Annotated in this window: 51 protein-coding genes and 1 pseudogene (2 of these 52 only partly in view); 22 read left to right on the top strand and 30 right to left on the bottom strand. The window is 71.7% G+C overall.

What is annotated here, in order from left to right:
* Window positions 1-1912 carry the 5' portion of an ATP-binding cassette domain-containing protein gene (locus LV75_RS03990; protein ID WP_253885238.1) on the bottom strand. The gene continues 374 nt to the left of window position 1, outside the view, so the window shows 1912 of its 2286 coding nt (coding positions 1-1912); it begins with the start codon at window positions 1910-1912; its stop codon lies off the left edge, out of view.
* Between the two features lie 58 nt (window positions 1913-1970).
* On the opposite strand from LV75_RS03990, the gene LV75_RS03985 reads away from it, so the two are divergent.
* Entirely contained in the window at window positions 1971-2756 is a 786-nt protein-coding gene (locus tag LV75_RS03985; protein WP_301318599.1) for a TetR/AcrR family transcriptional regulator C-terminal domain-containing protein, read from the top strand.
* Here the strand turns inward: LV75_RS03985 and LV75_RS35385 are convergent.
* Window positions 2743-3861, bottom strand: a complete 1119-nt coding sequence (locus LV75_RS35385) for a chromate transporter (protein WP_253885237.1) — start codon at window positions 3859-3861, stop codon at window positions 2743-2745. The two genes, LV75_RS03985 and LV75_RS35385, sit on opposite strands and share 14 nt — an antisense overlap.
* Before the next feature lie 59 nt (window positions 3862-3920).
* Here LV75_RS35385 and LV75_RS03975 point away from each other — a divergent pair, with 59 nt between their 5' ends.
* Genes LV75_RS03975 through LV75_RS03965 form a run of 3 tightly spaced genes read left to right on the top strand, consistent with a single transcriptional unit; the run spans window position 3921 to window position 5149 of the window.
* Entirely contained in the window at window positions 3921-4358 is a 438-nt protein-coding gene (locus LV75_RS03975) for a YdeI/OmpD-associated family protein (protein WP_253885236.1), read from the top strand.
* 39 nt (window positions 4359-4397) lie between these two features.
* Window positions 4398-4811: a helix-turn-helix domain-containing protein gene (locus LV75_RS03970; protein WP_253885235.1), complete on the top strand. Its 414-nt coding sequence runs from the start codon at window positions 4398-4400 to the stop codon at window positions 4809-4811.
* Window positions 4808-5149, top strand: a complete 342-nt coding sequence (locus tag LV75_RS03965; RefSeq protein WP_253885234.1) for a DUF4180 domain-containing protein — start codon at window positions 4808-4810, stop codon at window positions 5147-5149. Before LV75_RS03970 ends, LV75_RS03965 begins: the two co-directional genes overlap by 4 nt.
* A gap of 48 nt (window positions 5150-5197) precedes the next feature.
* Here LV75_RS03965 and LV75_RS35800 read toward each other — a convergent pair whose 3' ends face one another.
* The 4 genes and pseudogenes from LV75_RS35800 to LV75_RS03950 all read right to left on the bottom strand — a co-directional run bounded on the left by LV75_RS35800 (window position 5198) and on the right by LV75_RS03950 (window position 8553).
* Complete coding sequence (locus LV75_RS35800; RefSeq protein WP_372504137.1) at window positions 5198-5926, bottom strand: endonuclease I family protein; 729 nt, start codon at window positions 5924-5926, stop codon at window positions 5198-5200.
* 60 nt (window positions 5927-5986) lie between these two features.
* A pseudogene (locus LV75_RS35795) lies at window positions 5987-6418 on the bottom strand (DUF6359 domain-containing protein); the annotation flags it as partial.
* A 276-nt stretch (window positions 6419-6694) separates the two neighbouring features.
* Window positions 6695-7846, bottom strand: a complete 1152-nt coding sequence (locus LV75_RS03955; RefSeq protein ID WP_253885232.1) for a sensor histidine kinase — start codon at window positions 7844-7846, stop codon at window positions 6695-6697.
* A complete protein-coding gene (locus LV75_RS03950; protein WP_253885231.1) occupies window positions 7846-8553 on the bottom strand; it encodes a response regulator transcription factor in 708 nt (235 codons plus the stop codon). The genes LV75_RS03955 and LV75_RS03950 overlap by 1 nt, the downstream gene beginning before the upstream one ends.
* Before the next feature lie 212 nt (window positions 8554-8765).
* Here LV75_RS03950 and LV75_RS03945 point away from each other — a divergent pair, with 212 nt between their 5' ends.
* Window positions 8766-9473, top strand: coding sequence for an ANTAR domain-containing protein (locus LV75_RS03945; RefSeq protein ID WP_253885230.1), 708 nt, complete (start codon window positions 8766-8768; stop codon window positions 9471-9473).
* Between the two features lie 138 nt (window positions 9474-9611).
* The gene (locus tag LV75_RS03940; protein ID WP_253885229.1) at window positions 9612-9986 is read left to right on the top strand and encodes an FKBP-type peptidyl-prolyl cis-trans isomerase; all 375 of its coding nucleotides are present in this window, start codon (window positions 9612-9614) and stop codon (window positions 9984-9986) included.
* A gap of 73 nt (window positions 9987-10059) precedes the next feature.
* On the opposite strand, the gene LV75_RS03935 is transcribed toward LV75_RS03940, so the two are convergent.
* The 5 genes from LV75_RS03935 to LV75_RS03915 all read right to left on the bottom strand — a co-directional run bounded on the left by LV75_RS03935 (window position 10060) and on the right by LV75_RS03915 (window position 15244).
* A complete protein-coding gene (locus LV75_RS03935) occupies window positions 10060-10740 on the bottom strand; it encodes an alpha/beta fold hydrolase (protein WP_253885228.1) in 681 nt (226 codons plus the stop codon).
* A 23-nt stretch (window positions 10741-10763) separates the two neighbouring features.
* Window positions 10764-11300, bottom strand: coding sequence for a hypothetical protein (locus LV75_RS03930; protein ID WP_253885227.1), 537 nt, complete (start codon window positions 11298-11300; stop codon window positions 10764-10766).
* Window positions 11301-11401: 101 nt separating this feature from the next.
* Entirely contained in the window at window positions 11402-12775 is a 1374-nt protein-coding gene (locus LV75_RS03925) for an MFS transporter (protein ID WP_253885470.1), read from the bottom strand.
* Window positions 12776-13133: 358 nt separating this feature from the next.
* The gene (locus LV75_RS03920) at window positions 13134-14189 is read right to left on the bottom strand and encodes a Gfo/Idh/MocA family oxidoreductase (protein ID WP_253885226.1); all 1056 of its coding nucleotides are present in this window, start codon (window positions 14187-14189) and stop codon (window positions 13134-13136) included.
* A gap of 17 nt (window positions 14190-14206) precedes the next feature.
* Window positions 14207-15244 carry a transposase domain-containing protein gene (locus LV75_RS03915; RefSeq protein ID WP_253885225.1) on the bottom strand — a complete coding sequence of 346 codons (1038 nt, stop codon included), beginning with the start codon at window positions 15242-15244 and terminating at the stop codon, window positions 14207-14209.
* A 278-nt stretch (window positions 15245-15522) separates the two neighbouring features.
* On the opposite strand from LV75_RS03915, the gene LV75_RS03910 reads away from it, so the two are divergent.
* Both LV75_RS03910 and LV75_RS03905 read left to right on the top strand, forming a co-directional pair.
* A complete protein-coding gene (locus LV75_RS03910) occupies window positions 15523-15915 on the top strand; it encodes an SSI family serine proteinase inhibitor (protein ID WP_253885224.1) in 393 nt (130 codons plus the stop codon).
* Window positions 15916-16271: 356 nt separating this feature from the next.
* Entirely contained in the window at window positions 16272-17600 is a 1329-nt protein-coding gene (locus tag LV75_RS03905) for a nitric oxide synthase oxygenase (protein ID WP_372504130.1), read from the top strand.
* Window positions 17601-18425: 825 nt separating this feature from the next.
* Here LV75_RS03905 and LV75_RS03900 read toward each other — a convergent pair.
* A complete protein-coding gene (locus LV75_RS03900; protein WP_253885223.1) occupies window positions 18426-20270 on the bottom strand; it encodes a beta-propeller domain-containing protein in 1845 nt (614 codons plus the stop codon).
* A gap of 143 nt (window positions 20271-20413) precedes the next feature.
* On the opposite strand from LV75_RS03900, the gene LV75_RS03895 reads away from it, so the two are divergent.
* Window positions 20414-20998, top strand: a complete 585-nt coding sequence (locus LV75_RS03895) for a DNA-binding protein (protein WP_253885222.1) — start codon at window positions 20414-20416, stop codon at window positions 20996-20998.
* A 23-nt stretch (window positions 20999-21021) separates the two neighbouring features.
* The gene (locus LV75_RS03890; RefSeq protein ID WP_253885221.1) at window positions 21022-21675 is read left to right on the top strand and encodes an RES family NAD+ phosphorylase; all 654 of its coding nucleotides are present in this window, start codon (window positions 21022-21024) and stop codon (window positions 21673-21675) included.
* A 196-nt stretch (window positions 21676-21871) separates the two neighbouring features.
* Here LV75_RS03890 and LV75_RS03885 read toward each other — a convergent pair whose 3' ends face one another.
* Window positions 21872-23896 (bottom strand): S9 family peptidase, encoded by a 2025-nt coding sequence (locus LV75_RS03885; protein WP_253885220.1) that lies wholly within the window; start codon window positions 23894-23896, stop codon window positions 21872-21874.
* Window positions 23897-24050: 154 nt separating this feature from the next.
* Complete coding sequence (locus tag LV75_RS03880; RefSeq protein ID WP_253885219.1) at window positions 24051-25118, bottom strand: TerC family protein; 1068 nt, start codon at window positions 25116-25118, stop codon at window positions 24051-24053.
* Between the two features lie 359 nt (window positions 25119-25477).
* Here LV75_RS03880 and LV75_RS03875 point away from each other — a divergent pair, with 359 nt between their 5' ends.
* The 4 genes from LV75_RS03875 to LV75_RS03860 all read left to right on the top strand — a co-directional run bounded on the left by LV75_RS03875 (window position 25478) and on the right by LV75_RS03860 (window position 31785).
* Window positions 25478-28336 carry an alpha/beta fold hydrolase gene (locus LV75_RS03875; protein ID WP_253885218.1) on the top strand — a complete coding sequence of 953 codons (2859 nt, stop codon included), beginning with the start codon at window positions 25478-25480 and terminating at the stop codon, window positions 28334-28336.
* A 119-nt stretch (window positions 28337-28455) separates the two neighbouring features.
* Window positions 28456-29337 (top strand): ABC transporter permease, encoded by an 882-nt coding sequence (locus LV75_RS03870; protein ID WP_253885468.1) that lies wholly within the window; start codon window positions 28456-28458, stop codon window positions 29335-29337.
* A 156-nt stretch (window positions 29338-29493) separates the two neighbouring features.
* On the top strand, window positions 29494-30639 hold the full coding sequence (locus LV75_RS03865; RefSeq protein WP_253885217.1) for a nucleoside 2-deoxyribosyltransferase domain-containing protein: 1146 nt from the start codon (window positions 29494-29496) through the stop codon (window positions 30637-30639).
* 33 nt (window positions 30640-30672) lie between these two features.
* Entirely contained in the window at window positions 30673-31785 is a 1113-nt protein-coding gene (locus LV75_RS03860; RefSeq protein ID WP_253885216.1) for a J domain-containing protein, read from the top strand.
* Between the two features lie 3 nt (window positions 31786-31788).
* On the opposite strand, the gene LV75_RS03855 is transcribed toward LV75_RS03860, so the two are convergent.
* Entirely contained in the window at window positions 31789-32571 is a 783-nt protein-coding gene (locus LV75_RS03855; protein ID WP_253885215.1) for an alpha/beta fold hydrolase, read from the bottom strand.
* 54 nt (window positions 32572-32625) lie between these two features.
* On the opposite strand from LV75_RS03855, the gene LV75_RS03850 reads away from it, so the two are divergent.
* Together LV75_RS03850 and LV75_RS03845 are read left to right on the top strand one after the other, a co-directional pair.
* Window positions 32626-33021, top strand: coding sequence for a MarR family winged helix-turn-helix transcriptional regulator (locus LV75_RS03850; RefSeq protein WP_253885214.1), 396 nt, complete (start codon window positions 32626-32628; stop codon window positions 33019-33021).
* Window positions 33022-33029: 8 nt separating this feature from the next.
* Window positions 33030-33857 carry an ADP-ribosylglycohydrolase family protein gene (locus LV75_RS03845; RefSeq protein WP_253885213.1) on the top strand — a complete coding sequence of 276 codons (828 nt, stop codon included), beginning with the start codon at window positions 33030-33032 and terminating at the stop codon, window positions 33855-33857.
* Between the two features lie 1207 nt (window positions 33858-35064).
* On the opposite strand, the gene LV75_RS03840 is transcribed toward LV75_RS03845, so the two are convergent.
* Both LV75_RS03840 and LV75_RS03835 read right to left on the bottom strand, forming a co-directional pair.
* Window positions 35065-36264: a TIR domain-containing protein gene (locus LV75_RS03840; RefSeq protein WP_253885212.1), complete on the bottom strand. Its 1200-nt coding sequence runs from the start codon at window positions 36262-36264 to the stop codon at window positions 35065-35067.
* Window positions 36265-36278: 14 nt separating this feature from the next.
* Window positions 36279-37541 carry a toll/interleukin-1 receptor domain-containing protein gene (locus tag LV75_RS03835; protein WP_253885467.1) on the bottom strand — a complete coding sequence of 421 codons (1263 nt, stop codon included), beginning with the start codon at window positions 37539-37541 and terminating at the stop codon, window positions 36279-36281.
* Window positions 37542-37825: 284 nt separating this feature from the next.
* Between LV75_RS03835 and LV75_RS03830 the strand changes: the two genes are divergently transcribed.
* Both LV75_RS03830 and LV75_RS03825 read left to right on the top strand, forming a co-directional pair.
* Window positions 37826-38044 carry a hypothetical protein gene (locus LV75_RS03830; RefSeq protein WP_253885211.1) on the top strand — a complete coding sequence of 73 codons (219 nt, stop codon included), beginning with the start codon at window positions 37826-37828 and terminating at the stop codon, window positions 38042-38044.
* A complete protein-coding gene (locus tag LV75_RS03825; RefSeq protein WP_253885210.1) occupies window positions 38041-38817 on the top strand; it encodes a magnesium and cobalt transport protein CorA in 777 nt (258 codons plus the stop codon). The genes LV75_RS03830 and LV75_RS03825 overlap by 4 nt, the downstream gene beginning before the upstream one ends.
* Window positions 38818-40021: 1204 nt before the next feature.
* On the opposite strand, the gene LV75_RS03820 is transcribed toward LV75_RS03825, so the two are convergent.
* From LV75_RS03820 to LV75_RS03805, 4 genes are all read right to left on the bottom strand, one after another.
* A complete protein-coding gene (locus LV75_RS03820) occupies window positions 40022-41959 on the bottom strand; it encodes a vWA domain-containing protein (protein ID WP_253885209.1) in 1938 nt (645 codons plus the stop codon).
* A complete protein-coding gene (locus tag LV75_RS03815; RefSeq protein WP_372504129.1) occupies window positions 41956-43374 on the bottom strand; it encodes an ATP-binding protein in 1419 nt (472 codons plus the stop codon). Before LV75_RS03815 ends, LV75_RS03820 begins: the two co-directional genes overlap by 4 nt.
* A 94-nt stretch (window positions 43375-43468) precedes the next feature.
* Window positions 43469-44704, bottom strand: a complete 1236-nt coding sequence (locus tag LV75_RS03810; protein WP_253885208.1) for a low temperature requirement protein A — start codon at window positions 44702-44704, stop codon at window positions 43469-43471.
* Window positions 44701-45189, bottom strand: coding sequence for a YcxB family protein (locus LV75_RS03805; protein ID WP_253885207.1), 489 nt, complete (start codon window positions 45187-45189; stop codon window positions 44701-44703). Before LV75_RS03805 ends, LV75_RS03810 begins: the two co-directional genes overlap by 4 nt.
* A gap of 61 nt (window positions 45190-45250) precedes the next feature.
* On the opposite strand from LV75_RS03805, the gene LV75_RS03800 reads away from it, so the two are divergent.
* The 3 genes from LV75_RS03800 (at window position 45251) to LV75_RS03790 (ending at window position 47548) form a co-directional block, all read left to right on the top strand.
* The gene (locus LV75_RS03800) at window positions 45251-46045 is read left to right on the top strand and encodes an Rv1486c family protein (protein WP_253885206.1); all 795 of its coding nucleotides are present in this window, start codon (window positions 45251-45253) and stop codon (window positions 46043-46045) included.
* Window positions 46046-46721: 676 nt separating this feature from the next.
* Complete coding sequence (locus LV75_RS03795) at window positions 46722-47294, top strand: hypothetical protein (protein WP_253885205.1); 573 nt, start codon at window positions 46722-46724, stop codon at window positions 47292-47294.
* 11 nt (window positions 47295-47305) lie between these two features.
* Window positions 47306-47548: a hypothetical protein gene (locus LV75_RS03790; protein ID WP_253885204.1), complete on the top strand. Its 243-nt coding sequence runs from the start codon at window positions 47306-47308 to the stop codon at window positions 47546-47548.
* 1109 nt (window positions 47549-48657) lie between these two features.
* On the opposite strand, the gene LV75_RS03785 is transcribed toward LV75_RS03790, so the two are convergent.
* Genes LV75_RS03785 through fabG form a run of 3 tightly spaced genes read right to left on the bottom strand, consistent with a single transcriptional unit; the run spans window position 48658 to window position 51202 of the window.
* Window positions 48658-49704, bottom strand: a complete 1047-nt coding sequence (locus tag LV75_RS03785; RefSeq protein WP_253885203.1) for a ferrochelatase — start codon at window positions 49702-49704, stop codon at window positions 48658-48660.
* Window positions 49701-50468: an enoyl-ACP reductase FabI gene (fabI, locus tag LV75_RS03780; RefSeq protein WP_253885202.1), complete on the bottom strand. Its 768-nt coding sequence runs from the start codon at window positions 50466-50468 to the stop codon at window positions 49701-49703. The genes LV75_RS03785 and fabI overlap by 4 nt, the downstream gene beginning before the upstream one ends.
* 29 nt (window positions 50469-50497) lie before the next feature.
* Window positions 50498-51202, bottom strand: coding sequence for a beta-ketoacyl-ACP reductase (gene fabG / locus LV75_RS03775; RefSeq protein WP_253885465.1), 705 nt, complete (start codon window positions 51200-51202; stop codon window positions 50498-50500).
* A 326-nt stretch (window positions 51203-51528) separates the two neighbouring features.
* Between fabG and LV75_RS03770 the strand changes: the two genes are divergently transcribed.
* On the top strand, window positions 51529-52173 hold the full coding sequence (locus LV75_RS03770; RefSeq protein ID WP_253885201.1) for a DUF2461 family protein: 645 nt from the start codon (window positions 51529-51531) through the stop codon (window positions 52171-52173).
* A gap of 63 nt (window positions 52174-52236) precedes the next feature.
* Here LV75_RS03770 and LV75_RS03765 read toward each other — a convergent pair whose 3' ends face one another.
* From LV75_RS03765 to LV75_RS03740, 6 genes are all read right to left on the bottom strand, one after another.
* A complete protein-coding gene (locus LV75_RS03765; RefSeq protein WP_253885464.1) occupies window positions 52237-53220 on the bottom strand; it encodes a VWA domain-containing protein in 984 nt (327 codons plus the stop codon).
* Between the two features lie 2 nt (window positions 53221-53222).
* A complete protein-coding gene (locus tag LV75_RS03760; RefSeq protein WP_253885463.1) occupies window positions 53223-54104 on the bottom strand; it encodes a DUF58 domain-containing protein in 882 nt (293 codons plus the stop codon).
* 80 nt (window positions 54105-54184) lie between these two features.
* Window positions 54185-55243, bottom strand: a complete 1059-nt coding sequence (locus tag LV75_RS03755; protein ID WP_253885462.1) for an AAA family ATPase — start codon at window positions 55241-55243, stop codon at window positions 54185-54187.
* A gap of 78 nt (window positions 55244-55321) precedes the next feature.
* The gene (gene mobA, locus LV75_RS03750; RefSeq protein ID WP_253885200.1) at window positions 55322-55867 is read right to left on the bottom strand and encodes a molybdenum cofactor guanylyltransferase; all 546 of its coding nucleotides are present in this window, start codon (window positions 55865-55867) and stop codon (window positions 55322-55324) included.
* A gap of 9 nt (window positions 55868-55876) precedes the next feature.
* A complete protein-coding gene (locus tag LV75_RS03745) occupies window positions 55877-57073 on the bottom strand; it encodes an FAD-dependent oxidoreductase (RefSeq protein ID WP_253885199.1) in 1197 nt (398 codons plus the stop codon).
* Window positions 57052-57188, bottom strand: partial view of a PadR family transcriptional regulator gene (locus LV75_RS03740; RefSeq protein ID WP_253885198.1) — the end only. 481 nt of this gene lie beyond the right edge of the window; only the last 137 of its 618 coding nucleotides appear in the window; the start codon falls outside the window, past its right edge — the gene reads right to left on this strand; it ends in the stop codon at window positions 57052-57054. Before LV75_RS03740 ends, LV75_RS03745 begins: the two co-directional genes overlap by 22 nt.

Below are 57188 nucleotides of genomic sequence, written 5' to 3'. Positions count from 1 at the left end.
CGTCGACCAGCCGGTCGAGGATCCGGCGGCCCGCGGGCACCTTGAGGAAGTCGTGCGCCTCGGCGATCGACATGGCGAGCACGTCGCTGATCGAGCGCCCGTCGAGCTTGTGCGCCAACACCTGCGCGGTGAACCGGCGCCCCTCGCAGTCCTCGCACACCGAGGCGACCCCGGCCATCATCGCCAGGTCCGTGTAGACCAGACCGATGCCCTTGCAGGTCGGGCAGGCGCCCTCGGAGTTCGCGCTGAACAGCGCCGCCTTGACCCCGTTGGCCTTGGCGAAGGCGGTGCGGATCGGGTCGAGCAGGCCGGTGTAGGTGGCGGGGTTGCTGCGCCGGGAACCGCGGATGGCGGACTGGTCGACCACGATCACGTCCGGCCGCTTGGACAGCGACCCGTGGATCAGCGAGCTCTTGCCGGACCCGGCGACCCCGGTGACGACGGTGAGCACGCCCAGCGGCACGTCCACGTCGACGTTGTCGAGGTTGTGGGTGTTCGCGCCGCGGATCTGGACCTGCCCGGTGGCCGCGCGCGGGGTCGGCCGGAGCCGGGCGCGGTGCCCGAGGTGGCGGCCGGTGAGCGTGTCGGAGGCGGCGAGACCGGCGAAGTCGCCGGTGTAGCAGAGGTTCCCGCCGTTGGTGCCCGCGCCGGGTCCCAGGTCGACGACGTGGTCGGCGATCCGGATGACCTCCGGTTTGTGCTCCACGACCAGCACCGTGTTGCCCTTGTCGCGCAGCCGCAGCAGCAGGTCGTTCATCCGGGCGATGTCGTGCGGGTGCAGCCCGACGGTGGGCTCGTCGAACACGTAGGTGACGTCGGAGAGGCTGGACCCCAGGTGCCGCACCATCTTCACGCGCTGCGACTCACCGCCGGACAACGTGCCCGATTCGCGATCCAGGCTCAGGTAGCCCAACCCGATCTCCACGAGCGAGTTGAGCGTGTCGCGCAGCACCAGCAGCAGCGGTCCCACCGAGGGGTCCTCGATCTTGTCGACGAACGCGACGAGGTCGCTGATCTGCATGCCTGCGCACTCGGCGATGGTGCGCCCGGCGAGGGTCACCGACAGCGCGGCGGGGCTGAGCCTGCTGCCGTGGCAGCCGCCGCAGGTGGCGAAGGTCGCGATCCGGTCGACGTAGGCGCGGATGTGCGGCTGCATGGACTCGCGGTCCTTGCTCAGCATCAGCCGCTGGACCTTCACCACGAGCCCCTCGTAGGTGATGTTCATCGAGCCGGTCTTGATCTTCGTGGCCTCCTTGTGCAGGAAGTCGGCCAGTTCGGCTTCGGTGTAGTCCCTGATCTTCTTGTCCGGGTCGAGCAGGCCGGACTGCACGAACGCCTGCCAGTACCAGGAGTCGACGCCGAAGTTGGGCGCGCTGATCGCGCCCTCGTTGAGCGAGAGGTCCCGGTCGACCAGTTCGTCGATGTCGATCGCCGACACCCGGCCGAGCCCCTCGCACTCCGGGCACATGCCCTCGGGGGCGTTGAAGCTGAACGCGGTGGCGCCGCCGATGTGCGGGGACCCGAGCCGGGAGAACAGGATGCGCAGCATGGTGAACGCGTCGGTCGCGGTGCCGACCGTGGAGCGGGCGTTGGCGCCCATCCGCTCCTGGTCGACGATGATCGCCGCGCTGAGGTTGTGCAGCGCGTCCACGTCCGGCCTGCCCTGGCTGGGCATGAACGACTGCACGAACGCGGTGTAGGTCTCGTTGATCATGCGCTGGGACTCCGCGGCGATGGTGCCGAACACCAGCGACGACTTGCCGGAGCCGGAGACCCCGGTGAACACGGTGAGCCTGCGCTTGGGGATGTCCAGGGAGATGTCGGCCAGGTTGTTCTCCCGCGCTCCCCTGACCTCGATGACGTCGTGGTTGTCAGCGGGGTGGTCGGTCGGGTGACCGGCGGCGTGCTGCATGTGTTGATTCCTTACAGGGTAAACTGACCTCGGCCCGGTCACTTTACGCCATAAGGAGATGAGCGTGGTGGTTTTCGCCGCACAGGGCGACCCGCGGCGCACGATGGCCATGCTCTGGCGCGCCGCCGCCGCGGCCGAGGTGCGCCCCGGGCCCCGGCCGACGCTGAGCGTGGACGTGATCGTCGAGGCCGCGGTGGCGGTGGCCGACGCCGAGGGCATGGCCGGGCTGTCGATGCGCGCGGTCGGTGAGCGGCTCGGGCGCACCGCGATGGCGCTCTACACCTACGTCGCCGACAAGAGCGAGCTGCTGGACCTGATGTACGACCACGTCCACGGTGAGCTGGGCGTCGGTCCGGCCGCGGACTGGCGGGCCGGGGTGCGGGCGTGGGCCGAGGAGCTCTGGGCGTTCTACCTGCGCCACCCGTGGGTGCTCCAGGTGTCGATGGCCCGGCCCGTGCTCGGCCCCAACGAACTGGACTCGGCCGAGCGGCTGCTGCGCGCGCTGGAACCCGCCGGGCTGTCCGCGCCGGTGCTGCGCGGGGTGGTGAGCCAGCTGAACCACCTGGTCCAGGGGGCGGCCAGGATGGTCACCGACTCGCGCCGGGCCGCGCGCGAGACCGGCCAGTCCGACGACGACTGGTGGTACGCCAGGTCCGCGGAACTGGTCGAGGTCGCCCCGGACTTCGGTGCCAGGTACCCGCTGCTGACCTGGTTGGAGACCAACAAGGACAGCACGCCCAACGAGACCGTGCCGTACATGGAGCACGAGGCCCGCGCCAGCTTCGAGGTCGGCCTCGAACTGCTGCTGGCCGGGGTCGAGGCCACCCGCCTCACAGAAGGCTGATCAACCCGCCCACGACACCCGCCCCCACGAGCGTGGTCACCACTCCCCCGCGCAGCACGAGCAGCCAGACCACCGCGACGGCGAGCAGCGCGAACTGCCACCACTGGTGCAGCGACCAAGCGAGCGGGACGACCGCGCCCGCGATGGCACCGATGGCGGCGGCACCCGCGCCGGTGAGGAACGCTTGCGCGCGGTCGTTGTCGCGCAAGCGTTCCAACCGCGGCCCGCCTACGATCACGAACACGAACGACGGCGCGAACGCGACCGCCGCTGCGAGGAGCCCACCCGCGATCCCGGCGGCCGCGTAGCCGACCACAGCGACTGTCTGCACTACCGGTCCCGGGGTGATCTGCCCGAGCGCGACAGCGTTAAGGAACTGCGAGTCGGTCATCCAGCCGTAGGTGTGCACGGCGTCCTGTCGCATCAGCGGGATGATTACAAACCCACCGCCGTAAGAGAGCGCGCCGACCTTCGCCGCGACCCACACCAATCCCCCACCGCCGGGGAGCGCGGCAACCAGCGGCCAGGCCAGTCGACGATCAGACGGCGCCCGCACCGACATCTCCATGACCCCGGCGATGACCAGGACCAGCACCACCCACGGCCCTGTGACTGCGGCGGCGATCCCACCGGCGACCAGGTAGGCGACCCACCGGGCGCGAGCCGGTGTCTCGGTCCCCACCCGCTTCCAGCTACCGGGCACGAGCCCCGTGGCGGCGTGCGCGGCGACAGCGGGAACAGCTGCCCCAGCCCCGGCCGCGGCGCCGAGCACCCATGCCGGTGCGTTGTCGGCGAGGAAGATGACCGCGAGCGCGAGGATCAGCACCAAGCCGGGGACGATGAAGCACAACCCGCCGACGATGGCGCCCAGCGCGCCGCGCAGCCGCCACGCGCAGAGGATGGCGAGCTGGGTGGACGCCGGGCCGGGCAACAGGTTGGTGACCGCGATCCCGTCCTCGAACTCGGTGTCGGTCAGCCACCCGCGCCGGGTGACGCACAGGTCCCGCAGCAGGGCGATGTGCGCGGGTGGCCCGCCGAACCCGACGCACCCGATGCGCCCCCACTCGCGCGCGATGGTGCCGAGGCCGACCTGGACTGTGCTCACCCGCCAATACTGCGGCGTGGACACAGCGGTTCTGAGTACCCCCGGTTAATACTCTCGCCATGAGATTTCAGACGACCGTCGAGTTGGGCGGCAAGAACGCGACCGGCCTACCGGTCCCTGAAGACGTGGTCACCGCGCTAAGCACCAAGAAGCGGCTACCCGTGAAGATCACCATCGGCGGTCACACCTACCGCACCACGGTTGGTCCTTACGGCGGGAAGTACATGGTGCCGCTCAGCGCGGAGAACCGCGCCGCGGCAGGGGTGTCGGCGGGGGACGACGTCGAGGTCGACATCGAACTGGACACCGAGCCGCGCGTGGTCGAGGTGCCCGAGGACCTGGCCGCCGCGCTGGCCGACGCGGGCGCCCGCGCCGCGTTCGACAAGCTCTCCTACAGCCACCAGAACGCCCACGTGCTGTCGGTGGCGGACGCCAAGACCGACGCGACCCGCCAGCGCCGCGTCGAGAAGGTCGTGACCGCGCTCACCACTCCGTAAACATCCCTATTCGCGCGCTCCGTGGGGTACTTTAGGGACATGGAGTGGCTTTCGGTTGACCAGGTGGCGGAGGAGTTGGGCCTGCACGTGCGCACGGTGCGCGGCTACGTGCGCGACGGCAAGCTCAAGGCGGTCCGCATCGGCAAGCAGTACCGGATCGCGCGCGCCGACCTGGAGGCGGTGACCGGGGCACCGCCGATCCGCCGGAGCAGGCACGTCGAGGTGGCGACCACGGTGCGCGTGGACGCGATCAGCCGCACGGACATGGACCGGGTGGCGACGATGCTCACCGCCTCGGTCGCGCCGGGGACCGAGGACCGGGTCCGGATCCAGCTGTCCTACGACGAGGAGCGCGCGAGCCTGACCGTGATGCTGCTCGGCGGGCTCATCACGACCGCGGAACTGCTCCGGCTGATCGACGCGGTGACCGACCAGGGAGGACAACCCCGATGACCACGGCCGAGAACGTGTTGTACGTCCCGGCGGACGGGCCGCCGCTGACCGGCGAGCAGGACGCGCTCGACATCATCGGCGAGGCCTGGGGCGTCGAGGCGACGGTGGTGGTCATCCCCGCCGAGCGGCTCGACCCGAACTTCTTCGCGCTCAGCAGCGGTTTCGCGGGCGCGCTCGCGGGCAAGTTCGTGAACTACCGGATCCTGCTGGCGGTCGTGGGCGACATCAGCGAGCACCTCGAGCGCAGCGGACCGCTGCGCGACCTCAAGCGGGAGACCAACCGGGGCAGGCAGTTCTGGCTGCTGGACACCCTGGCGGAGTTCACCGCCAAGCTGTGAGGGGGCCGTCCGGATCGGACGGCCCCCTCGGGCTCAACCGGGCGCGGCTCAGCCCCAGATCGCGGCCACCCACTCCGGGTGGTCGATGAACGGGTTGCGGTTGTGCTGGAAGCTGTCGTAGATCACCTGGTTGCGGCGCTTCTCGAAGGCGTCCGGCGGGTCCTGGGTGTTCCAGGCCAGCAGCGTCGACAGCTTGCCGTGGTAGGGCTGCGTGCCGTTGTTGACGCTGTTGTTCACGTCCAGGTCCACGTACCCGTCGCCGCCCTCGTAGCGGACGTCCATGTACAGGATCATGCGGGCCACGTCGCCCTTGACGGTGTCGCGCGGCTCCCACGAGTCGGCGTCGGTGAAGTTGCCGGGGGCCTCGGCCGCGGGCGAGCCACCCAGGTCGAAGTCCTTGTTGCCGCGGTTGGAGTTGACCGAGACGTCCTCCGGGCGCAGGTGGTGCACATCGGTGCCGGGGCCGGTCGCGGTGCCGAAGTCGCCGTGCGACTTGGCCCAGACGTGCTCGCGGTTCCAGTCGTTGGCGCCGCCGCCGTTGCTGGACTTGCTCTGCGAGCGCCCGCTGTAGAGCAGGACGACGTTGTTGGCGTTGTTGGGGTCCTGGTCGGTGACCTTGAGCGCGTCCCACACCTGGTCGTAGTTGAGCTTGGTGCCGACCCGGATGATCTGGTTCAGCGCGGCCTTGAGCTGCGGACCGGTCTTGCCGAGCGCGGCGCGGTAGTAGTCGTCGGTCGGGCCGGTGCTCGTCGGCGGCGCCGTGGTGGTCGTGGGCACCGTCGTGGTCGGGCCGGTGGTGCTGGTCGGCGGCGCGCCGACCCGGGCGAACGCGGTCGTCGAGGTGAGGCCCGCGTGGCTGAAGTACGCGCTGAGCGAGCCGGTGACGTCGAGCTGCGCGCCCAGCAGCGACGGGTTCGTCTTGAGCCCGTACGCCGACCGGAACGACGTGGTGATCTGCACGTAGACCATGCGCGCGGTGTTCGTCTCGGCCGCGGCGTCAGCCAGCGCGAGGGCGTAGTCGGACGGGAAGCCCGACCGCACCACGGTGCTGGTCGCGGTGGGCTGGCCGACGACGTAGCCGCGCACGGTGGCCGACGCGCCGTTCTGGCCCGCGATCGCTTGCGCCACGGTGATCGGCGCCGCTGCCGAGGCACCCGGCGCGGGCGCGGCCGAGGCTGCTCCCGCGGCGGGAGGTTGGGCCTGCGACACCACCACGGCGGTGGCCAGGCAGGCGGTGAGGGCTAACAAGGACCAGCGACTGGTGCGCATGGGCGGTGTCCTCTCCCCGACGGTGACCAAAGTCGACAGAGCGTGACCCTGGTTTCACTTTCGAGTGAAGACTGCCATGGAATAACCCACTGTGGCGTGAACGTGGTGGAGCTTTTCGGTGGCCGCCGGATGGCTGTGCGCGCCAGCCGGGGAAGAAGAAGCGGCCCCGCCGTCGGGGGGTGACGGGGCCGCGATGGTGTAGTCGCCGCAGCCCCTGGGGGTGTTACCGACCCGTGTGGACCGGTCAGCGGAGAGTGCGCTCCGCAGTGGACGGTGTCACCCGAACAGCGGAAGCCGCAGGGTGAACCGCGCCCCGGTGCCCGGTCCGTCGCTGTGCGCGGTCACCGTGCCGCCGTGCAACCCGACCACCGCGCGCACCACGAACAGGCCGACCCCGAGACCGCTGGCGTGGGTGTCCGCCACCCGGGTGAACGACTCGAACAACTCGTCCGAGTGAGCCCCGTCGAAGCCGATCCCGTCGTCGAGGACCACCAGCTCGGCGGCGCCCGCGTCGGCGGTGAGGGTCACCGTGACCGTCGAGCCAGCCGGGCTGTACTTGACCGCGTTCGACAGCAGGTTGCCCAGCACCTGCCCCAACCGGACCCGGTCGCCCAGCACGCGCACCTCGGCGGGCGGCACGGTCACCAGCACCGGTCGGGCGCCGATCCCGGAGACCCCGTCGGCCACCACCTCGCGCAGGTCGACCGGCAGCCGGTCCACCCGCAGCCCGCCGGAGATGACCCGGCCCGCGTCGAGCAGGTCCTCCGTCATCCGGTTGAGCGCCGTGACCTGCCGCTCGAGCACCCCGAGCGCGGCGTGCTCGCCGACGTCGCCGGTCAGCACCTCGGCGGCGGCCCGCAGCGCGCCGAGCGGGTTGCGCAGCTCGTGCGCGACCGCGGCGAAGAACCGGTCCTTGGCCAGGTGCTCGCGGCGCAGCGCGGCGCCCACCTCGGCCAACCGGTCGTTGGCCACCTTGAGCTCGCGGGAGCGGACGAACAGGTCCACCTCCAACCGCTCCAGGCGCGCGTCCGGGCGCACCGCGACCAGCTCGGTCACGTCCTCCACCCGGTGCAGCACGTACCGGATCACGCCGTCCCGGTCGACCAGCGGGGTGTTCACCGGGCTCCAGTGCCGCTCCTCGAACACCCCGTCCGGCCCGGTGGCGATGTCGTAGCGCTGGATCGGCATGGTGTCGGCGCGGCCGGTCCGCAGCACGGTGTCCAGCGACCGGCGCAGGTTGCGCACGCCGTCGGCGGCGAGCAGGTCGGGATTGTCCGGGAAGGCGGTGAAGATGTGTTTGCCGAGCAGTTCGGCGCGTTCTTTCCCGGTGGCGGAAAGATACGCCGGATTCACCTCGACGATGACCAGCCCGGGGTCGAGCACCAGGTAGGGCGAAGGCGTGCATTCGAACAGCAGCCCGAAGTCCATCACAGGTCCAATCGGTATCCGAATCCGCGCACCGTGGTGATCCTCGGTTCCGTGACGCCCGCGGCGAGGAGTTTGCGGCGCACCCGGTAGACGTGTTCGTCCACTGTGGTCGGTGCCTGCCAGCGCGAGGACGAGCCCCACACGTTGTCCAGCAACTGCTCGCGGGAGAAGGTCTGCCCGGGCGCCGCGGCGAGGAACTCGACCAGCCCGTACTCGCGCGGGGTCAGCGCGATCGGCGTGCCCGCGCGGCGCACCTCCCGGGCGTTGGTGTCGATCACCAGACCACCCACCCTGATCGCGGTCGCCGCGGCTGGCGGGGCACCGCTGCGGCGCAGGACCGCGCGGATGCGGGCGGCGAGTTCCCTTGGTGAGTAGGGCTTCACGACGTAGTCGTCGGCGCCCAACTCCAGGCCGACGACCCGGTCGGCCTCCTCGCCGCGGCCGGTCACCACGATCACCGGCACCGCGTGGTCGCGAGCGCGCAGCACGCGCAGCAGGTCGAGCCCGTTGCCGTCGGGCAGGCCGAGGTCGAGCACCACGAGGTCGACGTGCTCGGTCTCGACCAGGTGCAGCCCGGCGCGCACGTCGGCGGCGGGCAGCACGCGGAAGCCCTCGCGGACCAGGAAGTCCCCGGCCATCGCGGCGAGGTCGGGCTCGTCCTCGACGAGCACCACCGCGGGTCGCTCGGTGTGGGTCTCGGATTGCACTGTGGTTCGCGCTCCGGGGTTCGCGCGCCGGCTGATTCGGGCCCGGCTGGCTGGTCGCACGGCGGCCCGTTGACGAAACGTTGACCGTCCGCAGATGGCCTGGCCAAGGCAGGACGGTATCACTGGGAGAACACAAGGCGCAGTGGTCGGGTGACCGTCGATCAGGCGATAACCCGAGGCCATTTCACGAATACCCGAGCGAGGCGCGAACCATGGCGACGCGAGCACGACTTGCCGAAGTGCTGATCGAGTTGTCCGACACCCTGGCGATCGATTTCGCGTTGCTGCCCTACCTGCGACAACTCGCGGCGGCCTGCGCGGAGTTCGCCGACGCCGACGCCACCGCGGTGCTGCTGGCCGACGGTGACGGGACCCTCCGGTCGACGGACCCCCTCCCGGGCGATGAGCGGCTATCGGACCTGTTCGACCGGCAGTGCGCGCACGGTCCCGGCGCGATCGCGTTCCACACCGGCGCGGACGTGGCGGGCCCCGTCTCGGACTGGCCCGGGTTCGCCGACACCGCCGCGGCGGCGGGTCTGGCGCACGCGCACGGCGTCCCGATGCGGCTGCGCGGCGCCACCGTGGGCGCGGTGTGCCTGTACCGGGTCGCCGACCGGCCGTTCGACGCCGAGGCGATCACCGCGGTGCACGCGCTCGCGGACATGGCGGCGCTGGGGATCAGCACCGAGCGCGCCCTGCGGCAGCGGCAGACCCTCGCCGAGCAGTTGCAGGCCGCGCTGGACACCCGGGTGCTGATCGAACAGGCCAAGGGGGTGCTCGCCGAGCGCGGCGGCGTCGAGCCGACCGAGTCGTTCCGGCAGCTGCGCACCCTGGCCCGCACGCACAACATGAAGATCGCCCAGGTCGCCGAGGAGGTCGTGCGCAGCGCGGCGCGCGGCAGGCTGCGCGCCCGCGGCTGAGTGCGGTTGTTGCGGGCGCGGTCGTTGCGGGTGCGGCGGTCGCGGGCGGGACGAGCGGCCGCGACGGGGTGGGCGCGCAGAGCGCGACCGGCCAAGAGAGGATGGCCGGGACCGAACAGTCGAACCCGAGGAGCACGCATGGCTCTGGAAAAGCCCGAGATCGACTTCCCCGAGGGCGCGCCGCCCAAGGAGTTGGAGATCACCGACATCACCGTCGGCGACGGCACCGAGGCCGTCGCGGGTCAGCAGGTGACGGTGCACTACGTCGGCGTCGCCCACTCCACCGGTGAGGAGTTCGACGCCTCCTGGAACCGCGGCGACACCTTCGCCTTCCCGCTCGGCGGTGGCCGGGTCATCGCGGGCTGGGACCAGGGCGTGGCGGGCATGCGCGTCGGCGGTCGGCGCAAGCTGGTCATCCCGCCGCACCTGGGCTACGGCGACCGCGGCGCGGGCGGCAAGATCAAGCCGGGCGAGACCCTGATCTTCGTGGTCGACCTGCTCGGCGTGCACTGACCGGGAGAACCCACCCCGTCCGGCACCGGCGGCACGTCGCGGTGCCGGACGGGGGATCCACGCGGGGATCCACTCAGCGCAGGTACTCCAGCAAGACCGCCACCGCGGCCGGGTCCTCGACGTGGGCGTTGTGCCCCACCCCCGGCAGCACCACCGGGTTCGGGACCAGGGCGCGCAACTGCTCTACCGGCGACATCGGGTCCCGCTCCCCAGCCGCCAGCGTCACCGGGCACCGGGCCGCGGCGAGCAGAGCGGGCAGGTCCGGGCGACCGACGCCGAACGCCCGCGGGTCCAGCGCGGCCCGCCACCCACCGCCCGCCTCGGCGACGGGTCCGCTCGGCAGCCCCGCGAGCTTGCCCGCCCAGGCCTCGGCCTCCGCGCGGGTCTCGAACACCTTCGGCGGCCGCGCGGCCAGCGCCGCGCCCTTCGCCAGGTCGTCGGGCGACCAGCTGACCTTCACACCCAGCGCCACCACCGCCCCGACCCGGACGCCGAACCAGCCCGAGGCGAGCGCCAGGGCCACCACCCCGCCGAGGGAGTGACCGAGGACCGCCACGGGCCGGTCGGGGTCGAGTCCCTCCGCCACGCGGGCGGCGAGCGCGCCGAAGGAGTAGCGCTTCAGCGGAGCGGCACCCGCGTGACCGGCGAGGTCCGGGGCCAGCACCGGCCCGTCCCACTGTCCGGCCAGGCCGTCCCACAGCGCGCCGCTGCCTGCCAAGCCGTGCAATAAGACCAGGGTCGGGAGTTCAGTCACGGCCCCGATCTTGCCTTACCGACTCAGCAACCGCCGCAGTTGTAATAGGTGACGTCCCAGTGGTTGCTCTCGAGGTAGTAGATGTTGCCGCTGCCGGATCGCCACTGGTTGCCGCCGATGGCGGTGAAGGTGCCCTTGATGTAGTTGGTCAGGCAGCTGCTGAGCGCGAAGTCCAGCTTGTAGCCGTTGTAGTGGCTGTACGTGCCGCTGGCGTGGCCGACCTCGGTGCCGCCGGTGACGTTGAGGGCGCAGCCGGTGGCGCTCTTGAGCGTCTGCGCGCCCTGGATCGTGGTCAGGTTGACCTGGTCGAACGAGGTGCAGTTGGGCTTGCTGCGGTCGCTGCAGTTGCCGCTGGAGGACCAGGTGATCCCCGACGAGCGCAGTCGGGTGCTGGCCTGGCTGTGGGTCAGCTTGGTGACCAGGGCGGACGCGGTGCCCGCGGCCGGGGTGAACACCGGGTCGTGCTCGGGCGCGGTGGTGGCACCCGCGGTACCGGTGACGAGCAAGACCGAGGTCGCGGTGGCGGCCAGGACGGCGGCCGCACGGGCGAGGACGCGCATGGGGGGACCTTTCGCCGGGGACTGGGCTGATGATCAACTCCAGCGCGTAGCGTAGTAGTCGCCGACGGGAAAACCCAGCATGTGTACGGAAATTTTCCCACTTAGCCGCCCTCGGGCAACCTGATGCGCTCCGCGCCCGCGGCGGTGTGCGCACGCCAGTCCCGTACTGCCAGGACGAACGCCACGACCACCAGGCCGACCGCCGCGAAGAGGGCCACCGCGATCGCCGAGGAGTACCGGCCGGTCCCGCCGAGCACCGCGTGGAACACCGCGGCCAGCGACGCCGTGCCCACCGCGGTCCCGATCCGCTGCCCGGTCTGCAGCACCCCGCCCGCGACGCCCGCCAACCGGTTGGGCACCGACGACAGCGTCATCGTGGTGTTGGGCGAGATCACCGCGCCGCCGCCGACCCCGGCCAACACCATCGGCAGCACGATCCACACCCCCGCCGACGGGCCGGGCACCACGAGCAGCACGACCGCGACGGCGGTCAGCCCGACCCCGACCGCGGTGAGCCCGACCACGGTGATCACCCGCCCCCAGCGCGCGACGAGCCTGCCCGCGACGGCCGCGGCCACCGCCGACCCGAGCGCGAACGGGGTCACCGCCAGCCCGGACTGCAGCGGCGTGTACCCGAGTCCACCTTGGAAGAACACCGCGAACACCAGCCAGATCCCGGAGAACCCGCAGAAGTAGGCCAGCGCGATACCGGCACCCGCGACGTAGCCAGGCGTCCCGGTGAACAGCCGGGTGTCCAACAGCGGCGCCCGGCCCCGGCCGACGACCCGCCGTTCCCACCGCACGAACGCCCACCCGAGCGCGGCGGCGAGCGGGAACAGCCACCACTGACCGTCCAGTCCCCCGCTTTCGGCGCGCACCAACGGGAGCAGCACCGCCAACACGGCCGCCCCCAGCAACAGCGCGCCCACCACATCGATGTCGACCCGGCGGCGGACGTCCACCCTGGGGAGGACGCGCAGCGCCAGCACGAGCGCGGCGATCCCGATCGGGAGGTTCACGTAGAACACCCACCGCCACCCCTCGGGGTCACCGAACACGGCGAGGATCACCCCGCCCGCGATCGGCCCGACCGCCGTGGACACCCCGATCGTCGCCCCGAGCACCCCGAATGCCTTGCCGCGCTCGGGGCCGTGGAACAGGTCCTGGATCAGGCCGGAGTTCTGCGGGGTGAGCAAGCCGCCCATCAGCCCCTGCGCCAACCGGGCGACCACCAGCCACCCCAACGACGGCGCGGCACCGGCGAGGGCGCTGGTGAGCACGAACCCGGTCAGCGCGATCAGGAACATCCGCCGCCGCCCGAGCGCGTCCCCCAGCCTGCCACCGGCGACCAGCGAGAGCCCGAAGGTCAGCGCGTACCCGGAGATCACCCACTGGATGCCGCCCGCGCTCGCCCCGAGGTCGGCCCGCATGGACGGCAACGCCACGGTGACGATGCTGACGTCGAGCAGGGCCATGAACCCCGCGGTCTGGGTCACCGCGAGCGCACGCCAGCGCCGGGGATCGGGCTCAGTCACCCCATCGTCCTACCCCTTTCGGGGGCGAAGTGCACGATCAGTCCAACCGAACCGGCACCTGACCCTCGACCGAGTGACAAACACCCCACAACCGTGTCAACGGCCCGAGCGGGGCACCGACCGCGCCCCGATCCCGGCGCATAGGCCCAGGTCGGCCGCGTCAGCAGGCGCCGCGGTCCGCATGGGCGCTTATCCCCATCTCATCCACCCAGGGTGAGCACACGCGGTCAGGCAGGCGGGGCACACACCAGCCGAGTGGGTCGCAGGCGCCACGGTCTGGCCGGCATCGCGGGCACGGTCAGTCCAACTGGACCGGCGCCCCGCGCTCGGCCGAGTGAAAGGCCGCCTCGATCGTGTCGGCGACGTCCGCGGTCTGGTCGGGGGGTACCGGGTTCGGGGCCTCGCCGCGCAGGCAGGCGGCGAGGGCGGTGTAGAAGGCCAGGTAGTCGCCGTCGAGGGTGGGCACGCGGCGGGAGCCGTCGGCGGTCACCAGCTCGCCCCACTGGGACTCGGGGTAGGCGCCGAAGCCGGGGTCGGTCGGCCGCCCGCCCGACCGGCTGGCGGCCTCCTGCGGGTCGAGGCCCCAGCAGTGGTAGCCCACGTCGGGTCCGGCCACGGCGAAGCGCGGGCCGAGCGGCACCGACGCCTTGCTGGTCCGCAGGTAGGACACCACGCCGCCGCGGTGGGTGAGGTGGAAGGTCGCGTCCTCGGCGGCGGGCGCGCCCGGCCGGGTCGCCTGGACCTGGGCGTACACCGCGCTCGGGCGGCCGAACAGGACGACGGCCTGGTCGACCAGGTGGCTGCCGAGGTCGTAGCGGATGTCGGCGAGGTCGGCCGGGTCGGCGCTGCCCTTCCACCCGGTCTTGACCGGCGCGGCGGCGCGCTCGAACCGGGACTCGAACCGGCTGACCCCGGCGAGCTCCCCGCTGTCGAGCAACCGGCGGACGGTGCGGAAGTCGCCGTCCCAGCGCCGGTTCTGGAAGGTGGTGAACACCCGGCCGACCCGCTCGGCGGTGGCAGCCAGGTCCCGGACCTCGCGCCCGGTCGCCGCGGCGGGCTTGTCGACCACGACGTGCAGGCCCGCGGTGAGCGCGGCGGTCGCCTGCTCGACGTGGTGGCGGTTGGGCGAGGCGACGACCGCCAGGTCGAACTCGGCGGCGCGCGGCCACAGCAGCGCGGGCGAGCCGAGCACCTCGATCCCCGGGTAGCGCCCGGTCGCGTCGGCGGCCCGGCCGGGGTCACCGGTGACGACGGCCACCAGGCGCAGCCCGTCGGCGGCGGCGATGAACGGCGCGTGGAACGCGCTGCCCGCCAGTCCGTAACCGATCAAGACCACCCTCGCCTCGGTGGACATCGCGTTCCTCCGCCTCGTTACTGGTGCGTACCGCGCCGGTGCGGCATCCCGAACCCGCCGGTACCGGACAGCGTGCCGCGCAGGGCCGCTTCCTTACGACGCCACGGGTGCACCGCTTGGTACACGCAGAGCATCGCCCACAGCTCCTGGGCGACGCCGTGCGGATCCTGCGAGCGCAGCGCCACCGGCCCGGCCTCCAGCGACTCGAACAGCGACTCGAACCGCCAGCGGGTGCGGTGCAGCGCGGCGAGCTCGGCGGCGGGCGCCTGGTCCGGGTCGAGCAGGGTGGTGACCAATACCGCCTCCGGTGACTGCAGCACCCGCACCGCCAGCGAGTCGGTCACCGGGTCGCCGTCGGCGAGCACCCTGGACAGGAACGACCCGTCCGGCAGCACGTGCAGCCGGGGCAGCGAGATCGGCGCGCGCGCCCGCCAGAGCAGGTCGGCGCCCCGGTCGGCGGCCGCCCGCCACAGGTCGTGCTCGGTGGCCGAGCGGTGCGCCACCACCAGGGTGCCCGGGCTGATCGTGTCCAGCACCCGGCTGCCGAGCTCCTCGCGCGGCGACCCGACCGCGACGTCGAGCAGCGAGCCGGTGTCGTGGCCCGCCAGCACCGAGACCCGCACCTTGGAGTGGTCGAACGCGGCGAGGTTGGCCGCGGTGTCGGGGATGTCGACCACCCCGGCGTCCAACGTGCACACCCGCATGCCGCGCCAGCGGATCGCCTCGGCGCGGTCGGCGGCCGCCCGGCGCAGGAACAGCCTGCGCATCACCTCGGGGCCCAGCCGCTTGCGGGCCTTGGTGATCGACCCGGTGCTCGGCGCCGAGCGGGTGCCGGTGGCGACCCCGGCCCAGCGCATGCCCGCGGTGAGCCTGGCGAGCACCGCGTCGTAGCCCGCGCCGCCGAACAGCCATAAGGCGAGGGTGAAGTAGACCATTGTGCGCGCGGGCAAGGCGCGCGAGCGCTGTTCGCGCGCGCCAGCGGCATCGATGGCGGCGTCGACCTCCTCGGGCGGGAACGCCTTGAGCAGCATGCCGATCGCGACCCGGTCGGACAAACGGTCCCGCGACGCCTTAGCCGCACGTGTAATTCCGCCCACAGAAAGGACCCCTCACCCAAGCCTACTTAAGGAAGTAACGACCAGTCGATCTTGTCGACGAGTGCGGCGACATGAATAGCATCGGCGAGGACCCGAGCGCCAGAGGCCCCGGACCGCGAGACAATTCCGGAAGACCTACCCTCGGAATCGCCCGGTTCGTCGACCTCGGGCCGGGCCACGTTTTCCCTACACCCATTCGGCGGGTTAAGCAGGCCGCCGAGAAGGAGTGATCCGACATGTCCGCAAAGTCCCTCGCCGTCGCGGCCGTGTGCGCCTCGGTGGCCGCACTGGTGCCCGCGACGACCGCCAACGCGACGATAGCCCCGGTCCGCGCCGGGTTCGTACTGACCGTCGACCGCGCGGGTGACCTGCCAAGACTCGCGGTCCTGCAGTGCGCGCCGGACGCGGGCACGGTGGTCGACCCGGTCGCGGCCTGCGCTCAGCTCTCGCAGGTCAACGGCAGATTCGAGCGGCTCAATGTGGTGCCGAACGCGATGTGCACGCTCGAATACGACCCGGTCGTGGTGACCGCGGCGGGCTTGTGGGGTCGTCGGGCCGTGCACTACCGCGCGGTGTTCGGCAACCGCTGCGAGCTGCGCACCGCCACCGGAGCGGTGTTCGGCATCTGAGTACCCGCCACCGGACCGCGCGCACCCGGCCCGGCATTGCGGGGGTGAACCGATGAGTAGTTCACGACGGCTTCCACTAACCGTCATCATTCACCTCATCGGGTGTCACGACATCGAATGAGTAGGGCGAAATAGCCGTATCGGTCCGATCCGGTATTCGCGGAGGTGACCACCGCCACCACGGATCGACCGAATGGCCTTGTCGCCACGGGTTCGGCGGCGCGGCCCGCACGCGGAACGCATTGCGGCCGCGCCGCCGCGCCGACGGTGCCCGATTCTGCCTTATGGCTTTCCCTAGTGACCCGATCGAGTGAGAGTTGCTGGACTCGCCCGAGCGGGCGGGTAGGTTCTGCCGGGTGACCGGTCAGATCTGGGCACCGCCCGCTCCCCTTGGCCACCACCACGCCCCGGCAGCCGGGGCCGCACCCACGGCGATCCCGCCCCCCGCGATCCCGGCGCCCGCGCTCCCCACGCCCCTGGTGGCCCCCGCGGCGGCCGGGGTCGCCGACCTCGACGAGGCCGTGGAGTTCCTGGAGCTGTTCCACGCCGAGAACCCCCAGGCCGGTCCGGCCGCGCCGCGGGTGGCCTGGGTGCGCGCCGAGATCGAGCTCACCGGAACCTACCGGCACACCAGCGCGGAGCTGACCCACGGTGCCCGGGTCGCCTGGCGCAACAGCGCCCGCTGCGTCGGCAGGCTGTACTGGCGCAGCATGCGGGTGCGCGACCTGCGCTCGGTGCGCGCCCCCGCCGAGGTCGCCCGCCAGTGCGCGCGGCACCTGCGGCTGGCCACCAACGGCGGCCGCATCCGCCCGCTGATCACCGTCTTCGCCCAGGACGCCCCCGGTCGCCCGGCGCCGCGGATCTGGAACGAGCAGCTGATCCGCTACGCGGGCCACCCGGCGGACGGGACCGGGCGCGCGCCGGGCGACCCGCGCTACGCCGGGTTCACCGCGGCGGTGACGGCCATGGGCTGGCGACCACCGGCCGAACCGAGCGACTTCGACGTGCTCCCCCTGGTGATCTCCGGCCCCGACGGCCACGCCCGGCTGTTCACGCTGCCCCCGGACGCGGTCACCGAGGTCGAGCTGACCCACCCCGAGCTCCCGTGGTTCGCCGAGCTCGGCCTGCGCTGGCACGCGGTCCCCGCGATCAGCTCGATGCGCCTGCGGATCGGCGGCATCGACTACCCGGCGGCCCCGTTCAACGGCTGGTACCTGGGCACCGAGATCGGCGCCCGCAACCTCGCCGACCACGACCGCTACAACCTGCTCCCCACCCTGGCCGACCGCCTGGGCCTGGACACCACCCGCGAGACCTCGCTATGGCGCGACCGGGCGCTCGTCGAGCTCAACATCGCGGTCCTGCACTCCTACGCCGCGGCGGGCGTCACCATCAGCGACCACCACACCGAAGCCGCCCGGTTCATGATGCACCTGGACCAAGAGGCCAAAGCGGGCCGCAAATGCCCAGCCGACTGGAGCTGGATCGTGCCGCCCATGTCGGGCTCGCAAACCCCGCTGTTCCACCGCTACTACGACACGGATCCCCTCCGGCCAGAGTTCATCGCCGATGATTACGCGACGGAGGCGGCACTGAACGGCACGCCGCCGCCGCAGCCGGGGCATGTGGATGCGGGACCGCCGTTGTGGTCGTACCTGCGGGGGACTGGGTCGGCGATCAGCTGACACCAGCCCGTCTTCGGCCCGGGGTCGGCCTCGTCGCCTGGCGGCGAGCTCGGCGACCCGGGCGGACGGCCTCGTTGCCTAGCGGCAACCTCGGCCACCGGGATCGGACGGCCTCGTCGCCTGGCGGCGACCTCGGCGCCCGATCCGCGACAATGCGAAAAGCTCGATGCGGTGGACCTGTTTTGCTCGGGGCCCCTACGACACCCGACGCAGAACCGCAAAGCAGGGGCCCAAAAGACTGGCCCTGCCGCGCGGAAACGCTACGGGTGCCGTCCCCCCACACAAAACAGGTCCACCCCATCGAGCACCTGGCACCAGCGACTCCGACTGTCCACGCGCTGAGCAGGCGGGCTGAGGCGGACCTGACGGCGGGCGAGCTGGCACCGACGGGTCCGAGTGTCCAGGACTAAGTGACTGGGTTGAGGCAGATCTGACAGGCGCTGGGGTGGCACCGCTGCTTCCGCAGTGTCCAGGGGCTGGCGCTGTGGGTTGGGGCGAGCCTGACGGGGAGCGGTCCGAGAGTCCAGGGGCTGGCTGGGTGGGCTGGCGGGTGAGTTGTCCACAACGTGTTCCGTTGTCCACAGGCCCTGATCGCTGCCCCAGTTCTGTCGGGATCCGTCAATAGGCTGTATATCGGGGGCTCTTGCGGCAGATGATCTTGCGCGGGGTGGGGTAGAGCCAGCGAGTTCCGGGTGTCCAAGGGCTGGCGCCGGGCAGTGCTGTGGTGGTCTGGTGGGTGGTCGGACTTCCGCAGGTCCGAACACCCACCAGACCACTTCCCTGGTCCGCGCCACACCCCTGCCGCGTGGCGCCGACCGGGAGCTCTTATCCGAACGGCACCCAGGCGAGCTGGTTCGCAGTCTCGAGGTTGACCGCTTGTAGGCCCGCCGCTGAGACGGTCCAGAGGGCGTCGCCTGCGACCAGGGTGCGGCGGATGCGGCTGTCCACCCGGGATGGTTCGGGGTGCCGCAGGGTCGCGAGCTCGGTCAGCTGATCACCGACGAGGCGCAGGACCAGGACGGCGCCGGAGCCGCGGGCGGTGTCGACCGGGATGGCGATCAGGTCGCGGTCGGCCCAGTACAGGAACGCGTGCGGGTCGAACTCGGCCTCGGAGCTCGCGCCGGGCAGGTGGTGCTGGGCGATCCGGCGGGCGGGTGCGCTCGTGGTGTCGAACAGCGAGACCTGGGTACCGGTCGCGCGGCCTTGGGTGGTGGCCTCTTGGCCTACGCCGAGTAGGCGACCGTCGTCGAGGGGGTGAAGGTAGGCGGAGTAGCCGGTGATCTTCAGTTCGCCGGTCACCCTCGGGTGGGCTGGGTCGGCCAGGTCGAGGGTGTACAGCGGGTCGGTGCGGCGGAAGGTGACCACGTACGCCGTGTCGCCCAGGTAGCGGACGGACTGGATGGCCTCGCCGACACCGAGGCCGCCGATGTGGCCGGTCCTGGTGAAGCCGCGGTCGCGGCGGGTGAGGACGGTGACCGAGCTCGCCTGTCCGGCCGTGGTCGCCACCCGCAGGTTGCCGCGGTGTTCCGACAGCGCGTACTGGTTGACCAGCGAGCCGTCCACGGTCCCGGACGCCAGGTAGACGGGCGTGCCCGGTGCGCTGATGTCGAACTGGTGGATGTCGGTGTGGACGTCGGCGGTGCGACCGCGCGGGGTGGGCATGTTCCCCGTGCGCGACCACTGGTCGTCGGCGATGTAGAGGCTGGTCGCGGTGCCGTAGACGGTGTCGCCGTCCGCCGCGATGGACACCGCGTCGCCGGTGCCGAGGTCGGCGCGCAGGTCGATGGTGTACACGGTGAGCGCCGCGGTCCCGGTGTAGCCGGAGGGCCTGCTCATCGCCCGGCAGTCGAGCTGCTTCACCTCGCGGTGGCCGTTGGCGTCCAGGGTCGCGCGGGGCAGCCACTGCTCCAGCGGCGCCTCCTCGATGATCTCCCGGTTGCGCTCCAGCGCCGCGGTCGGGTCCGCCGGGACGGGGAACCGCAGCCGCGGCTGCGAGCGGGACACGATCCGGGCGACCGAGCCGACCTGGCGGCCGTCGAGGTAGGAGCCGTCCACGGTGAGGGTGCCCGCGACGCGCGCGCCGCCGCCCGCGAGGTCGACCAGCACCAACGAGGTGGTCATGTCGTTGCCGCTCGGCGAGTCCCGGTCGACGGCCTCGAACTTCGGCACCGCCACCAGCGCCCGGTCGCGGTCGAGCAGCAGCGCGGTCGCCTGCCCGCCGGGCAACTCCAGGCTGGCGGTGAGCGCGCGGGTGGCCGTGTCGACGACCCGCAGCGTGCCGTCGGCGACCGTGACGATCCGGGCGCCGTCGGTCTTGACCAGGTCCGGTTCGTCGGCGTCGGCCTCGTGGTTGTTGGTCCCCGAGTGCTGCGCGGGCGCGGCCGCGGCGCGCTCGGCCTTGGCGTCGCCCGCCGCGGGCGCTGGCATCGGCCCGGAGTCGAGGATCCGCACGTCGTCGAGGCCCCAGGCGGTCACCTTCTTCTTCGCGGCCCGCTTCAAGTCCGCCTCGACGTCCGCGCAGGAGTCGTAGGCCACCAACCGCACCCCACCGGTGTACGGCACGTCGTTGTCCGCCGCCGGGGGCGTCGCGTCCCCCGACCAGAAGATCCCCCCGGCGACACATGCTCCCGCCACCACCACGGCTCCCACCGTGAGCCATTGCCGTCTCATACCCGGATGACGTAGTAGTCGGTGCCATCCGTTGCACTACAGTGGGACAACCGTCGGTGTTTGACCGTGTGCGGTGCGTGGTGATCCAGGTGAGTTTTCCCACAAAGGCGCACGAACCCGCACATCCGGGATACTCTAGGCGCATGACGGTCGCGTTGGAGCACGTGCTCGCGAAGGCGGGCCTGAGGGTCAACCCGGTGGAGTTCCTCGAGCTGGTGGAGGAGGCCGCCCGGCGGCTGTCCCCGGCCAACCCGGACCCGGCCGACTACTTCTCCCCGGACCAGCGCGACGCGCTGACCGAGGTCGGCCTGGACCTGACCCCCCGGCGCGGCGACGAGGTCGACTCGCGGGCCCGCGCGGTGGCCGCCCAGGCCGTGCTGCGCGACTCGGCGCTGACCGTCGCCGACGCCGCGGACGCCGTCGGCGTGGACACCAGCCGCATCCGGCACCGGCTCGCCGCCGGTCGGCTCGCGGGCTGGAAGGACCGGGGCGGGTGGCGGTTGCCCGCCTGGCAGTTCGCGCCCGCCGGGGTGCTGCCCGGCCTGGAGGCCGTGCTCGCCGCGGTGCCCGACGACCAGCCGCCGCTGGTGGTGGCCGCGTTCATGACCAGTCCCCAGCCGGACCTGCGCGTCGACGACCAGCCAGCCACGCCCCGGCAGTGGCTGCTCGCGGGTGGTTCCCCCGCGCGGGTGGCGGCGTTGGCCTCGATGCTGGGCACCCCGGCCTGAGCTGAGAAGGTCCGCGTCCAGAGATGTCCCGGCTCCCCCAGCCGCCAGCCGCAGCCGACTTGAAGACACTGTTGCGCGTCGACGAGGACGTGGTGGCGCTGCACGGCGGCACCCACCTGGTCCGCGTGTTCGCCGCGGCGGGCGCGCACCGCCAGCGGTGGAACTCCTTCCGCTACACCGGTCCGCTGCCGCACGCCCGCTTCGACCCGCAGCCGCTGGGTCCCGACGGCGGTCCCGCGACCGCGCCGGGGCACGGCGTGCTCTACTTCGGACTGAGCGTGCGCACCAGCATCGCCGAGGTGTACCAGCAGACCTCGGTGGTCGACCGCACCACCCGCAAACCGCACATGGTGGTGTTCCGGCCGCGGCGCACCCTGCGCCTGCTCGACCTGTGCGGCCTGTGGCCGACCAGGGCGGGCGCGTCGCAGGAGTTGAGCACCGGCAGCAAATCGGTGACCCAGGCCTGGGCGCGGGCGATCCGCCAGGCGCACCCCGACCTCGACGGGGTCTGGTACCGGTCCTCGATGGACAGCGGCGAACCGGCGGTGTGCCTGTGGGACCCGCCGGGCAGTGGCGTATTACCGCGAACCCCGGATGTCCTGCTGCCCTTGGACTACCCCGGCTTGGATCTTCCCCTGGCCAGGGTGTGCGAGGAATTGAATTACACCTTGCTTTAGATTCGGTGTTTACCGACCCGCAGGGACGAACCGGCGAAATGGGTCCGAAGTCTTCGGCGGTCGGTTCTTCAGCGCATTCCGGCCACCGGGCATTCCGGCCACCGGCGAGCACACGGTTCGCAGCCGGTGGGCGAACGCCCTCGCCCACCGGCTGCGAACGGCCCGAGGTCCTACGCCGTCCCCGGGCCGCACCTGCTCACAGGTGCCGTGACCACCACCGCAATACCTCGCGGAAACGTTGCTCGCGGTGGCGGGGCTTGCCGGAGCGGGTCAGCTCGTGACCCTCGCCGGGGAACAGGATCAGCTCGGCGTCGACACCGTTGCGGCGCAACGCCACGTACATCCGCTGCGCCTGCTCCACCGGGCAGCGCCAGTCGTGTTCGGAGTGGACGACCGCGAACGGCAGCGTGATCCGGTGCGCGTGCGTCAGCGGGCTCCTGGCCAGCAGTTGCGCCGGGTCGGTGCCGCAGTAGGCCTCGGCGAACCACCAGCCGATGTCCGAGGTGCCGACGAAGGACTCCCACGAGTTGACCGCGCGCTCGCTCCACGCGGCGCGGAAGCGGTGCCCGTGGTGGGCGGCCAGCCAGCCCGCCATCCAGCCGCCGTAGGAGCCGCCCATGACGCCGACGTCGGCGGGGTCCACGTCCGGCCGCTCCAGGGCTGCGTCGAGGACCGACAGCACGTCGTCCACGTCGACGGTGCCCATGGCGCCGATGATGGACCGGCCGTGCGCCTCGCCGTAGCCCGCGGACCCGCGCGGGTTCGGCAGCACGACCGCGTATCCGGCCGCGGCGTAGACCTGGGCCTCGTCGTAGAAACCCCAGCCGTGGTACATGAACGGGCCGCCGTGCACCGACAGCAGGACCGGGTGCGGGCCCTCGCCCTCGGGCAGCACGACCCACCCGTGGGTGGCGTAGCCGTCCGGCGCGACGCCCTTGACCTCGATCGGCTGGCGCAGACCGCGGGCGCGCAACCGGGCGGAGAAGTCGGTGAGGCGGCGGGTGGTCTCGTCCTCGACGAGCACCACCTCGCCCGGCGCGTCCCATGTGGACACCGTGCAGACGATCCGGTCGCCGTCGGCGGCGAAGCCCTTGACCGCGGCCTGCTCGCCTGCGACCAGGGGCAGCTCCGCGAGCGCGGCCCCGTCAGCACCCAGCGGGACCCTGCGCAGTTCGACCGCGCCCCGGTTGCGCACGGCCACCAGCAATCCGGAGTCGGTGACCACCGGCCGACCGGCCGCGATCTCCGCGTCCACGGTCTCCGGGTCGGTCAACCGGTGCGGTCGACCGGGTGCGCCGTCGAGCACGAGCGGGACCGTCCACAGGCCGACGTTGCGCGCGACGCAATGGGTGTCGGGGAAATCGTCGCCGAGGAAGGCGACCGTGCCGTCGGCGAGCGCGACCGGGTGCTCCACGGTGCCCGCGCTGCGCGCGACGAGGACGGGCGCACCGCCGTCAGCGGGGATCGCGTACAGGTCGGTGTTGAGCGTGTCCACCACGCCCCAGTCGCGGCGGGCGCGCACGAGCACGTGCGCGCCGTCCGGCGTCCACGTCGGGTGCTCCGGGGTGCCGTACCCCTCGGTGAGCTGCCGGGCATTCGCCGTATTGGCCGCACCGGCGCCCACCGCGTCCGTATCCGCCGCGCCAAAGTCCGCGGTGTTGATGCTGACCGCACCGATGTCCGCAGTGTTGATGTCCACAGTGAACAGCTGGAGTGGACGGTCGCCCAGGAAGCCGATGTCGTCGAACCGGTACTCCAGACGGGTGATCACCCGGGGCGCCTCGGCTGCGGCGTCCGGAGCAGTGCCCGGCGGCTGGTCGCCGACCGCGACGCCGTAGCGGCCGGGCTCGGGAACCCGCGCCACGAAAGCGATCCGCCGGGAATCCGGCGCCCACACCGGGGCGCCGACGCCGAGCGGCAGGTCGGTGAGCTGGCGCGCCTCACCGCCGTCGACCGGGATGACGTGCAGTTGTGCCGGGGAACCGGCTTTCGCGCTGCGCAGGAACGCGACCTGGCTGCCGTCCGGCGAGATCGCCGGTGCCCAGTCGCGGTGGCCGCGGGTGAACTCGCGCACCGCACCGCCCGCCAGCCCCACCCGGTACAGACCACCCGGGTAGGAGTTGGTACTCAGGTCCGGGGTGGCGAGACCGACCAGCAGCAGGTCCCCGCGGAGGGCGGGCGCACCAGGCGCCGCCGCCAGTTCGATGTCCTCTGGGCGCACGCGACGACCGTACCCGAGGTTACGTTAAACCCAGGACCCCTCGATTATTACCACTCGTCCACAGAAAAGCGGACGTGCATGGTTCGCACGTCCGCTTTTCGGCTTCACCCGCACCCCGGCGGGGTTGTTCGTCGACCCCGGTTCGACGCCCGGTTCAGCGCCGGTGGTCGACCGGTTCACCCGTTTCGGTGGCGGATTCCCCGGCGGGTGATTCCGCGACCGGGGAATCGGCGGCTGCGGCGGTGATCCCCCGCGCATCGTCGCGCTTGGACTTGAGCAGGCTGGCGATGGTCGTGATGACCAGGACGCCGACGATGACCGCGAGCGAGACCACGATGTTGGGCACCGGGACCGGCAGCGGCTCGCCGCCGTTGAGGAACGGCAGCGAGTTGGTGTGCAGCGCCTCGAGCACCAGCTTCACGCCGATGAAGGCGAGGATCACCGCGAGGCCGATCGACAGGTACACCAGCTTCTTGAGCAGGCCGCCGAGCAGGAAGTAGAGCTGGCGAAGACCCATCAGCGCGAAGGCGTTGGCGCTGAAGACCAGGAACGGCTCCTTGGTCAGCCCGAAGATGGCCGGGATGGAGTCCACAGCGAACAGCAGGTCGGCGGTGCCGATGGCGATCATCACGATGAACATCGGGGTGACGAAGCGCTTGCCGTCGATGCGCACGAAGGAGTTCGCGCCGTGGTAGGTGTCGGTCACCGGGAACAGCTTGCGGGCGACCCTGGTGAGCGCGTTCTCCTCGTATTCCTCGTCCTCGCCCAGGCCCTGCCGGGACAGGTTCCACGCGGTGTAGATGAGGAAGGCGCCGAAGAGGTAGAAGACCCAGCTGAACTTCGCGATCGCGACCGCGCCGACGGCGATGAACGCGCCGCGCATCACCAGCGCGAGCACGATGCCGATCAGCAGCACCTTGTGCTGGTGGATCCGCGGCACCTTGAACGCGGACATGATGATGAGGAAGATGAAGAGGTTGTCCACCGAGAGCGAGTACTCGGTGATGTACCCGGCGAAGAACTCCCCGGCGTACGTGCCGCCCGAGAGCGCCCAGATGGCGCCGCCGAAGGCGATGGCGCACCCGATGTAGAAGGCCACCCAGCGGCCCGCCTCACCGACGGTGACCTCGTGCGGCTTGCGGTCCACGATGAACAAGTCGATCGCGAGCAGCACGAGCAGCCCGCCGATCGTGGCGAACCAAGCCCAGGTGGGGACGACCATGAAAACAAACCTCCGGTGTACGGGCGCGCGCCGACAACCGGAGGTCTCTTCCGCCGCAACTGCTCCGGCCACCGGTCCCGGGACGCGAGGTCCGTGCTGACGACACCGGTGCGAAGGAATACTCCCCTCCGACACATTCGGTGTCCGATTCTTCCCTGTCCAGGCCCGGCACACCAGTCGAGGTGCTGCGCCGCGGTGGTCGGGTTGGTCACAACCACCGGGGCCACGGGACTCCCGTTCACCGCCGGTTGCCGGGACAGCCTGCCCTGACCAGCCCGGATGCGGAAGCCCTGTCACCCGGAGGTGATCGCCGCGCGGCCCTGGGAGCACTCTCAGGAAGAGTCCAATAAGTTCGGTCCGTGCCCTCTTTTCCCCGGCCACGGCCCCGCCAGGTCGCCGCAGCGCTGGTCGTCGTCGCGGTGGCGGCCGCCGGTGTGGTGTGGCTGAACTCCGGTTCCGACACCCCGCCGGTCACCACCCGTGACGCCGAGCTGACGCTGCAGAGCGGTCCCGACCGCGCCGACCCCATCCGGATCGACACCACGCTGTACCTGCCGCAGCGCACCCCCGCGCCCGCGGTGCTGGTCGCGCACGGCTTCGGCGGCAGCAAGGACAGCGTGGACTCCGACGCCAGGGAACTGGCCCAGCGCGGGTTCGTCGCGCTGGCCTGGTCGGCGCGCGGGTTCGGCCGCAGCGAGGGGCAGATCGGGCTCAACGACCCGGACTACGAGGTCAACGACGCGCGGGCGCTGGTGGACTGGCTGGCCACGCTGCCGGAGGTGACCAAGGACGCGCCCGACGACCCGAAGGTGGGCGTGACCGGCGGGTCCTACGGCGGCGCCTTGTCGCTGCTGCTCGCCGGGGCGGACAAGCGGGTGGACGCGCTGGCACCGGTGATCACCTACAACGACCTGGGGCAGGCTCTGCTGCCGAACTCCGCGGGCCGCGCGGAGACCACGGCCGCGGCCAACCCGTTCAGCGCGGACGGGGTGTTCAAGCGTTCCTGGGCGGGGATCTTCTTCGCCGCGGGCATGGGGGCCGCCGGGTTGGCGAACCCGACCGGGGACGCGACCGAGCCGGGGACCGAGGACAACGGCTCGGCGACGGCGGCGGTCCCGGCGCAGACGCAGGACCTGCCCACCGGTGGGGGTTCCGGTGACCGGCAGCGCGAGGGCACCGGCGACCCGTGCGGCCGGTTCACCGCCGCGGTCTGCAAGGCCTACGCGCAGGTCGCCACGACGGGGCGGGCCGACCAGGCGACCACCGACCTGCTGCGCCGGGTGTCGCCGGTGTCGGTGACCAGCCGGATCACCCAGCCGACGATGGTCGTGCAGGGCGAGCAGGACACGCTGTTCGGCCTCGACCAGGCGGACGCGACGGCGCGGCAGGTCAGCGCGGCGGGCGCCCCGGTGAAGGTGGTCTGGTACACCGGCGGCCACGACGGCGGCAAGCCGGGACCGGAGCTGCGCGGGGAGATCGCGGACTGGTTCGACTTCCACCTGCGCGGGCAGGGCACCGACCCGGGGACCGGGTTCGAGTACGCCGTGCAGGGCGCGCTGCGGGCCCAGGGCGCGCCCTCGGTGCGCACGGTCAGCGCGGGCGCCTACCCGGGCATCGGCGGTGCCCCGGCGGCGGAGCGGCGCGAGATCGCGGTGTCCGGCCAGGAGCAGACGGTGGTGAACCCGCCGGGCGGGAACCCGGCGTCGATCAGCTCCATGCCGGGGTTGGGTTCGGTGCTGGGCAGTTCGTCGCGGTTGGCCGGGCGGATCTCGGTTGACCTGCCCGGGCAGGCGGCGCGGTTCCGCAGCGAGCCGATGACCTCGCAGTTGTTGATCGCTGGGGCGAGCACGGTCGGGATCCGGGTGGCCAGCGCACGTGGCGGCGCCCCGGATGGCGCGGTGCTGTTCGCGAAGCTCTACGACGTCGGCCCGGACGGGGTGCGGACCCTGCCGGGGTCGGCCGTGTCCGCGCTGCGCACTCCCCCGCTGCCCGCCGACGGCACCGCGGTGGAGGTGTCGGTGGCGCTGCCCGCGATCGTGCGGCCGATCGAGGCCGACCACCGGGTCGAGTTGGTCGTGTCGACCACCGACCAGGCTTACGCGACGCCCGCCGAGGCCGCCGCGTACCGCGTCTCGTTGGCGCCGGGCGGGGAACTGGCGGTCCCGGTGGTGTCCGGGTCGCGGTCGAGCACGGCACCGCCCGCCGGGCCGCTGATCGGCATCGCCGTGGTGCTGGGCATCGTGGCGCTCGCCGTGGTGTGGGGCGTGCTGCGCCGTCGGCGCGCCGATGACGTCGACCCGGAACTGGCGGACGTGCCGCTGGTGATCGACGGGTTGTCGAAGTCGTACCCGGGTGGGCTCAAGGCGGTGAACTCGCTGTCGTTCCGGGTGGGCAGCGGCCAGGTGCTCGGCCTGCTCGGCCCCAACGGCGCGGGCAAGACGACCACGCTGCGGATGCTGATGGGCCTGATCACCCCGACCGACGGCTCGATCAGGGTGTTCGGCCACAAGATCCACCCCGGCGCGCCGGTGCTGTCGCGGATCGGCTCGTTCGTCGAGGGCGCGGGTTTCCTGCCGCACCTGTCCGGCAGGGCGAACCTGGAGCTGTACTGGTCGGCCACCGGGCGACCGGCCGAGCACGCGCACTTCGCCGAGGCGCTGGAGATCGCCGGGCTCGGGTCGGCGGTGGAGCGCAAGGTCCGCACCTACAGCCAGGGCATGCGCCAGCGGCTGGCGATCGCGCAGGCGATGCTGGGCTTCCCGGACCTGATGGTGCTCGACGAGCCGACCAACGGGCTCGACCCGCCGCAGATCCACCAGATGCGCGAGGTGCTGCGCCGCTACGCCAAGACCGGCCGCACGGTGGTGGTGTCGAGCCACCTGCTGGCCGAGGTCGAGCAGGCGTGCGACCACGTCGTGGTCATGCACAAGGGCAGGTTGGTCGCGGCGGGCGCGGTGGAGGACATCGTGGCTGGCGGCGGCGAGGCGACGTTCCGGGTGGACGATCCCGCCGCGGCGGCGGAGGCGTTGCGCGGGGTCACCGGCGTGAACGCGGTGACGGTCGAAGGGGATCTCGTGCACGCGGACCTGGACGGTCTGCCCCGGTCGGCGGCGTTGACGGCACTGGTGCGCGCGGGGGTCGCGGTCGAGCAGGCGGGCCCCCGGCGGCGCCTGGAAGACGCGTTCCTGCAGTTGGTCGGAGAGGAGTCCTCGGCGTGAGCGGCGACAACGGGCACAGGCCCACCGAGAGCGCTGGCAAGGGCGCTGCGGGCAAGGGCGCGGGTGCGGTGGTGGAGAACGTGAGCACCGTGCACACCGACCCAGCGGCGATCGACGAGATGGTGGACGCGGCGTCGCACGAGCACGTCGGGTTCGGGCCGGACGGGGCGGTCGACGGGTTCCGGCAGGGGCGGACGCTGCCGTTGCGGGTGGAGTTGGCCCGGCAGTTGCGGCGGCGCAGGACGCAGTTGCTGCTGGGGTTCCTGGTGCTGCTGCCGTTCATCCTGTGGGCGGCGTTCGAGTTCGGCACCAGCGACAGCGGCAGGCGCTCCGGCGGGTTCGTCGACCTGGCGACCGCGAGCGCGCCGAACTTCGTGGTGTTCGTGCTGTTCGCGGCCGGGAGCTTCCTGCTGCCGATGATCGTGGCGCTGTTCTTCGGCGACACGGTGGCCTCGGAGGCGTCCTGGTCGAGCCTGAAGTACCTGCTGGCGATGCCGATCCCGCGCGGGCGGCTGCTGCGGCAGAAGGCGTTGACCTCGGGGCTGCTGTCGCTGTTCGCGTTGGCGTTGCTGCCCGCGGTCGCGCTGCTGGTCGGGGTGGTGTTCTACGGCGCGGGTGAGGCGGTGAGCCCGACCGGGGACGCGATCGCGTTCTCCGACTCGCTGCTGGCGATGGTGTTCGCGGTGGTCTACATCGCGGTGAACCTGCTGTGGGTGGCCGGGTTGGCGATGTTCCTGTCGGTGACCACCGACGCCCCGCTAGGCGCGGTGGGCGGCACGGTGCTGGTGGCGATCCTGTCGCAGATCCTGGACCAGATCACCGCGCTGGAGGGGATCCGCGACTACCTGCCGACGCACTTCGCGTTCGCCTGGTCGGACCTGATCTCCACCGACATCGACTGGTCGAACATGACCCAGGGCGCGTTCTCGGCGGTGGCCTACGCCGCGGTGTTCGGCCTGCTGGCGGCCCGCCGGTTCCGGACCAAGGACATCACCAGCTAGTGGCTCGACTCAGGGCGTTGGCCGTGTATCGGCGTGGCGGGAACGTGCTCGTACTCGGGCCCCTCCGGCCGCCGGGCACGTCGAGACGTGGCCGACGTTCTGGGTCGAGCCACTAGGCTCGCACCCAGGTCGTGGCGGGGGAATGTGGGCAGGGGCATGGTGGAGCGGGTCGTAGTGGTGCGCGCGGGCGAAGAACCGCCCGCGGTGTGGTCGGCGAGTGTGTTCCTCGCGGGACCCACGCCGAGGTCGCCGGAGGTGCCGTCGTGGCGGCCGGGGGCGGTCGCGGAGATCGAGGCGCGGTGGTCGGGGCCGGGCACGCTGGTGGTGTTCGTTCCGGAGCCCGCGGGCGGGGTGTGGCCGGACTACGCCGAGCAGCGGGCGTGGGAGTTGCGCTGGGGCGACCGGTGCGACGTGGTGCTGTTCTGGATCCCGCGCGGTCCAGGGATGCCCGCGTTGACGACGAACGACGAGTTCGGCCGGTGGAAGGACAGCGGGCGGGTGGTCTTGGGCACCCCGCCCGAGGCGGAAAGCGTGCGCTACCAACGCGGTTACGCGGCGGACAACGGGATCCCGACGGCGGACACGTTGCCCGGCACGATCGACCTCGCGCTGGCCGAGCTGTCCGACGGTGCCGAGCGCGAGGGCGGCAAGAGGTTCATCCCGCTGCGGTTGTGGCGGACGGAGGGCTTCCGCCGGTGGATCGTGACGGTCGAGCGCTCGGGCAACGATCTCGTTGACGCGTCGCAGGTCTGGGTGTTCCCCACGACCGGTCCCGTGGTGTTCTGGGCCTTGCGGGTGTCGATGTGGGTGGCCTCCGAGGACCGCCTCAAGGTCGGCGAGGTGGTGCTCTCGCGGCCGGACCTGGCCTCCGTGGTGGCCTACCTGCCGGGCGAGACCGCGCACGACACCGAGGTGGTGCTGGTCCGCGAGTTCCGGCCCGCCGCGCGGACGGTGGACGGGTTCGTGTTGGAGCTCCCGGGCGGTTCGCACTCGTCGGTCCTGGAGCCGGTGACGCTGGCGGCCCTGGAGTTCGGCGAGGAGACCGGGCTGGTGGTGGCCGCCGACCGGCTGGTGGCCCACACGTCCCGCCAGCTGGCGGCGACGATGACCACGCACCGGCAGGCGATGTTCTCGGTGCGGCTGAGCGCGGCCGAGATGGCCGGGTTGCGCTCCGCGGGCCCGGTCGTCGACGGCACCGAGGTCACCTACCCGGTGGTGTGGCGGGTCGGCGACCTGTTCGCCGACGGGCGCGCGGACTGGACGACGCTGGGTGCGGTGGCCGAGGTGCTGCTCGGAAGTTGATCATCTGATCCGCTACCGTTGTCCGGCCGCAGGATGTCCGACCGCCCGGGGAGGGGTGCCACGCTGGACGAGGTCGACTACTACGAGCTGCTCGGGGTCCGCAGGGACGCCTCGGCCGGGGAGGTCAAGTCCGCGTACCGCGCCCTGGCCAAGGTCATGCACCCCGACGCCGGTGGTACCGCGGGGACGTTCCGGCTGCTGAAGTCGGCGTACGAGACCCTGTCCGACTCGCGCAGGCGCGCCGAGTACGACCGGGGCATCGCCGCTCCGGCCACCACTCCCCCACCGGCACCCCGGCCCAGGCGGCGGATGTACCGGGACGAACCGGCGTACGTGCCCCCCGCTGTGGACGTGCCGCCGTCGACGCTGCCGTGGTGGCACCTGACAAAGCACCAACCGCGTATCGGGTATGTCCGCACTCCGGGGCACGCTCCGGCGGCGGGGATGGTGTTGGCGGGTGCGGTGTTGGCGGTGCCACTGGTGCTACCGGGCTGGATGCCACCGTTCTTGCTGGTGTGCTGGTTGACTTTGATAGCAGCCGCCATCGCTGTGGCCGTGCGCCTGGCGCGGTTGTACGCGGCGGCGTTGAGGGCTCAGCGGGCGGCGCAGGCGGAGTTCGGTGAGCGCACGGTTTTCGGTGTCGCGGACGCCGAGCCGGTCGGCGAGCGGTTGACGGCGGACTTGTTGGTGAACTACCTGGCCCGGTTACCCGGCGCGCGGGTGTTCCACGGGTTGTCCCAACCAGGATCGGTATTCGCCGATGTGGAGCACGCCGTGCTGTGTGGGCACCGCTTGGTGCTGATCGAGTCGAAACTGTGGCTGCCCGGCCATTACGAAGTCGATGACGACGGGTCGTTGTGGCGCAACGGACATCCGTTCCGCGGTGGTTCGAGCGGGTTGTTCGAGGCGGTCGCGGCGTTCGCCGAACACCTGCCTGGGGTTGATGTCCGGGGCGTGGTCTTGGTGTACCCCAGTCGATCCGGTGATGTCACCACTGACGAGACCCCCGGCCTCGGCGTCTCGGCGATGACCCCAGTCGGCTTCGTGCGGGAGGTCGGCAGTTGGCTCGCGGGCGATTGCGCCGTGGTGGACCACCACGTGCTGCGCGCTGTTCGGGCCAGGGTGGTCCGCGAACCCGCCGCTTAGTCCTTAGAGGACCTCGACCAGGCTCGCCGCGAACGCGGTGGGGCGGGTGACGGGGCCGACGTGATCGCCAGCGACCTCGACGAACCGCGTGTCGAGCGCGGCGGCCAGCGCTTGGGCGCAGTGGTACGGGAAAGCGGCTTTCGACTTCGCGCCACCGAGGACGACGACGCGGTCGGCGTTGGGGCGCACCGCGTCCAGGTCCAGCCGGTAGTTGTGGGCGGCGGGCGCGTCGCGGGTCTGGAAGAAGCGCTGGTTCGCGAAGTCCTGTTCGGTGGGGCGGCCGATCTCGACGCCGGGCTCGGTGTCGGTGTGGTCGATGGCCAGCGCGCGGGAGACTTCGCGCCAGTGCGGACCGGGCTGCTCCAGCAGGGCTTGCACGGCGCGCGCCCGGCTCTCCTTCTCCGGCGTGAGCAGGTGCGGCAACGGCGGCTCGTGCGCGACGAGCACGCGCACCCGCTCGGGGTGGCGGACGAGCAGGTCGAGGGCGATGATCGCGCCGAGGCTGCTGCCGAACACCGCCGCGGGCCCGTCGCCGAGGGCCTCGAGGACGCGCGCCGCGTCGTCGGCGTGCGTGGCGATCCCCGGGTACTGCTCGGTGTCGACCAGGGTGCTGCGGGAGAGGCCGCGCCGGTCGAAGGTGACCACAGTGTACTGATCGGACAGCCGAGAAGCCAAGTGGGACAACGTGTCCGCGTCGCCACCGCCGCCGGGGAGGAGCAACAGCAGCGGGCCGCTGCCGGAAACCTGGTAGTGCACGGTGGCGCCAGGGGCGTCTATGGCGGGCATGGTCGAACGATAAACCATCTGCCGAGATGCATCAAGGCTGATACGATCGTGGCCGTGGACGGGGTGGAACTGTTCCGCTTGGGGCGGACGCTGACGCGGCTCGGGGAGAAGGCGATCCCACCAGCGGGGTTCCACGACCTGCCGGTGCGGGTCCGGTCGGTGCTGGTGGACGTGTTCGAGCACCCGGACAGCCCCATCCAGGACATCACCGCCCGCACGGGCCTGCCGCAGAGCCACGTCTCGGCCTCGGTCGCCCGCCTGCGCGAGGTCGGCGTGCTGACCACCACCCAAGACCCCGCCGACCGCCGCCGCACCCTGGTGCGCCGCGCCGAGGGCATGCCCGTCCAGGTGCACGCGCCCATCGAGGCGGCCATCACCGAGGCGGTCGGCCCCGAGCGGGCCGGAGAAGCCATCGCCGCACTGGAAACCCTGGCGCGGCTGTTCACTTAGGAGAGACAGTGCTCGTCGAATTGGCCGTGGGCGACGCCTACGGCGCGGGGTTCGAATACGCCCCCGCAGACTTCGTGGCCGCCCACAACGACGGCGCCACCTACCGCCAACACCCCCGGCACGCCGACATCAAACCCGGCCAGTACACCGACGACACCCAGATGACCCTGGCCATCGCCGAACTCATGGCCGACGGTGCACAGTGGACACCCCTGGAACTGGCCAACCGCTTCGTCGACGTCTTCCACCGCGACCCGCGCGCGGGCTACGCCGCGGGCTTCCACGCCCTGCTGTCCGAAGTGCACACAGGAGCGGAACTGCTGTCCCGCTTGCGCCCCACCTCCGACAAGAGCGGCGCCGCCATGCGGGCCACCCCCATCGGCCTCCTCCCCACCACCCCCGACGTCCTGCACCACGCCGAACTCCAGGCCAAGATCACCCACAACACCCCGTCCGGCATAGCCTCAGCCCAAGCCGCCGCCCTCGCCGTCCACTACTGCGACCGCGACCTGGGCCCCTTGTCCGGTGTTGGCACCTGGATCAGCACGATCTTGACCGACGACTGGTCCACCCCCTGGACCGGCAAAGTCGGCTCCCAAGGCCGAATGAGCGTCCGCGCCGCCCTCACCGCCCTGGCATCAACCACCTCCCTGTCCAGCCTCCTCCACACCACCACCTCCTACACCGGCGACGTCGACACAGTAGCCACGATCGCCCTAGCCGCAGCCTCCCGCACCCTCCCCAACGACCTCCCACCCTCCCTTGTGGACGGCCTGGAAAACGGCCCCTACGGCCGCGACTACCTCATCGCCCTGGAATCCCGCCTACTCCCCTGACCTCCCCACCCAGCCCTCCCACCCTGACGGCCTTACCCCCTGGCCACTCACCCACAGCGGTACCCTCCAGCCCGCCGAGCCAGCCCAGCCCAGCCCAGCCCCTGAACACTCGGACACGCCAGTGCCACCCCAGCTTCCGTCAGCTCCGGCCCTAACCCACCTAGTCAGCCCATGAACCCTCAAAGATCCGGTGCCAGGCCAGCCCACCGAGCCAGCCCTGCCAACCCAGCCCCCGGACACTCGGACCCTGCGGTGCCAGCCCCCGCCCGTCAGGTCCGCCCCAACCCACAGTGCCAGCCCCTGGACGCTCGGACCTAGCAGTGCCAGCCCCCGTCAGGTCCGCCCCAGCCCACCTGATCAGCCCCTGGACACTCAGACCCGGCGGTGCCAGCCCAGCCCGCCCTCGTCAGCCCACCTACCCAGCCCCTGGACAGTCGGACCCAGCGGTGCCATCTCGCCTTCCGTCAGGTCCGCCCCGGCCCGCCTGCCCAGCCCTGGACACTCAGACCCGGCGGTGCCAGCCCAGCCCGCTCTCGGCTGCCCTGCCAACTCAGCGCATGGACAGTCGGATCCGTCGGTGCCAACTCGGCTGCCGTCAGGTCCGCCCCAGCCCACCTTCCCAGCGCCTGGACAGTCGGACTCGCTGGTGCCAAATGCTCGATGGGGTGGACCTGTTTTGTGTGGGGGGACGGCAGCCGTAGCGTCGTTCGCGGCAGGGCCATGCTTTTCGGCCCCTGCTGTGCGGTTCTGCCACGGGTGTCGTAGGGGCACCGCGCAAAACAGGTCCACCCCATCGAGCAAAGCTCGAAAATCGCGGATCAGATGCAATGCCGAAGGCGAGCCGTTCACCGGAGCCGAAGGCGGAGGCCCGAAGTTCTTGCCCCGCACTCCCAACCCCGTCCTACGTCAAGATCAACCTGATCGAAAGCCCCCAAATACACAGCCTACCTCGCAGCACCGACACAACGGCAGCAGCGAACGGCGCCTGTGGACAGCGGAAGACGTTGTGGACAAGCACAACCAGCCCCACAAGATCATCTGCCACAAGAACCCCCGATATACAGCCTACCGAGGAAGCCCGACAAACCAGCAGCAGCAACCAGAGCCTGTGGACAGCCAGAGGCATTGTGGACAACCACCACCGGCAACCAACCAGCACCGCACGCAGCCACCACCGCAACCAGTCACCACCGCAGCAGACAACCCACTACCGCCGCGACTGGCACACCATCCACTTCCCCGACTCCTCCACCATCGGATAAGTCCGCCGATCCGTCGACGTGGTCACCGAGTCCGTCGCCAAGATCGTGAACGTAGGCGGATCAGCGTTCTCGTCCACCGATTCCAGCGTGAACCGCGCGTCCGGGCGCAGGAACAGCTCCGGCGCCCGGGCCCGGTCCTGCTCGCACGTCAACTGCCCCAACGCGGTCCTGTCGGCGATGTTCACCGCGTCGACGAACTCGCGGGCGGTGCTGGTCGGGTCGGAGGAGGTGGGGTCGAACAGCAGGTAGCCCGCGACGACGACCGCGGCCACGATGACGCCGCCGCCGCCGATCAGCAGGAGGCGGGTTCGTTCTTGGGATCCCACGCCCGCTTTCTTCTGCACCTGGCGGGGCGCGGACGCGGGGCGGGGCCGGGCAGGCGTGGGATCACCGGACCAAGTGGCCTCCGGTGGTGGTACCCGGCGCTCGTTGAACTCGCGGTTCTCGTGGCGCACCAGGGTGGTCCACGCCTGACCGTCCCAGTAGCGCTTCTCCACCCGCCGCTCCGGGTCGGGTTGCCAGCCGGGGGCGAGGACCTTCTCGACCTCGGCGGCCAGCGGCGCGGGCAGGTCGGTGCGCGCGCGCATCCGCACGAGCAGCCCCCACACCGCAGCGCGCTCGTGCTCGTCGCGCAGCCGTAATCGGAGTTGGCGCAGCAGTTCGCGCAGCTCGGCCGGCTCCAGGCTCGGCTCGTCGAGGCGCTGGCGGATCGGCTCGAGGTAGGGCACGGCGGGGTCGGGCGGCAGCGGGTCGGGCAGCGGCGGCGCGGCGGGCAGGGCCAACAACGCGCCACGCAGCTTGGGCACCCGCTCGCTGATCTCCATGCCCGCCGGGGTGAACACCGGGGCGGTCTCGGCGTCGGCGGGCAGCGCGGTCGCGGTGGCGACGACGATCAGGACCGGGCGGCGCAGGGCGCGGGCGTAGCGCAGGGTGGCCAGGCACCCCGGGGAGCGCACGGCGGCCGGTGAGGAGACCAGGATGAACACGTCGCAGCGCTGCACGCGCTGCAAAACGCCCTCCCACCAGCGCGACCCGACCGGTTCCCCCCGGTCGAGGGAGACCTGGCGACCCAGCTGGGCCAGGTCGGCGCGCAGACCAGCGGCGACGTCGCGATCGGACGGCGCGTGGCTGACGAACACCTGCATGTCACACTCCGCGGTCAGCGACCCGACAGCGCGCGGCTGATGTCGCACACCTTCCACGCGCCGTTCTCGTCGACGAGTGGAATACGCAACCGCACCGAGGTTGCTCCTACGGTGCGTGTCGCGAGGACGGTGAAACGGGGGTCGGACCCGCTTACATCGACACTTTCGAGGGTAACGTTAGCCGCGTCAAGGAACGCTGTGTATAGGTGGGCGTTCTTCTCGCGGTCCGAGCCGCACACGTAGGACTGCATGGCGTTCTCGTCGCGGGTGTTGACCGCGTCGACGAACCCGCGGGCCATCCTGGTCGCGGCCTGCTCGTCGGGTCCGCCGGTGAGCAGCGTGACCGCGGCGGTGATCCCGCCGCCGAGCAGCACGGCGGTGACCGCGCCCAGGATCAGCAGCTTCTGCCGGGGGCTGCGCGGGCGGCGCAGCTTGTGCTTGATCCGCTTCGGTTCCCGCCGCGCCTGCGCCTGCTCGGGCTCCGGGGTGACCACCGGGACCGGCCCGGTCGAGGACGGCAGGTGCTGGTGCAGCCGGGGCGGGGTGTTGCGGTCGTTGAACTCCTTGCCGTTCTGCCAGACCAGCGTCGTCCAGCTCTGGCCGTCCCAGTAGCGGGCCTCGAAGTTCTCCCGCGGGTCGGGCTGCCAGCCCGGCGCCAGGATCTCCTCGACGGTGTCGGCGACCCCGCGGCTGAGCTCGGGCCGGTCGCGCAGCCGCACCAGCAGGTCCCAGACCTCGGCGCGCTCGTCGGCCAGCGCCATCCGCTCGCGCAGCTGACCGAGCAGCTCGATCTGGTCGCGCTCGTCGAGCTTCGGCGCGTCGATGCGCGCCAGGTAGGCGTTGAGGTAGGAGGTGGGGATCTCGGGCTCCTGGGGCAGTCGGGCCGGGAGCGCGCGGGCGGCAGGCATGGCGCTGAGCGCCTTGCGCAGCCGGATCACGGTCTCCTCGGTCCGGTTCACGTAGTCGACCGGCGACTCCAGGCCATCGGGGATCGCGCCCCGGTCAACGGGCCGCACCAGCACCGGCAGGATCGGCCTGCGCAGCGCCTTGGCGTAGCGCAGTTCGGCCAGGCACGCCTTGGAGCGCAGCGAGTCGGGCGAGACCGCGAAGATGAACACGACGCAGCCGCGCACGTGGCTCAGGACGTCGTCCCACCAGTCCTGACCGCCGTGGCTCTCGCGGTCGAACCACACGCGGTTGCCGAACCGCTCGAAGTCGGCGCGCAGGGTGGTGATCGACGCTTGGTCCCGGCGGGCGTAGCTGATGAATACGTGCATCCTCACGTCTCACGTTCACAGGCAGTAATTCTTGGGTGCACGCACGTTATGTGGGGGATCGAGCCAACGACAGGGACCAATGGCCCTGGCGCGGGGCCCGCGGTAGCCAGGAGTACCGGAAAGATCGCAGGCCGGAGGCAGTGACCCCGGTTCGTCGGTGAGTCACCCGATGATCTTGTAAGCGGTCCGGGGTTGACCGGTCCAGCCATCGCGATGTGATGGGATGCACTCACCCTGCGTGTTCGACTTGGCCGATCCCGCGCACCCGGGCAGGCTGGTCGACTGTGCCGGACGAACCCCGAGCCGCCCTGCGAGCGCAGTTCCGCGGCCCCCTGCCCGCCGCGGTGGAGGCCCTCCCCGCCGACGCCGCCCTCGACCTGGCCGACGCGATGCGCACCGCCCGCCGCCGCCAGGGCGAGCACCTGGTGTCGGCGACCGAGGACTCGCTGGCCCAACTCCCCCGCGTCCTGCGCCCCCTGGTCCGCAAGGCGATCGGCCTATGAGCCGCCCCGAGATCGCCAAACTGGCCCGCCTCCTCGGCGAACCGGTGTCCCGCTTCGACTACCTGGTGGGACTGTCCGCGGAGGACATCCGCGCCATCCGCACCAGGGCGACGGAAGTCCTCTTCGGAGGAAACAAAGCCCTCTTCGACCGCATAGCCCTAGCCAGCCGCCTGGTCCCCGCCGCCCTGACGGCCGCCATCGCGCAACGCACCTTCGGCCCCCTGCTCAGCGCCCGTGTCGCAAGCGCCCTGGACCCCACCCGCGCGATAGACCTCGTATCCCGCCTACCGGTGACCTTCCTAGCCGACGTAGCCGCCGAACTGGACCCCCGCCGAATCGCCCCGGTACTGGCGGTCCTCCCCGTGGACAAGGTCATCCAGGTAGGCACCGAACTAGCCAACCGCCAAGACCACATAACCATGGGCCGCTTCGTCGGCGACCTACCCGCGCCCACCCTGCGCGCCTTGGTCACCTCCCTGGACGAGGAGTCCCTCCTCCACACCGCCATCTACACGGACAACCCCGCCCGCCTACCAGACTTGTTCGCCCTGATCCCGGACACCCGCCTCCCGGCCGTGGCCACAACAATCGCCTCCACCGCTCTCATCGACGACCTACTCCCCCTCCTAACCCACCTGGACCACCCCAGCCAATCCCGCCTGGCAACCGCCCTCCGAGACCTACCCCCCACACAACGCCACCACCTATCAGACGTCGCCCAAGCCCTCGGCGTACTCGAGTCCCTAGGCCCCATCGGCTCCGCCCTGGCCTAGCCCCCCCAAGCGGCGCCAACCCACACCGCAGACCACTCGACACCCCAGACCAGCGGTGCCACCCAGCCCCAGCCCAATCCACCCAGCCGACCACTGAACACTCAGCCCCAGCGATACCAACTGGACTTCCGCCAGGTCCGCCCCCCACCAAAGCAGCCCATCCACGCTCGGACCCGGCGGCGCCAGCCCAGCACCCGGACACTGGAAATCGCTGGCTCCACCCCATCCCGCGCAAGATCATCTGCCGCAAGAGCCCCCGATATACAGCCTATTGAGAGATCCCGACAGAACCGCGCCAGCGATCAGGGCCTGTGGACAACAGAACACGTTGTGGACAACCCACCCGCCAGCCCACCAACCCAGCCCTCTGCACACTCGGACCCGGCGATGCCATCCCAGCTGCCGTCGGGTCCGCCCCACCCCACCTACTCAGCACCTGGACACTCGGACCTGGCGGTGCCATCCCAGCCCGCTCTCGTCGGCCCTGCCGACCCAGCACCTGGACACTCGGACCCGCCGGGGCCAACTGGCCCCCCGTCAGGTCCGCCCCAACCCACCTACCCAGCACCTGGACAGTCGGACTCGCTGGTGCCAAATGCTCGATGGGGTGGACCTGTTTTGTGTGGGGGGACGGCACCCGTAGCGTTTCCGCGCGGCAGGGCCTGCTTTTGGGCCCCTGCTTTGCGGTTCTGCGTCGGGTGTCGTAGGGGCCCCGCGCAAAACAGGTCCACCGCATCGAGCAAAGCTCGAAAATCGCGGATCGGGCCCGAGGTTGCCGCCAGGCAACGAGGCGTCCGATCCCGGGTCGCCGAGGTCGCCGCCAGGCGACGAGGCCGTCCACCGGAGCCGAAGGCGGAGGCCCGAATCCCTTGCGACGCACTCCCAACCCCGAACTACGCCAAGATCAACCTGATCGAAAGCCCCCAAATACACAGCCTACCGAGACGCACCGACACAACGGGAGCAGCGAACAACGCCCTGTGGACACCAGAAGGCGTTGTGGACAACCAACTACCGCCACAAGATCATCCGAATCAAGAGCCCCCGATATACAGCCTACCGAGGAAGCCCGACACAACGGGAGCACCAACCAGCAGCCTGTGGACAGTCAGAGCCGTTGTGGACAACCACCACCGCAGCAGGAGATCCCACCACCGCGCCCCAGCTCACCCGAGCCAAAAACCCCCAGCGGCAAGCACCACCATCACCCCCGCCGCCGCAGGTAATCGCTCACTACAGCGCTTCCCAGTCCGTCCAGATCCGGCGCCACCACCCGTCCCCCACCTCTACGCGCGATCACGTCCACGAACGCCGCCAGGCTCGGGTCTTCCCCCAGCATGAACACCGTCACCGAAGCCCCTAGCTTCGCCAACGAATCCACCTCGGCCAGCGTCTTGCGCAACGTCTCGGCCGTGGTCGGGTAGCGGAACACCGCCTCGCCGTCCGGCTCCAGATGTGCCGTAGGTTCCCCGTCCGTCACGATCAGCACAACCGGTCGCGCGTCCGGGTTGCGCCGCAGGTGCCGGCCGGCGAGTAGCAGTGCGTGGTGCAGGTTCGTCCCCTGCTCCCACACCCCCTCCAGCGCCGTCAACCCCGCTATGTCCACAGTGGACGCGTGGCGGCCGAACGTGATCAGTTCCAGTTCGTCGGAGCGGAACCTCGTGCTCACCAGGTGGTGCAGCGCCAGTGCGGTTCGCTTCATCGGGACCCAGCGGCCGTCCTGGACCATGGACCACGAGGTGTCCACGCACAGGGCGACGGCGGCGCGGGTGCGTTGTTCGGTCTCGGACACCTCCACGTCGGTGACGTCGAGGCGGACTTTGTCACCGTTCACGGAGAGGGTGCGGAGGACGGCGTTGCGGACCGTGCGGGCCACGTCCCAGGGTTCGGTGGCGCCGAAGGTCCAGGCGCGGGTAGCGCCGGTCAGTTCGCCCGAGGCGCCCGCGTGCGAGGTCTCGCGTTCGCCTTGGCGGCCGCGCAGGCCGCCGAGGACGTCCGCGAGGGCGGTCTCGCCCAGGCGGCGCATCGCCTTGGGGGACAACGTGAGCGAGCCGTCCGGGGCGCGGTCCAGCAGGCCCTGGTTGCGCAGTTCACGCTCCAATTCGGACAGTCTACGGGCGTCGACGCCCGCTTCGTCGCCGAGTTGGCGTTGCAGGGTTTCCAGATCGATGTCCTCCAGGCGGGCACCGGGGTAGGACTGGCCGAGCTGCTCGGCCAGCGCGTCCAGCTCCGCCAGGTCGGCCATCGCCTGGGCGCCCTCGCCGAGGCCGAGGGGGTTCTGACCGCGGAAGCGGGCCGAGGAGGTCCAGTCCTCGCCGGGGCGCAGGGCGCGCAGGTTCGCGTCGAGGGTCGCGATCTGCTCGGCCAACCTCGGGTCTCCGAAGGCGTTGGCCATCAGGTCGCCGAGTTCTTGGCGCTGCTGGGCGCTCATCGAGTTCATCATCCGCTGCGCCGCGGCCGCGCGGGCGGCGAGCGCGTCGATCAGGTCCTCGACCGTGCTGGGGTTCTCGGGGAAGAACTCGCCGTGCTCGCGCATGAACTGGGCGAACTGGGCGTCGGTGTCATCGCCGCGCAGGTGGGCCAGGAGCAGGGTGTTGAGGTCGGCCATCATCGCGCGGATGCGGTCGGAGTCCTCCGGCCGCACCTGGCTCAGCGCCTCCTTCATGCCCTGGAACCGCGACTCCATCAGCTGCTGGCCGAGCTTGTCGCGGATCTCGGCGTAAGCGGCCCTGGCCTGCTCCGAGCGCCAGTCGTAGTCGGCGAGTTCGGCGACGGCGGCCGCCGTTCCGGAGGGGAGCGCGTCGAGTTGCGCTTCGCGGAAGCGGGCGTCGTCGTCGGGGTCGGGGAACAGTTCGGCGCGTTCGGCCTCCAGCGCCCGCTCGAGCAACTGCCGGACCTCGCTGAGGGTGCCGTCGAGGCGGTGGCGGCGTTGGATGCGCGCGCGCCGCTCCCAGAGCCTGCGGGTCAGCTCGTCGAGCCCGGCCGTGTCGCCCGCGCCCCGGCGCAGCAGTTCGCGCAGCGCCGCGCTGGGCGAGGAGCCCTCCATGATGTCGCGGCCGAGGGCGTCCAGGGCGGCGCGCAGGTCGACCGGGGGCGCGAGCGGGTCGGGGCCCTCGCGCCAGGGCCCGTAGCGGTAGCTCACGGCCCGTACACCGCCTCCCCGTCGGCGGAGTCCTTGGCGAGCTTCCTGGTCAGGTACAGGTACTCCAGCGCCAGCTCGACCGCGGCGGCGATCCGGCCGGGCGGGTCGCTCGCCCGCACGTCCAGCCGGGCGGCGACCTCGTGCAGCAGCGGCAACTCGGGCAGCGCGGCCAGCACCTGCGTGCCGGGCACCCGCTCGCCGGTGGCCACCAGGTGCCCGTCGACGACCGCGTCCACCAGCGGGCCCAGGTCGAGCCCGGCGAACCGGTCGCGCGCGGTCTCGGCGACCGCGCGGCGCAGCAGGTGGGTGAGGTGCTCGACCTCGCGGCCCTCCTCGCCGGACTCGAACTCCAGCTTGCCGCGCAGCACCGCGGGCACGGCGTCGAGGTCGATCGGGCGGGCGACGGCGGGGTCCTCGTCGATCAGCGCGGAGCGGCGCAACGCGGCGGCGGCCACGGTCTCCGCCGCGGCCACGGCGAAGCGCGCCGACACCCCCGAGCGCTGGTCGATGGCGCTGGACTCGCGCAGGTTGCGCACGAACCGGGCCAGCACCTGCAGCAGCGGGTCGCCCACCTCGGCCACCAGCTCGGCCTCCTGGCGCACCACGTCCACCTCGGCCTGGACCGACCGCGGGTAGTGCGTGCGCACCTCGGCGCCGAAGCGGTCCTTGAGCGGGGTGATGATCCGGCCGCGGTTGGTGTAGTCCTCCGGGTTGGCGGTGGCGACCAGCAGCACGTCCAGCGGCAGCCGCAGCGTGTAGCCGCGGACCTGGATGTCGCGCTCCTCCATCACGTTGAGCAGCGCCACCTGGATCCGCTCGGCGAGGTCGGGCAGCTCGTTGATCGCCACGACGCCGCGGTGGGCGCGCGGGACGAGTCCGAAGTGGATGGTCTCCGGGTCGCCGAGGGTGCGGCCCTCGGCGACCTTGACCGGGTCGACGTCGCCGATGAGGTCGCCGACGGAGGTGTCCGGGGTGGCCAGCTTCTCGGTGTAGCGCTCGCTGCGGTGCCGCCAGGTCACCGGCAGGTCGTCGCCGAGTTCGGCGGCCAGTCGGATCGAGCGCGGCGAGATGGGCGCCAGCGGGTGCTCGCCGAGTTCAGCGCCCTCGATCACCGGGGTCCACTCGTCGAGCAGCGACGCGATCGTGCGCGCCAACCGGGTCTTGCCCTGGCCGCGCTCACCGAGCAGCACGATGTCGTGCCCGGCGAGCAGGGCGCGCTCCAACTGCGGCAGCACGGTCTGGCCGAAGCCGACGATGCCCGGCCACGGGTCGCGCCCGGCGCGCAACGCGGCGAGCAGGTTGGCGCGGACCTCGGCCTTCACACCCTGGGGCAGGTGGCCCGCCGCGCGCAGTTCGCCCGCGGTGCGGGGCAGGTGTGCGGGGGCGTGGGTCACCGGCGTGTTCACAACTGTCACGCCTTGACGCTACGCAGGTTCGGCCGCGAGGTCGACGTGGAGCGGCTCCAGCTGTGGACCCCCACCGGTGCGCGCGATCGCGTGCGGGGCCGGGTCAGGCTTGGCCGTGGTCGACTTCGTGTTCGTGCTCGGCGTGGCGGATCTCGTCGCGCACGTCCCGGTAGTGCGCCCACTCGTAGCCGATGAGACCGACCAGCACCGCGGCGAGCACCGCCAACGACACCAGCGCGGGCAGGAAGGCCACGAGCGGGGTGAGCGCGATGAGGGCGGTCGCGACCGCGATGCGCTGCGGCTTCAGGTTGCGCCCGCACCGCCAGGAAACCCCGGCCTGGGCGAACAGGTACAGCGCGGTCCCGCCGAACAGCGCCCACAGCGGCGGTCCGTAGAGGTGGTCGGCGGCGGTGTGCCCGTCGGCGCCCGCCACGTAGTTGAGGACCTTCTTGAGCCCCAGCGCCAACATCACGATCCCCACCACAAGTGGCAGGTGCAGGAAGCTGAAGGCCGAGCGGGCCATGCTCGCCCGCTCCACCCCGGTCGCCTTCGCCAGCGCGCGTTCGGCGATGATCGCGTGCGTGTCGAAGTAGGCCCACCACAGGCAGGCGGCCACGGTCAGCCCCAGGACCGCGGCGACGATGATCGGCCAGGAGATGGCGAGCTCGTTCACCCCGACGCCGATGGCCACGATCGACTCGCCCAGGGCGATGATGACGATCAGGCCGTGCCGCTCGGCGAAGTGCTTGGCCGAGTTCAGCCGCCAGCCGGAGGCACCGATGGCGAAGGTGCCGCCGTAGTCGGCGGCGATCGCGGCGACCCACAGCCCGATCTGCGCGGCGCCGCTGGTCTGCGCGGCGAGCAGCAGCAACAGCGTGCCGCCGAGCACGGTCGGGGTGAACCGCAGCAGCTGCCTGCGCAAGCCGGGGTCCCCCGCGGCGCCGATCCAGAACAGCAGCAGGTGCACCGCGCGCACCAGCAGGTAGCACAGGGCGAACACGACCGGTCCGGACAACCCGCCGGGCAGGTCGTGGAAGGCCTCGGGGATGGCCAGCGCGATGAGGAACATGGCCGCCATCGCGCCCAGCATCGCCGTGCGCGCGGTCCCCTCGTCGGCCTTGACCAGGTTCGACAGCCACGAGTAGCCGACCCAGCACCACCACACCACGGCGAGCACGAGCGAGCCGCGCAGCAGGCCGAGCCAGGTCGGGTTCTCGGCCATCAGCGCGGTCACCTGGGTCAGCGCGAACACGAAGACGAGGTCGAAGAACAGCTCCAGGGTGGTGGCCGTCGACGACTCGCCGACCCGCTGCAGCCTGGTCCGGTGCGGCTTGCTCATGGCGCAGATGGTGGCACGCCTGCCGGGCCGAGCACCCGGGTGAGCAGGTCGCGGAACCGGTCGATGTCCTCGGTGCTGTCGAAGGCCCGCCCGGGGACGGGGTGGAACGAGCCGGGGCCGGTGAGCAGCACGAAGCTGCGCTTGGTCTCCACCCAGCCGGTGAGCTCCCCCAGGGTGAGGTCGCTGTAGGCGCTGCCGCTGGTGGTCATCATCCGCAGCGAGTGGTCGTCGACCTCGGCGGTGACCGGGTGGCCCGCCACCGGTTCGCGGCGGAAGGCGGCCCGGATGGCGACGGCGGGGAAGGCGCCGATGCCCGCCGCGCACACCAGCCCGAACACCCCCGGCCAGGTCAGGCCGGTCAGCAGCAGCACGGCGGAGAACAGGCCGAAGGCGGCGGCGAACCAGGGCACCCACCGGACGAAGGGCAGGGCGGCGCTGGTGCCGTCGCCCCAGTCGGCGGGTTCCGGGGTCCAGCTCAAGCGCATGACGGGCAGCTTAGGGAGCTGATCTGCCCCAGCGGGAACCGGTCGCGTACCCTCGGTCCCCGTGTCAACTCCGAGTGCCACCTTCGCGGTGTGGGTTTCGGCGTGGCTGAACGGGTCCGCCGCGGCAGACGACGTGCTGGACGCGCTCAGCCACTGGGCCCCGCTGCACGACGTGGTCGCCGTCGACCAGTCCACCGCGGATTCCCTCGACGTCCCGGTGCGCGGGCAGGCGGGCGGCCAGGTGGCCGGGCTGCTGGCCGCGGTCCGCCGCGCCGAGGTCAGCGGCGGGCGGATGGTCCTGCCGGTTCCCGGTGACGTGCGCGGCCTCGGTGGCCGCAGCGAGTTCGCCGGGGTCGCCCTGCACGCCGGTGAGGCCGTCGTGCTGCACGGCGCGCCGCTGGGCCTGGTCCCCGAGCCGATCGCCGACGGTGTGCTGCGCTGGACCGCCTTCGACATCGGCGACGCCCCCGCCGCCGAGCACATGCCCCTCGGCGAGGCCGAGCACGAGCTGACCGGGGCCATGCGGGTCGCCGCGGGCGTGCTCACCGAGCTGGGGGTGGCCAAGCACCGCGCCGGGGTCCGCGAGGAGATCACCGCCCGGGTCGCGCACCGCTCGGCGGCGCCGTGGCCGGAGGGCACCCCGCCGCGGGCGCTGCGGGTGCTGCAGCGGGCGAACGAGGTGTCGGCGATCCTGGACCTGGCCGCCGAGGACTCCCCGGGTGGGGCGCTGTCGTCCTCCTCGGCCCGCAGGCGCGCCGACGCGCTGCGCCCGCTGTTCGACGCGGTGCGCATTGCCCGGCTCGCCGCGGTGGACGAGGCCGTGCGGGTCTTCTCCGACCACGCCGACAAGCACTGACGCACTCGGACCATTCCCGCTCTGCCCGCCGCCGCGACCGACCCCGGCGCGGCGCTGCCGACCACCGGCCGCCTGGCGCCCGGTGCGCTCGGAGATGACCGGGAGATGACGGGCACGGTCCCCGACGTAGGCCCTGACCTGCGGTGTCACCCTCAGTAGTTCCCGTGGCGACACCTTTGGCGCAGTCGGCGCCACCCGGTGCTGAGGCACGCTCACGTACCGGCCGGGGGCGCTAGACCAATCCCTGTCGAGAATCCGCCGCTGCGTGACCGGGAGCGGACGGTCCGAACAACCGGGTTGCGAACAGCAAATTGCGCGTGACCGAACACCCCGGACGCCGCGCCCGCGCCGGGGAACCGCTGCGGCGCCGTGGAAGAATCTCCGGCTCGACGCCGGATTTGCCACCGCTTGCCGAATTCGCCCGTCCGCCAAGGTGATGCCGCCCGGCGCGGCCGGGAACCGCCGCCCCCGTAGATCTTCCCGGGGAAGCCGGGGGGAAACCCTTGTCTTCCCGGCGATCTGCGCGTCGCGGCACCGGCCTTGCTGCGCGGAGCTGCGCTAACGCACCGCAGCGCCCCGACATAACCCGGTGCTATGGGTCTTTGGGATGAGCGGTGGGGCTTCGCGTCGCCGATAGTGATCGCACTGGACCAACCGCTGTCACCGGAGTCACACCATGACCGCACAACTGCTCGACCCCAAGCAGGCCGCCCGGCCGCTGGCGCTGGACACCAACCACCTCGGTGCCCTGCAGATGGTCGCGCGCGGCGAGGTCGGCGCCTACGGTGCCGCGGCGGCACTGCGCCACCGCACCGACGACCTCGGTGTCCTGATGGTCAGCGCCCTGTTCACCCTGCGCCGCGACGGCTTCGTCGGCTTCGGTGACGCCACCCCCGACCCGCACGACGGGTGGCTGCAGGCGGGCCTCACCTCCGCCGGTGAGCGCCTGCTCGACATCTGGCTGCGCCGGGGCCGCCGCTCCCCGGACGAGGCCGCCCGCACCCGCGACTGGTTCGTCCTGCTCCGCTGCGCGCAGCGCGGCGACCTGGGCATGACCGAGAGCAACCAGGTCGTCGACCGGGGCCACCCGGTGGAGAGCAGGCTCGCCGCGCGGATGCGCGAGCTGGTCAGCGCGGGTCACCTGGTCATCGGCTCGGCCCGGCTGCGGGACTGCCGCATGATCACCCTCAGCGAGACCGGCAAGGCACTGCACTCCCGGCTCGACCTCTCCCAGAGCAACCACGGGTGACGCCAATGATGATGAACAGGGATCCCCGCGGCGAGGTCTGCTGGGGCACCGGCGCCACCTACGGCGGCCGCGCCCACGTGGTCCTGATGAGCGGCGCCACCGGCCTCTGCGGCCAGCCCGTCGACACCCGCTACCGCGACCGCCCCACCGCGCGCCCGGTCTGCCCGGACTGCGCCATAGCCTACGTAGCCGCCGTCTTCCCCACCGAGGCGACAGCGCCAGACCTCCGGCACGAGGTCCGGCTGCGCGCCTGAATGTAAGAAACCGCTACGCGACGCCGGAGGTCCCCCTGCACCCCCGGCGTCGCGTTTCGGTTTCTCGGGGTGGGTGTGGTTGCGTTTGTCCACAACGCCTCTGACTGTCCACACGTCTCTGCTGTCCACACGTCTTCTGCTGTCCACAGCGTCTCCTGTTGTCCACAACGTCTTCTGTTGTCCACAGGCTGCTGTTCGCTGCTGCCGTTTGTCGGGCTGCGTCGGTAGGCTGTGTATTGGGGGCGCTTGTGGCGGATGATCTTGTGGGGCTGGTTGTGGTTGTCCACAACGGTTCCGTGTGTCCACAGGGCGTCGTTCGGTGCTCCCGTTGTGTCGGTGGTGCGCGGTAGGCTGTGTATTTGGGGGCTTTCGATCGGGTTGATCTTGACGTAGGCCCGGGCTGGGGATGCGGGGCAAGAGATTCGGGCCTCCGCCTTCGGCTCCGGGAGACGCCTCGTCGCCTGGCGGCAACATCGGCGGGAAACGCGACAATGCGAAAAGCTCGATGCGGTGGACCTGTTTTGCGCGGGGCCCCTACAACACCCGACGCAGAACCGCAAAGCAGGGGCCCAAAAGCCGGCCCTGCCGCTGAACGACGCTACGGCTGCCGTCCCCCCACACAAAACAGGTCCACCCCATCGAGCACCTGGCACCAGCGACTCCGACTGTCCACGCGCTGGGAAAGTGGGCTGGGGCGGACCTGACGGCAGCCGAGTTGGCACCGACGGATCCGACTGTCCATGCGCTGAGTTGGCAGGGCCGACGAGGGCGGGCTGGGATGACACCGGCCGTTCCGAGTGTCCAGGGCTGGGCAGGCGGGTTGGGGCGGACCTGACGGAGGGCGGGCTGACACCGCCGGGTCCGAGTAGCCAGTGGCTGGGGCGGACCTGGCGGGGCTGGGCTGGCACCACTGGGTCCGAGTGTCCACGGGCCAGCCATGTGTTCAGAGGGGCCGGACCTGACGGCGGCTGAGATGGCACGAGCAACAGTGCCCCAGCACTGTGGTCGGAGTCGAGGGGCCGAGATGGCACCGCCTCTTCTGGGTGTGCAGTGGTTGGAATAGAGGTTGGGGCCGAGATGGCACGCCAACTCCGGGTGGAGAGCGGAAGCTACTCCCCCGACTGCGGCCGGGTGGGGCGTTTGGGGGGTTCGCAGCACTGGGGGGCGCAGAGGGTGCCGTTGAGGGTGCAGCCTGCGGCGGGGAAGGGGGAGAGTTTGGCGGGTGGGGCCTCGTCCAGGTGTTCTTGGATGAGGGAGACCACCAGCTCCGCGAAGCGCGGGTCGCCGTTCGGGGTGGCGGCTCGGGCGTAGGACATGCCGAGGGTGGCGGCCTTCTCGGCAGCCTCGGTGTCCAGGTCCCACACGACTTCCAGGTGGTCGCTGACGAACCCGATTGGACAGACGACGACGGCGGGAACCCCTTCTGCGGCAAGGGATTCGATGTGGTCGACGATGTCGGGTTCTAGCCAGGGGATTTGTGGGGGGCCGGAGCGGGACTGCCAGACCACGTCGTAGTCCTGGATGGACACGGCTTCGGCGACGAGGCGGGCGGCTTCGGTGATTTGGCGGGAGTAGCGGCGGCCGCCCTCGGTGGGGGGACCTGCGGCTTGATCCGCGGCGTCGGGGACCGAGTGGGCGGTGAACACGAGGCGGTAGGTCGGGAAGACGGCCGCGGCGCGGACGGCGTCGGCTACGGCGGCGATGAAGAGCGGGTGGTCGAAGAACTGGCGCAGCTTCACCAAGTCCGGGGCGTCCGGGCCCGCTGACTCGCGGGCTCGGGCGATGTCCTCGTGGTACTGGCGGCACGCCGAGTAGCCGCCGTAGGCGCTGGTGGGGAAGACCAGGGCGCGGCGCACGCCGTCGGCCTTCATCTCGGCGACGGTGTCCTCGACCATGGGGTGCCAGTTGCGGTTGCCGAAGTACACCGGCAGGTCCATGCCGCGGCGGGCCAGTTCGGCGCGGACGGCCGCCATGGCCTCCTGGTTGAGCCGGTTGATCGGGGACACACCACCGAAGTGCTGGTAGTGGACCTCGACCTCGTCCAGCCGCTCCGGGGGGACGCCGCGGCCGCGGGTGACGTTCTCGAGGAAGGGGCGGACTTCGGCGGGCCCTTCCGGCCCGCCGAAGGACAGCCACAGCAGCGCGTCGACCATCACATGCCCAGGGCGTGCACGCCCCCGTCGACCCAGACCATGGACCCGGTTGTGGCGGGCAGCCAGTCCGAGAGCAGGGCGCAGACCGACTTGGCGACCGGGGTGGCGTCGTTGACGTCCCAGCCCAGCGGGGCGCGGTCGGCCCAGCCCGCCTCCAGGTCGGCGAAGCCGGGGATCGACTTGGCGGCCATGGTGCGGACCGGGCCCGCGGCGACCAGGTTGACCCGCACGCCCCGGGGGCCCAGCTCGCGGGCGAGGTAGCGGTTGGTGGACTCGAACGCGGCCTTGGCCACGCCCATCCAGTTGTAGGCGGGCCACGCGACGCGGGCGTCGAAGTCGAGGCCGACGATCGAGGAGCCCTCCGCCAGCAGCGGGAGGGCGGCGACCGAGAGCGACTTCAGCGAGTACGCCGAGACCTCCAGCGCGACCGACACGTCCGACCACGGCGCGTCCAGGAACGGCTCGCCCAGGCAGCTCTTGGGCGCGAACCCGATGGCGTGCACCAGGCCGTCGAGGCCGTCGACGTGCTCGCGGACGCGCTCGGCCAGCGTGTCGAGGTGCTCCTGGTTCTGCACGTCAAGCTCGACGACCGGCGCGGGCTGGGGCAGCCGCTTGGCGATCCGCTCGACCAGGCTGAGCCTGCCGAAGCCGGTCAGCACGACCTGGGCGCCCTGCTCCTGGGCCGCTTTGGCGACGTGGAAGGCGATGGAGGCGTCGGTGATCACACCGGTGATCAGCAGCCGCTTGCCCTCGAGCAGTCCGGTCATGGCTTCCTTCCAGGGAGGGGAACTACGGGTCAGTGGCCCATGCCGAGGCCGCCGTCGACCGGCAGCACGGCGCCGGTGATGTACCCGGCGGCGTCGGAGGTGAGGAAGGTGACCGCGGCGGCGATCTCCTCGACCGTGGCGTAGCGGCCAGCGGGGACGGTCGCCAGGATCTGCTTCTTGCGGTCCTCGGTGAGCGCGTCGGTCATGTCGGTGGCGACGAACCCGGGGGCCACCACGTTGGCCGTGATGTCGCGCGAGCCCAGTTCGCGGGCGATCGAGCGCGCCATGCCGACCAGCGCCGCCTTGCTAGCGGCGTAGTTGACCTGCCCCGGGGAGCCCATCAGGCCCACGACCGAGGAGATGTAGACGATGCGGCCGAAGCGGGCCTTGAGCATCGCGCGGGTGGCGCGCTTGGTGACCCGCCACGCGCCGGTGAGGTTCGCGTCGATGACCCGGGTGAACTGGTCCTCGGTCATCCGCATCAGCAGCGTGTCGTCGGTGATGCCCGCGTTGGCGATGAGCACCTCGACCGGGCCGTGCGCGGCCTCCACCTCGGTGAACGCGGCGTCGACCGCCTCGGTGTCGGTGACGTCGCAGCGCACCCCGAGCAGACCGTCGGGGGCGCCCGAGCCGCGGTGGGTGATCGCGACCTTGTCGCCCTGCGCCTGGAAGGCGCGCGCGATGGCCAACCCGATGCCCCGGTTGCCGCCCGTGACCAGTACCGACCGTCCCATTGCCATCCCATCCACCCGGCGACCGCGTTCCCCGGCAGGTTATCTGGCACCGCTGACACCGCCGCTGGCCGGGGCGCGGCGGGTGGGACCGGGGTGGGGCCCGGCGGCGGAATCGGGGGTGACCGAGCCCACAGGAATAGCCGGGCCGACCTTCCTGGCACGTTCGGGGTAACCGCGATCGCGTTTTCCGGGCGTCGGATGGGTTGCCCATCAAGGGAAATCGGCCGCGCATTACCCGGTCGGCCGAAACCGATCGGGGAATCGGCACTGTGCGTATCCGGTGCGGCCACACGTTCGTGGCGGTGGAATAGCCCTAGAATCGACCCATGCCCCGACTGTTCACCGGCTGGCCGGTGCAGGCGCTCGACGTGTTGCACAAGCTCGACGGCGTGCCCACGACGCAGGTGCGCGAGCACAACCGCAGGGATCGGGAGCGGTTGGTGCGGGCGCCGATGGTGGCCCTGCTGTCGGATCTGGCCGACGCCGACGCGCGCTACGCCGATTTCTCCGTGTGGCACTTCGCGAAGGACCCGTTCTGGTGGCAGCACCAGGGCGCGGTCGTGCGGATGGCGCGCAATGTGGAGATCGGACTGCGGTTCGACCTCGACGGTTTACACGTCAAAGGCGCCTGGCACTACCCGGATCCGGGTCAGGTGCGGCAATTCCGCAGTGCGGTCGCCGAGGACGACAGCGGGGCGGAACTGGTCGAGATCCTGGCCGCGCTGCCGGAGCGCTTCGAGGTGAGCGGGGACGTGATGAAGCGCGGCCCGCGCGAGTACCCGCCGGACCACCCGCGCGCGGACCTGCTGCGCTACCGGTCGCTGGTGGCGACCCGCCCGGTGCACCCGGAGGAGGCCGTGCACAGCGCGGCGGCCGTGGACCAGGTGCTGGAGGTCGCCCGGGAGCTCGACGCCCTGCTGGGCTGGCTCGCCCGCCACGTCGTCATCCCCGCACCACGCCCGCCCCGGTAGTCACCCGGGCAGGCGGCTCACAGCAGGCCCACCACAGGCAGGTCCGGCTCAGGCAGGTCCGGCTCAGGGCAGGCGTTGGCCGAACAGCAGCGAGAGCCCGGCGGAGATCAGCGCGGCGAGGGTGCCCAGGATCAGCCACGGTCTGCTGGCGTCTGCTTCCTTGATCTCGTAGCCGATCTGCTCGCCGAGGGTGTCGTAAACCTTGCGCAACTGGTCGGCGGTGGCGGCCTTGTAGAAGTCGCCGCCGGACAGCGTCGCGATCTCCTCCATCGCCGTGTCGTCCACGGCGACGGACTGGACCCGGCCCTCGATCTCGACGGTGCCGTCGGCGGTGCCGAAGGAGATCGTGGTGATGGGGATCTTCTTGTCGGCGGCGGCTTTCGCGGCGGTGAACGAGCCGCGCGGGTCGTCCTCGTTCTCCGTCGGGATGGTCTGCTTGCCGTCGGACATCAGCACGATGCGCGCGGGCGGCGGGCCCTCGGGTCCGCCGACGACCTGGGAGAAGCCCTCGATCGATTGCAGCGCCGCGAAGATGGCCTCACCGGTGGCGGTGGACTGGGCGAGCTTGAGGTTGTCGATCGCCTTCGCCACGCCGCCGCGGTCGGTGGTCGGCGCGACGAGCACGGTCGCGGTGCCCGCGAAGGTGATCAGCCCCAGGTTGACCCCCGGGGTCAGGCCCTGGGCGAACGACTTGGCCGCCACCTGGGCCGCCTTGAGCCGGGTCGGCGCGACGTCGGTGGCCTCCATGGACAGCGAGACGTCGATCACCAGCATCACGGTGGCCCGGTTGCGCGGGACCCGTTGCTCGGCGGTCGGTCCGGCCATCGCGGTGGTCAGCAGCAGCAGCGCGCCGACGAGGACCACCGCGGGGACGTGCCGCCACCGGCTGGGGCCGCTGGAGGACACCTTCTCCAGCAGCTCGAGGTTGGTGAACCGCAGGGTCCGCTTGCGCCGGGACCGCTGCACCAGCAGGTAACCGGCCACCAGCCCGGCGATCGCGATCAGCAGCAGGAACCACAGCGGGGCGGAGAAGTTGCGCAGGCTCAGCGTCACGCGGCCCCTCCCGACCAGCGCCGCTTGCGGGCGACGACGAAGCGCACGGTGTCGGCGATCCAATCGGAGTCGGTGCGCAGCACCAGGTGCCCGCTGCCCGCGCGCCGGATCCCGGCCGCGACGGCGGTGCGGTGCTCGGCGGCCGCGGCGGCGAACTCCTTGCGCAGCAACGGGGACGCGGTGACCTCGCGGCGGCGCCCGGTCTCCGGGTCGGCGAGCACGACGGTGCCCACGTCCGGCAGGTCGACGTCGCGCGGGTCGACGACCTCGACCGCGATCAGCTCGTGGCGCAACGACAGCGCGCGCAGCGGGCGCTGCCAGTCGGTCTGCCCCAGGAAGTCCGACACGACCACGGCGAGACCGCGCCGCCGCGGTGGGCGGCGCAACTGCTCGATGGCGTCGGCAAGGTCACCCCGGACGCCCTCGGTGGCGCGCGGGGTCTCGGCGACCTTGCGCACCAGGCCGCGGGCGTGCGCGAGGCCGCCGCGGGCGGGGACGCGGATCATGCGCTCACCGGTGGAGATCAGCGCGCCGACGCGGTTGCCGCCGCCGCGGGTGAGGTGCGTGATCGCGGCGACCGCGGCCACGGCCAGGTCGCGCTTCTCGCAGCCCGCGGTGCCGAAGTCGAGGCTGGCGGAGAGGTCGACCACCAGCCAGGTCTCGAGTTCGCGGTCGGCGACGGTCTCGCGGATGTGCGGGACGGTGGTGCGCGCGGTGACCGCCCAGTCCATCCGGCGCACGTCGTCGCCGGGCTGGTACGGGCGGGCCTCGCCGGGTTCGGAGCCGGGCCCGGGGACCAGGCCGAGGTGGTTGCCCTGCAGCAGGCCGTCGAGCCTGCGCCGGACGTCGATCTCCAGCAGCCGCAGGCCCGCCTCCATGCGGTCACCGCGCAGCACCGGGGGGACCCAGTTGGGCCGCTCGCCCTCGGCCGACCCCGCGCTACCTCGACTCTGCCTGCTCACGGCCTGCCGTTCACCCCGGCGGGGGCGGGGTGCCCCACGGCCTGCGGGCGGGCGGACACCTGCGGCAGCGGCACGGTCTGCAGCACGCGGGAGATCATGTGGTCGATCGGCACCCCGTCGGCGAGCGCGTCGTAGGACAGCACGAGCCGGTGGCGCAGCACGTCGGGCACCACGTCCACGACGTCCTGGGGCAGCACGTAGTCGCGGCCGCGGACCAGGGCGAGCGCGCGGGAGGCGGCGACGATGCCGAGGCTGGCGCGCGGCGAGGCGCCGTAGGCGATCCAGCCCGCGACGTCGGTGAGGCCGTGCTCGGCCGGGGTGCGGGTGGCCAGCACCAGGCGGACGGTGTAGTCGACCAGCGCATGGTGCACGAACACGTTGGCGGCCACCGACTGCAGGCGGCTGAGTTCCTCGGGGGTGAGCACCTGGCTGGGCTCCGGCGGCGTGACGCCCATCCGGTAGACGATCTCGCGCTCCTCCTCCACCGTCGGGTACTCGACGATGATCTTGAAGAGGAACCGGTCGCGCTGGGCCTCGGGCAGCGGGTAGACGCCCTCGTTCTCGATCGGGTTCTGGGTGGCCAGCACCAGGAACGGGGTGGGCATCGGGAAGGTCTTGCCGCCGATGGACACGTGCCGCTCGGCCATCACCTCGAGCATCGCCGACTGCACCTTGGCAGGCGCGCGGTTGATCTCGTCGGCGAGCACGAAGTTGGCCACCACCGGGCCGAGTTCGACGTCGAAGCGCTCACTGCCCTGCCGGTAGATGCGGGTGCCGAGGATGTCGGCTGGCACCAGGTCGGGGGTGAACTGGACCCGGGAGAAGGACCCGCCGACGACCCTGGCGAAGGTCTCCACCGCGAGGGTCTTGGCCACGCCGGGCACGCCCTCCAGCAGCAGGTGCCCCTTGGCCAGCAGGCCGACCAGCATCCGCTCGACCAGGCGGTCCTGCCCGACGATGACCCGCTTGACCTCGAACACGGTGCGTTCGAGCAGTTGCGCGTCGCGCGCGGGGGTCGTGGGCGCCTCGGCCTGCCCGGGGTCGGTCACCGGCATCCTCCTCGTGGATCTCACGACAGACCTCGCGGTCTACCGCGTACAGCCAACCGGACCGCCGGTGTGAGCCCTGTGAACTCACTCTGGGAACGGCGGCGTCTGACTGGGAACGTCCGCTGGGTGGTCCACATCGCGCGCGCTGCCGTCGTGGTCGGCGAGCCTGGTCGGCGAGAGTCCCGAGAGGACTCTACGCAGTGCGGCGTGTTCCGGCCGGGAGGGCAGCGCCGAGCGCAGGGGTGTCGTCGGCCACGCGCCGAGCAACCACTGGTCGCGCCCGTCGGCGTCGACGAGCACGGCGGGCGCCGCGGTGCGCAGCCGGTCGACAGTGGCGCGGGTGAGGGCGGGCAGGTCCGCGGCGAGCAGCACGGTCCGCTCGGTGCCGACGAGCTCCAGCCCGGCGGCCAGCGCGGCCACCGGGCCGGTGCCGGGCTCGGGTTCGCGCGTCCACAGCACGGGGACGGCGGTGGGGCGGGGTGGGCCGACGACGACGATCCCGTCGGCGTGCGAGACGGCGGCGAGGACGTGGTCGAGCAGCGTCGCGCCGCCGACCACGAGGGCGGTCTTGTCGATTCCGCCCATCCGGGTGGCCTTGCCCCCGGCCAGGACCACCGCCGTCCACGCCACGGTCGGAGCCTACGGCGCGACGGGCGCCTCCCAGTCGATGGTGTGCGCGTGCACGTCGCCGAAGATCCGCTTCGGGGTGAAGACGGTGCGGGTCAGCACCGGGGTGATGGCCCGCCCGATCGCGCGGGCGACCGGCCCTGCCGCCTTGCGGCTGTTGGTGCGCGCCGCGGCCGCGATGATCTTGTCGGTGCGCGGCCTGCGCAGCCGCTCGTAGGCGGCGAACGCGGTGGCCGGGTCGGGCAGGTCGCGCAGGCACTTGGCGAGCTGGACCGCGCTCTCGGCGGTGATCGACACGCCCTGGCCGGAGCTGGGGGACGGGGCGTGCGCGGAGTCGCCGACGAGCACCATCCGGCCGCGGTACCAGTGCCGGACCGCGGGCAGCACCTCGAGCGCGCCGATGACCTGCAGGTCCCGCGCCGAGTCCAGCACCAGCTCGGCGGGGTGGTCGCCCTCGTGGGCCGCGCGCAGCCGCCGCAGCCACTCGTCGGTGGGCACCTGCGCCGCCTCGGCCGCCGACATGGCGCCCTTGTGCGGCAGGTTCGAGAACCAGGCTGTGCCGTCGTCGGTCGCCCAGTAGCCGAAGAAGGCGCGCTTGCCCTGCGCGAAGTGCATGACGTCGGTCCCGCCGGTGCCCGGCACCGCGGGGCCCCAGCCACCGAGGCCGAGCAGACCGACCGGCGCGGGGCCGGGAGCGGTCGGGTCGATCAGACCGCGCACCGCGGAGCGGATCCCGTCGGCCCCGACGAGCAGGTCCGCGGTGGCCGTGCTGCCGTCGGCGAAGACCGCGGTGATCGAGTCCGGGTGCTCGCGGACGTCGACCAGGCGCTTGCCGTACTCGACCTCGGCGCCCAGCTCCACGGCGCGGTCCTGCAGCACCCGGTACAGGTCGGACCGCCACATCACGCGGCTGGCCGGTAGGTCGGGCAGGCCGTCGAAGGCGAACAGCTTGCGGCCGCGGAAGTCCTCCATGACCATCGTGCCGATCGGCTGGCCCAGCCCGGCCACCCCGTCGGCGCCGATCGCGTGGAACGCGTCCAGCCCGTTCGGCGCGACCATCAACATCCCGCCGACGCCGTCCGCGGCTTGCGCGTACGCCTCGTACACGGTCACCTCGACCCCCGCGCGCCGCAACGCCGCCGCGACAACCGGACCGGCGATGCCGCCCCCGATGACCAGTGCCGTGTCTACCGCTCGTCTGCGCTCCACGGTGTCCCCTCTCCCATCGCGTCCTGCCAGGCGCGGACGTACTCCGGCGCCCCGATGGCAGCGATGAGGGTGGTGACGAACCGGCGCTCGGCGTCGAGCAGCGCGAGCCGGTAGT

It is taken from the genome of Actinokineospora diospyrosa (assembly GCF_024171925.1).
In the GTDB taxonomy this organism is placed as follows: domain Bacteria; phylum Actinomycetota; class Actinomycetes; order Mycobacteriales; family Pseudonocardiaceae; genus Actinokineospora; species Actinokineospora diospyrosa.
This window is presented reverse-complemented; position numbering and strand designations above follow the sequence as displayed.

Coding starts and splice junctions, on each gene's coding strand:
- fabI (WP_253885202.1), bottom strand. CDS start 50,468: ATGACCGGACTGCTCGAGGGCAAGCGGCTGCTGATCACCGGTGTGATC.
- LV75_RS03895 (WP_253885222.1), top strand. CDS start 20,414: ATGACGGTCGCGTTGGAGCACGTGCTCGCGAAGGCGGGCCTGAGGGTC.
- LV75_RS03760 (WP_253885463.1), bottom strand. CDS start 54,104: ATGGAGGCGGGCCTGCGGCTGCTGGAGATCGACGTCCGGCGCAGGCTC.
- LV75_RS03900 (WP_253885223.1), bottom strand. CDS start 20,270: ATGAGACGGCAATGGCTCACGGTGGGAGCCGTGGTGGTGGCGGGAGCA.
- LV75_RS03975 (WP_253885236.1), top strand. CDS start 3,921: ATGAGATTTCAGACGACCGTCGAGTTGGGCGGCAAGAACGCGACCGGC.
- LV75_RS03865 (WP_253885217.1), top strand. CDS start 29,494: ATGGTGGAGCGGGTCGTAGTGGTGCGCGCGGGCGAAGAACCGCCCGCG.
- LV75_RS03855 (WP_253885215.1), bottom strand. CDS start 32,571: ATGCCCGCCATAGACGCCCCTGGCGCCACCGTGCACTACCAGGTTTCC.
- LV75_RS03940 (WP_253885229.1), top strand. CDS start 9,612: ATGGCTCTGGAAAAGCCCGAGATCGACTTCCCCGAGGGCGCGCCGCCC.
- LV75_RS03870 (WP_253885468.1), top strand. CDS start 28,456: ATGGTGGACGCGGCGTCGCACGAGCACGTCGGGTTCGGGCCGGACGGG.
- LV75_RS03910 (WP_253885224.1), top strand. CDS start 15,523: ATGTCCGCAAAGTCCCTCGCCGTCGCGGCCGTGTGCGCCTCGGTGGCC.
- fabG (WP_253885465.1), bottom strand. CDS start 51,202: ATGGGACGGTCGGTACTGGTCACGGGCGGCAACCGGGGCATCGGGTTG.
- LV75_RS03860 (WP_253885216.1), top strand. CDS start 30,673: ATGTCCGACCGCCCGGGGAGGGGTGCCACGCTGGACGAGGTCGACTAC.
- LV75_RS03770 (WP_253885201.1), top strand. CDS start 51,529: ATGCCCCGACTGTTCACCGGCTGGCCGGTGCAGGCGCTCGACGTGTTG.
- LV75_RS03955 (WP_253885232.1), bottom strand. CDS start 7,846: ATGGACTTCGGGCTGCTGTTCGAATGCACGCCTTCGCCCTACCTGGTG.
- LV75_RS03970 (WP_253885235.1), top strand. CDS start 4,398: ATGGAGTGGCTTTCGGTTGACCAGGTGGCGGAGGAGTTGGGCCTGCAC.
- LV75_RS03945 (WP_253885230.1), top strand. CDS start 8,766: ATGGCGACGCGAGCACGACTTGCCGAAGTGCTGATCGAGTTGTCCGAC.
- LV75_RS03825 (WP_253885210.1), top strand. CDS start 38,041: ATGAGCCGCCCCGAGATCGCCAAACTGGCCCGCCTCCTCGGCGAACCG.
- LV75_RS03795 (WP_253885205.1), top strand. CDS start 46,722: ATGACCGCACAACTGCTCGACCCCAAGCAGGCCGCCCGGCCGCTGGCG.
- LV75_RS03920 (WP_253885226.1), bottom strand. CDS start 14,189: ATGTCCACCGAGGCGAGGGTGGTCTTGATCGGTTACGGACTGGCGGGC.
- LV75_RS03965 (WP_253885234.1), top strand. CDS start 4,808: ATGACCACGGCCGAGAACGTGTTGTACGTCCCGGCGGACGGGCCGCCG.
- LV75_RS03790 (WP_253885204.1), top strand. CDS start 47,306: ATGAACAGGGATCCCCGCGGCGAGGTCTGCTGGGGCACCGGCGCCACC.
- LV75_RS03835 (WP_253885467.1), bottom strand. CDS start 37,541: ATGCACGTATTCATCAGCTACGCCCGCCGGGACCAAGCGTCGATCACC.
- LV75_RS03755 (WP_253885462.1), bottom strand. CDS start 55,243: ATGCCGGTGACCGACCCCGGGCAGGCCGAGGCGCCCACGACCCCCGCG.
- LV75_RS03930 (WP_253885227.1), bottom strand. CDS start 11,300: ATGCGCGTCCTCGCCCGTGCGGCCGCCGTCCTGGCCGCCACCGCGACC.
- LV75_RS03840 (WP_253885212.1), bottom strand. CDS start 36,264: ATGCAGGTGTTCGTCAGCCACGCGCCGTCCGATCGCGACGTCGCCGCT.
- LV75_RS03985 (WP_301318599.1), top strand. CDS start 1,971: ATGAGCGTGGTGGTTTTCGCCGCACAGGGCGACCCGCGGCGCACGATG.
- LV75_RS03890 (WP_253885221.1), top strand. CDS start 21,022: ATGTCCCGGCTCCCCCAGCCGCCAGCCGCAGCCGACTTGAAGACACTG.
- LV75_RS03810 (WP_253885208.1), bottom strand. CDS start 44,704: ATGAGCAAGCCGCACCGGACCAGGCTGCAGCGGGTCGGCGAGTCGTCG.
- LV75_RS03880 (WP_253885219.1), bottom strand. CDS start 25,118: ATGGTCGTCCCCACCTGGGCTTGGTTCGCCACGATCGGCGGGCTGCTC.
- LV75_RS03925 (WP_253885470.1), bottom strand. CDS start 12,775: ATGGCCCTGCTCGACGTCAGCATCGTCACCGTGGCGTTGCCGTCCATG.
- LV75_RS03805 (WP_253885207.1), bottom strand. CDS start 45,189: ATGCGCTTGAGCTGGACCCCGGAACCCGCCGACTGGGGCGACGGCACC.